53 protein-coding genes and 1 other RNA gene (1 of these 54 cut by a window edge) are annotated in these 57,671 nt (G+C 38.1%); 26 read left to right on the top strand and 28 right to left on the bottom strand.

The features are described 5' to 3' along the window. Positions 1–75 precede the first annotated feature (75 nt). Complete coding sequence (locus ACZ5L8_RS04660) at positions 76–1,875, top strand: DEAD/DEAH box helicase (protein WP_464440126.1); 1,800 nt, start codon at positions 76–78, stop codon at positions 1,873–1,875. 38 nt (positions 1,876–1,913) lie between these two features. Here ACZ5L8_RS04660 and ACZ5L8_RS04655 read toward each other — a convergent pair whose 3' ends face one another. From ACZ5L8_RS04655 to ACZ5L8_RS04630, 6 genes are all read right to left on the bottom strand, one after another. Further along, entirely contained in the window at positions 1,914–2,753 is an 840-nt protein-coding gene (locus ACZ5L8_RS04655) for a 1,4-dihydroxy-2-naphthoyl-CoA synthase (RefSeq protein ID WP_464440125.1), read from the bottom strand. Between the two features lie 25 nt (positions 2,754–2,778). Further along, entirely contained in the window at positions 2,779–3,615 is an 837-nt protein-coding gene (locus ACZ5L8_RS04650; protein ID WP_464440124.1) for a CvfB family protein, read from the bottom strand. 82 nt (positions 3,616–3,697) lie between these two features. Beyond that, entirely contained in the window at positions 3,698–4,039 is a 342-nt protein-coding gene (locus ACZ5L8_RS04645; protein ID WP_464440123.1) for a DUF2853 family protein, read from the bottom strand. A gap of 79 nt (positions 4,040–4,118) precedes the next feature. After that, positions 4,119–5,834, bottom strand: a complete 1,716-nt coding sequence (gene menD / locus ACZ5L8_RS04640; RefSeq protein ID WP_464440122.1) for a 2-succinyl-5-enolpyruvyl-6-hydroxy-3-cyclohexene-1-carboxylic-acid synthase — start codon at positions 5,832–5,834, stop codon at positions 4,119–4,121. Between the two features lie 36 nt (positions 5,835–5,870). After that, complete coding sequence (locus ACZ5L8_RS04635; protein ID WP_464440121.1) at positions 5,871–6,983, bottom strand: chorismate-binding protein; 1,113 nt, start codon at positions 6,981–6,983, stop codon at positions 5,871–5,873. Then, positions 6,983–7,405, bottom strand: a complete 423-nt coding sequence (locus ACZ5L8_RS04630; RefSeq protein ID WP_464440120.1) for a PaaI family thioesterase — start codon at positions 7,403–7,405, stop codon at positions 6,983–6,985. The genes ACZ5L8_RS04635 and ACZ5L8_RS04630 overlap by 1 nt, the downstream gene beginning before the upstream one ends. Before the next feature lie 40 nt (positions 7,406–7,445). Here ACZ5L8_RS04630 and ACZ5L8_RS04625 point away from each other — a divergent pair, with 40 nt between their 5' ends. Together ACZ5L8_RS04625 and ACZ5L8_RS04620 are read left to right on the top strand one after the other, a co-directional pair. Next, complete coding sequence (locus ACZ5L8_RS04625) at positions 7,446–8,093, top strand: alpha/beta hydrolase (protein WP_464440119.1); 648 nt, start codon at positions 7,446–7,448, stop codon at positions 8,091–8,093. Positions 8,094–8,219: 126 nt separating this feature from the next. Next, positions 8,220–8,957 carry a leucine-rich repeat domain-containing protein gene (locus tag ACZ5L8_RS04620; RefSeq protein WP_464440118.1) on the top strand — a complete coding sequence of 246 codons (738 nt, stop codon included), beginning with the start codon at positions 8,220–8,222 and terminating at the stop codon, positions 8,955–8,957. A 141-nt stretch (positions 8,958–9,098) separates the two neighbouring features. Here the strand turns inward: ACZ5L8_RS04620 and nudK are convergent, their stop codons facing one another. The 7 genes from nudK to dnaK form a co-directional block, all read right to left on the bottom strand. Further along, a complete protein-coding gene (nudK, locus tag ACZ5L8_RS04615) occupies positions 9,099–9,683 on the bottom strand; it encodes a GDP-mannose pyrophosphatase NudK (protein WP_464440117.1) in 585 nt (194 codons plus the stop codon). Between the two features lie 2 nt (positions 9,684–9,685). Continuing rightward, entirely contained in the window at positions 9,686–10,078 is a 393-nt protein-coding gene (locus ACZ5L8_RS04610; protein ID WP_464440116.1) for an RDD family protein, read from the bottom strand. Between the two features lie 126 nt (positions 10,079–10,204). Continuing rightward, positions 10,205–10,939 carry an LVIVD repeat-containing protein gene (locus ACZ5L8_RS04605; RefSeq protein ID WP_464440115.1) on the bottom strand — a complete coding sequence of 245 codons (735 nt, stop codon included), beginning with the start codon at positions 10,937–10,939 and terminating at the stop codon, positions 10,205–10,207. A gap of 1 nt (position 10,940) precedes the next feature. Further along, the gene (locus ACZ5L8_RS04600; RefSeq protein WP_464440114.1) at positions 10,941–11,447 is read right to left on the bottom strand and encodes a hypothetical protein; all 507 of its coding nucleotides are present in this window, start codon (positions 11,445–11,447) and stop codon (positions 10,941–10,943) included. Between the two features lie 124 nt (positions 11,448–11,571). Continuing rightward, positions 11,572–12,150, bottom strand: coding sequence for a DUF3859 domain-containing protein (locus ACZ5L8_RS04595; RefSeq protein ID WP_464440113.1), 579 nt, complete (start codon positions 12,148–12,150; stop codon positions 11,572–11,574). A gap of 133 nt (positions 12,151–12,283) precedes the next feature. After that, positions 12,284–12,928, bottom strand: coding sequence for a transporter (locus tag ACZ5L8_RS04590; protein WP_464440112.1), 645 nt, complete (start codon positions 12,926–12,928; stop codon positions 12,284–12,286). A 151-nt stretch (positions 12,929–13,079) separates the two neighbouring features. Further along, entirely contained in the window at positions 13,080–14,996 is a 1,917-nt protein-coding gene (gene dnaK / locus ACZ5L8_RS04585) for a molecular chaperone DnaK (protein ID WP_462598605.1), read from the bottom strand. Between the two features lie 841 nt (positions 14,997–15,837). On the opposite strand from dnaK, the gene ACZ5L8_RS04580 reads away from it, so the two are divergent. From ACZ5L8_RS04580 to ACZ5L8_RS04545, 8 genes are all read left to right on the top strand, one after another. Next, positions 15,838–17,661 (top strand): OstA-like protein, encoded by a 1,824-nt coding sequence (locus tag ACZ5L8_RS04580; RefSeq protein ID WP_464440111.1) that lies wholly within the window; start codon positions 15,838–15,840, stop codon positions 17,659–17,661. Next, positions 17,651–18,841: an aspartate aminotransferase family protein gene (locus ACZ5L8_RS04575; RefSeq protein WP_464440110.1), complete on the top strand. Its 1,191-nt coding sequence runs from the start codon at positions 17,651–17,653 to the stop codon at positions 18,839–18,841. Before ACZ5L8_RS04580 ends, ACZ5L8_RS04575 begins: the two co-directional genes overlap by 11 nt. A gap of 113 nt (positions 18,842–18,954) precedes the next feature. Then, positions 18,955–20,346, top strand: a complete 1,392-nt coding sequence (locus tag ACZ5L8_RS04570; RefSeq protein WP_464440109.1) for a tetratricopeptide repeat protein — start codon at positions 18,955–18,957, stop codon at positions 20,344–20,346. A 42-nt stretch (positions 20,347–20,388) separates the two neighbouring features. After that, a complete protein-coding gene (locus ACZ5L8_RS04565; protein WP_464440108.1) occupies positions 20,389–21,369 on the top strand; it encodes a DUF368 domain-containing protein in 981 nt (326 codons plus the stop codon). After that, on the top strand, positions 21,359–22,384 hold the full coding sequence (locus ACZ5L8_RS04560) for a DUF368 domain-containing protein (protein WP_464440107.1): 1,026 nt from the start codon (positions 21,359–21,361) through the stop codon (positions 22,382–22,384). Before ACZ5L8_RS04565 ends, ACZ5L8_RS04560 begins: the two co-directional genes overlap by 11 nt. Further along, positions 22,377–23,102 carry a shikimate dehydrogenase family protein gene (locus ACZ5L8_RS04555; RefSeq protein ID WP_464440106.1) on the top strand — a complete coding sequence of 242 codons (726 nt, stop codon included), beginning with the start codon at positions 22,377–22,379 and terminating at the stop codon, positions 23,100–23,102. Before ACZ5L8_RS04560 ends, ACZ5L8_RS04555 begins: the two co-directional genes overlap by 8 nt. 73 nt (positions 23,103–23,175) lie before the next feature. Then, positions 23,176–25,302, top strand: coding sequence for a DUF349 domain-containing protein (locus tag ACZ5L8_RS04550; RefSeq protein ID WP_464440105.1), 2,127 nt, complete (start codon positions 23,176–23,178; stop codon positions 25,300–25,302). Positions 25,303–25,516: 214 nt separating this feature from the next. Then, complete coding sequence (locus ACZ5L8_RS04545) at positions 25,517–26,008, top strand: DUF4168 domain-containing protein (protein ID WP_464440104.1); 492 nt, start codon at positions 25,517–25,519, stop codon at positions 26,006–26,008. Positions 26,009–26,103: 95 nt separating this feature from the next. Here ACZ5L8_RS04545 and ACZ5L8_RS04540 read toward each other — a convergent pair whose 3' ends face one another. From ACZ5L8_RS04540 to ACZ5L8_RS04530, 3 genes are all read right to left on the bottom strand, one after another. Then, the gene (locus tag ACZ5L8_RS04540; protein WP_464440103.1) at positions 26,104–27,144 is read right to left on the bottom strand and encodes a hypothetical protein; all 1,041 of its coding nucleotides are present in this window, start codon (positions 27,142–27,144) and stop codon (positions 26,104–26,106) included. Between the two features lie 137 nt (positions 27,145–27,281). Further along, positions 27,282–28,028 carry a 3-deoxy-manno-octulosonate cytidylyltransferase gene (gene kdsB / locus ACZ5L8_RS04535; RefSeq protein ID WP_464440102.1) on the bottom strand — a complete coding sequence of 249 codons (747 nt, stop codon included), beginning with the start codon at positions 28,026–28,028 and terminating at the stop codon, positions 27,282–27,284. 56 nt (positions 28,029–28,084) lie between these two features. Then, complete coding sequence (locus ACZ5L8_RS04530; protein WP_464440101.1) at positions 28,085–29,518, bottom strand: ATP-dependent DNA helicase; 1,434 nt, start codon at positions 29,516–29,518, stop codon at positions 28,085–28,087. A gap of 117 nt (positions 29,519–29,635) precedes the next feature. Between ACZ5L8_RS04530 and ACZ5L8_RS04525 the strand changes: the two genes are divergently transcribed. From ACZ5L8_RS04525 to ACZ5L8_RS04515, 3 genes are read left to right on the top strand one after another with little or no spacing between them, the layout of a single operon-like run. Then, entirely contained in the window at positions 29,636–30,286 is a 651-nt protein-coding gene (locus ACZ5L8_RS04525; protein ID WP_464440100.1) for a hypothetical protein, read from the top strand. Further along, positions 30,279–31,058, top strand: a complete 780-nt coding sequence (locus tag ACZ5L8_RS04520) for a DUF3822 family protein (protein WP_464440099.1) — start codon at positions 30,279–30,281, stop codon at positions 31,056–31,058. Before ACZ5L8_RS04525 ends, ACZ5L8_RS04520 begins: the two co-directional genes overlap by 8 nt. Positions 31,059–31,061: 3 nt before the next feature. Beyond that, on the top strand, positions 31,062–31,622 hold the full coding sequence (locus ACZ5L8_RS04515; protein WP_464440098.1) for an RsmD family RNA methyltransferase: 561 nt from the start codon (positions 31,062–31,064) through the stop codon (positions 31,620–31,622). Here ACZ5L8_RS04515 and rnpB read toward each other — a convergent pair. Continuing rightward, positions 31,620–31,934, bottom strand: an RNA gene (rnpB, locus tag ACZ5L8_RS04510) — RNase P RNA component class A. The two genes, ACZ5L8_RS04515 and rnpB, sit on opposite strands and share 3 nt — an antisense overlap. 143 nt (positions 31,935–32,077) lie before the next feature. Between rnpB and ACZ5L8_RS04505 the strand changes: the two genes are divergently transcribed. Both ACZ5L8_RS04505 and ACZ5L8_RS04500 read left to right on the top strand, forming a co-directional pair. Then, a complete protein-coding gene (locus ACZ5L8_RS04505) occupies positions 32,078–33,850 on the top strand; it encodes a DNA polymerase III subunit gamma/tau (RefSeq protein ID WP_464440097.1) in 1,773 nt (590 codons plus the stop codon). A gap of 3 nt (positions 33,851–33,853) precedes the next feature. Further along, the gene (locus ACZ5L8_RS04500; RefSeq protein ID WP_462598621.1) at positions 33,854–34,438 is read left to right on the top strand and encodes a MiaE family protein; all 585 of its coding nucleotides are present in this window, start codon (positions 33,854–33,856) and stop codon (positions 34,436–34,438) included. Positions 34,439–34,492: 54 nt separating this feature from the next. On the opposite strand, the gene ACZ5L8_RS04495 is transcribed toward ACZ5L8_RS04500, so the two are convergent. The 6 genes from ACZ5L8_RS04495 to ACZ5L8_RS04470 all read right to left on the bottom strand — a co-directional run bounded on the left by ACZ5L8_RS04495 (position 34,493) and on the right by ACZ5L8_RS04470 (position 40,217). Then, entirely contained in the window at positions 34,493–35,053 is a 561-nt protein-coding gene (locus tag ACZ5L8_RS04495; RefSeq protein WP_464440096.1) for a porin family protein, read from the bottom strand. A 58-nt stretch (positions 35,054–35,111) separates the two neighbouring features. Then, positions 35,112–36,020, bottom strand: coding sequence for a Ppx/GppA phosphatase family protein (locus ACZ5L8_RS04490; RefSeq protein ID WP_464440095.1), 909 nt, complete (start codon positions 36,018–36,020; stop codon positions 35,112–35,114). Further along, a complete protein-coding gene (gene ppk1 / locus ACZ5L8_RS04485; RefSeq protein ID WP_464440094.1) occupies positions 36,020–38,095 on the bottom strand; it encodes a polyphosphate kinase 1 in 2,076 nt (691 codons plus the stop codon). The genes ACZ5L8_RS04490 and ppk1 overlap by 1 nt, the downstream gene beginning before the upstream one ends. After that, positions 38,095–38,580, bottom strand: a complete 486-nt coding sequence (locus tag ACZ5L8_RS04480) for a SixA phosphatase family protein (RefSeq protein WP_464440093.1) — start codon at positions 38,578–38,580, stop codon at positions 38,095–38,097. The genes ppk1 and ACZ5L8_RS04480 overlap by 1 nt, the downstream gene beginning before the upstream one ends. A gap of 3 nt (positions 38,581–38,583) precedes the next feature. Further along, positions 38,584–39,228: a pyridoxamine 5'-phosphate oxidase gene (gene pdxH / locus ACZ5L8_RS04475; RefSeq protein WP_462598626.1), complete on the bottom strand. Its 645-nt coding sequence runs from the start codon at positions 39,226–39,228 to the stop codon at positions 38,584–38,586. 83 nt (positions 39,229–39,311) lie between these two features. Further along, positions 39,312–40,217, bottom strand: a complete 906-nt coding sequence (locus ACZ5L8_RS04470; RefSeq protein WP_464440092.1) for a ribonuclease Z — start codon at positions 40,215–40,217, stop codon at positions 39,312–39,314. A 213-nt stretch (positions 40,218–40,430) separates the two neighbouring features. On the opposite strand from ACZ5L8_RS04470, the gene ACZ5L8_RS04465 reads away from it, so the two are divergent. The 10 genes from ACZ5L8_RS04465 (at position 40,431) to ACZ5L8_RS04420 (ending at position 52,384) form a co-directional block, all read left to right on the top strand. After that, entirely contained in the window at positions 40,431–41,195 is a 765-nt protein-coding gene (locus tag ACZ5L8_RS04465; RefSeq protein ID WP_462598628.1) for a ParA family protein, read from the top strand. A gap of 1 nt (position 41,196) precedes the next feature. Then, the gene (locus ACZ5L8_RS04460; RefSeq protein WP_462598629.1) at positions 41,197–42,108 is read left to right on the top strand and encodes a ParB/RepB/Spo0J family partition protein; all 912 of its coding nucleotides are present in this window, start codon (positions 41,197–41,199) and stop codon (positions 42,106–42,108) included. After that, positions 42,098–42,685: a DUF5683 domain-containing protein gene (locus tag ACZ5L8_RS04455; RefSeq protein WP_464440091.1), complete on the top strand. Its 588-nt coding sequence runs from the start codon at positions 42,098–42,100 to the stop codon at positions 42,683–42,685. The genes ACZ5L8_RS04460 and ACZ5L8_RS04455 overlap by 11 nt, the downstream gene beginning before the upstream one ends. A gap of 3 nt (positions 42,686–42,688) precedes the next feature. Further along, positions 42,689–43,387 carry a 4-hydroxy-tetrahydrodipicolinate reductase gene (dapB, locus tag ACZ5L8_RS04450; protein WP_464440090.1) on the top strand — a complete coding sequence of 233 codons (699 nt, stop codon included), beginning with the start codon at positions 42,689–42,691 and terminating at the stop codon, positions 43,385–43,387. 47 nt (positions 43,388–43,434) lie between these two features. Then, positions 43,435–45,000, top strand: a complete 1,566-nt coding sequence (gene lepB / locus ACZ5L8_RS04445; RefSeq protein WP_464440089.1) for a signal peptidase I — start codon at positions 43,435–43,437, stop codon at positions 44,998–45,000. 195 nt (positions 45,001–45,195) lie between these two features. Beyond that, positions 45,196–46,032, top strand: coding sequence for an OmpA/MotB family protein (locus ACZ5L8_RS04440; RefSeq protein ID WP_464440914.1), 837 nt, complete (start codon positions 45,196–45,198; stop codon positions 46,030–46,032). A gap of 108 nt (positions 46,033–46,140) precedes the next feature. Beyond that, a complete protein-coding gene (locus ACZ5L8_RS04435) occupies positions 46,141–46,548 on the top strand; it encodes a hypothetical protein (protein WP_462598633.1) in 408 nt (135 codons plus the stop codon). Positions 46,549–46,656: 108 nt separating this feature from the next. Beyond that, positions 46,657–48,480, top strand: coding sequence for an SLC13 family permease (locus ACZ5L8_RS04430; protein WP_464440088.1), 1,824 nt, complete (start codon positions 46,657–46,659; stop codon positions 48,478–48,480). A 350-nt stretch (positions 48,481–48,830) separates the two neighbouring features. Then, positions 48,831–51,371, top strand: coding sequence for a transglycosylase domain-containing protein (locus ACZ5L8_RS04425; RefSeq protein WP_464440087.1), 2,541 nt, complete (start codon positions 48,831–48,833; stop codon positions 51,369–51,371). Between the two features lie 146 nt (positions 51,372–51,517). After that, positions 51,518–52,384: a sigma-70 family RNA polymerase sigma factor gene (locus tag ACZ5L8_RS04420; RefSeq protein WP_462598644.1), complete on the top strand. Its 867-nt coding sequence runs from the start codon at positions 51,518–51,520 to the stop codon at positions 52,382–52,384. A 93-nt stretch (positions 52,385–52,477) separates the two neighbouring features. On the opposite strand, the gene ACZ5L8_RS04415 is transcribed toward ACZ5L8_RS04420, so the two are convergent. From ACZ5L8_RS04415 to ACZ5L8_RS04395, 5 genes are all read right to left on the bottom strand, one after another. After that, positions 52,478–53,068, bottom strand: a complete 591-nt coding sequence (locus tag ACZ5L8_RS04415) for a type 1 periplasmic binding fold superfamily protein (RefSeq protein WP_464440086.1) — start codon at positions 53,066–53,068, stop codon at positions 52,478–52,480. A gap of 19 nt (positions 53,069–53,087) precedes the next feature. Further along, entirely contained in the window at positions 53,088–55,502 is a 2,415-nt protein-coding gene (locus tag ACZ5L8_RS04410; protein ID WP_464440085.1) for a TonB-dependent receptor, read from the bottom strand. A gap of 134 nt (positions 55,503–55,636) precedes the next feature. Then, positions 55,637–55,945 (bottom strand): hypothetical protein, encoded by a 309-nt coding sequence (locus ACZ5L8_RS04405; RefSeq protein WP_464440084.1) that lies wholly within the window; start codon positions 55,943–55,945, stop codon positions 55,637–55,639. Positions 55,946–55,951: 6 nt separating this feature from the next. Then, entirely contained in the window at positions 55,952–56,650 is a 699-nt protein-coding gene (locus tag ACZ5L8_RS04400) for a DUF2490 domain-containing protein (protein ID WP_464440083.1), read from the bottom strand. A gap of 10 nt (positions 56,651–56,660) precedes the next feature. Beyond that, a protein-coding gene (locus tag ACZ5L8_RS04395) for a DEAD/DEAH box helicase (RefSeq protein WP_462598649.1) crosses the window boundary here: on the bottom strand, positions 56,661–57,671 show its 3' portion. The gene runs 516 nt beyond the window's last position; 1,011 of the gene's 1,527 nt are visible here — the last part of the coding sequence; its start codon lies beyond the right edge, outside the window — the gene reads right to left on this strand; the stop codon is at positions 56,661–56,663.

Below are 57,671 nucleotides of genomic sequence, written 5' to 3'. Positions count from 1 at the left end.
TACGGTAAACCGTTTTTTAAACATATCTTTGCGCCCGCTTTTGCCAATACTGGCAAGACGTAATTCTTTTACATAATGAACAATTTTAAAGCGCTAGGACTTAATGATGAAATTCTTCAGGCTGTAGCAGACATGGGTTTTGAAAACCCGTCAGCAGTACAGGAGAAGGCCATCCCGGTCCTACTTAACGAGGATGCCGATGTCGTGGCACTCGCACAAACAGGAACCGGGAAGACCGCAGCATTTGGTTTTCCGCTTATCCAGAAACTGGATGAAAGTTCAAAACACACGCAAGGACTTATTCTCTCTCCTACAAGAGAGCTTTGTCTTCAAATCACAAACGAGCTAAAACAGTACTCTAAGTACGTTAAAGGCCTTAATGTTGTTGCCGTTTATGGCGGTGCAAACATTACTGAGCAAGCAAGATCTATCAAAAAAGGAGCACAAATCATTGTGGCAACTCCTGGACGTATGATGGATATGATGCGTCGTAATCTTGTAGATATTTCTAGAATAGATTATTGCGTTCTTGATGAAGCTGATGAGATGCTTAACATGGGCTTCTACGAGGATATCAATACTATTCTTGCTGATACGCCAAAGGGTAAACTTACCTGGTTATTCTCTGCAACTATGCCTAAGGAAGTTGCGGCAATTGCCAAAAAATTCATGAAATCTCCTGTAGAGATCACTGTAGGAACTAAGAACATGGGAGCTACAAATGTATCTCATGAGTATTTTGTAGTGAACTCTAGAGATCGTTATCAAGCATTAAAGCGTCTAGCTGATGCTAATCCTGATATTTTCTCAGTTGTATTCTGTCGTACAAAACGCGATACACAAAAGGTTGCAGAACTTCTCATCGAAGATGGTTATAACGCTGCTGCATTGCATGGTGACCTAAGCCAGAATCAGCGTGATCTTGTGATGAAGAGCTTCCGTACACGTCAAATACAAATGCTTGTGGCTACAGATGTGGCTGCTCGTGGTATTGACGTAGACGATGTAACTCACGTTATTAATTATCAATTACCTGATGAAATAGAAACCTATACTCACCGTAGTGGTCGTACTGGCCGCGCTGGTAAAACTGGTGTTTCTATGGTGATCATCGTTAAGAGCGAGATGCGTAAGATCAAGCAAATTGAGAAGATCATCAATAAGAGCTTTACGCAAAAAGAGATCCCAACAGGTATCGAGATCTGCGAAGTGCAACTTATGCACCTTGCAAATCAAATTCACGATACTAAGATCAACCATGAGATCGATCCTTATCTATTTAGCATTAATGAAGTGCTTGAAGGTCTAAGTCGTGAAGAATTGATCAAGAAAGTATTCTCTGTAGAATTTACCAGATTCTTTAACTATTACAAAAAGGCAAAAGACCTTAATGTAAGCGTTAAAGCAGAAGCTATGGAAGCTTCTGGAGATAGCACACGCTATTTTATCAACGTGGGTAGACGTGACGGTTTTGACTGGATGTCTCTTAAAGACTTCCTTAAAGAAGTTACTGGTCTTGGAGAAAATGTATATCACGTAGACTGTAAAGACAACTTCTCATTCTTTAATACAGATAGCGATAAGACTGACATGATCCTTGCTCTTTTTCAAGACTTTGATCTTAATGGAAGACAAGTACATGTTGAGATCACTAAAGATCGTGGCCGTAAAGGCGGCGGCGGTGGCGGTGGTCGCAAAAGAAAAAGTGGCGGCGGTGGCCGTGGTGGCGATGGCTTTAAAGGTAAAGGCGGTCGCGGTAATTCTTCAGGAGGTGGTAACAGAGGCAGATCTGATTCTGGATCTGGAAACTTCAAGAAGAAGAAAAAATCTAACGACAATGTTCCCTTTAAAGGGAAAAAGCGTCGCAGACGATAAAAGAAAAAGCCTTCCTGATCAGGAAGGCTTTTTTATTTTTAAGGAAGGTACTTCTTCTCAAAATTGGGTTTTCGTTTTTCTAAGAAAGCGTTTCTACCTTCTTTAGCTTCTTCTGTCATGTAAGCTAATCGCGTTGCTTCACCTGCAAAAACTTGTTGACCTACCATGCCGTCATCAGTTAAGTTCATGGCAAACTTCAACATTTTTATAGACGTTGGCGATTTTGCTAAGATCTCATGCGCCCACTCATAGGCTGTATCTTCTAATTCTTCATGTGGTATAACGGCATTCACCATTCCCATCTCAAACGCTTCTTGCGCTGAGTAATTTCTTCCTAAAAAGAAAATCTCACGAGCTTTCTTCTGCCCTACCATTTTTGCAAGATATGCTGATCCATAACCTCCATCAAAACTGGTTACATCTGCATCTGTTTGTTTAAAAATAGCGTGTTCTTTACTCGCTAAAGTCATGTCACAAACCACGTGCAAACTATGACCGCCACCTACAGCCCATCCTGGAACAACAGCGATCACAACCTTTGGCATAAAACGTATCAATCGTTGAACATCAAGAATATTCAATCTGTGATAACCATCTTGCCCCACATATCCTTGATCGCCTCTTGCCTTCTGGTCACCACCACTACAAAAGCTGTAAACACCATCTTTTGGCGAAGGCCCTTCCGCGCTAAGCAAAACAACACCTATGCTAAGATCTTCTTGCGCATCATGAAATGCGTCTAGCAATTCTGAAGTGGTATGCGGTCTAAAAGCATTGCGCACTTCTGGTCTGTTAAACGCGATACGAGCAACGCCGTCACATTTTTTGTAGGTTATATCTGTATATTCTTTAGCGGTTTTCCACTCAATATTTTTCATCAAATCTATTTTTATAAAATTGCGATCAATCCTTAAGTTTTATTCCTTGTGGTGTAAACTCGATCTTCCTGTCTTTGTACAGCGCACCCACGGCCTTTTTAAAACTCTTCTTGCTCAAACCAAGAAGCTCTTGAATTTTTTCTGGATCACTCTTATCATGCACAGGTAAGAAACCGTCATTTTCTTGCAGTTCCTCATAAAGATATTGCGCATTAGGCTCTATACTTTTGTAGCCTTCCGGCGAAAGCAAAACATCTATCTTCCCGTCTTCTCTTACACGTTTGATATATCCCGGAAGCTTGTCTCCTTCTCTTAGATCTTCAAAGATCTGATCTTTAAAAACAAGACCTGTATGTGCTTTATTAATGATGACGTTAGCACCTAACTCTGTAAAATGTGAAACGATAAGGTCTACCTTTTCGCCTCGAGCTAATTGAACATCTTTATTGCTTAGAATGCCATTAAATCTTGTAGTTCCTACGAGACGGTTTGTTTTTTCATCAAGATACATGTAAGTCACAGCCCAATCACCTTCTTCAATAGTGCGCGCTTGATTAGAAAACGGAACTAACAATTCTTTGTCAATACCTATATCCATAAACGCACCTATTTTTGTGATCTCGCTGCAATATAAATAGGCAAAATCATCACGTTCTAAAAATGGTTCTTGTGTGGTGGCAATGGGCCTGCCTTCATTATCTAGATAGATAAAAACAGTAAGAACTTGACCTATTTCAAATTCTTTTGGCATGAATTTACCTGGCAACAGTACTTCATCAGTTTCTTCTGCGCCTCTTAAAAATAGACCAGAACCTGTTTCTCGATCTATTGTTAATTCTTGAAATTTTCCTATTTGTAGCATCGTGCAAAGGTCGATAATTCTTGAGTTAAAAAACAAAGGCCATCAAAAAATGATGGCCTTTGTAGTAAAATTTATTTTTAGCTTATGCGTAAACACTCTCTTTACCAAAGTGTACAGTAAGTAAATAATATACTACCGCACGATACTTGTTACGGTTAGATTTACCATACTTTTCCATAACGCTGTCTATTGCTGTATCTAGTTCTGGACCATCAGCAAGACCTAATTTCTTAATTAAGAAGTTTTGCTTAACAGTCGCTAGTTCGCTCTCGCTGCTAGAAGATACAGTTGCAGAGTCTGCATTGTAAATTGAAGGTCCTAAACCTACAGTTACTTTAGTAAGTAGATCCATATCTGGAGTTACACCTACTTTATCTTTAAGATCTGCAGCAAACTTCTCTATTAATTCATCTCTTTTACTCATAAGGTCGAAAATTTAATTATTGTTTTGTTTAATTCAGGAACTAAATATAAAAAATCAAAAGTTTAGCTGCCAAGAACTTCTACCTAATAAATTTAAAATACGACAAAAGGATCTCGTCATTTGTCTTGCGAGGTGTAAAAATCTCTAAGATCGCAGGCTTAGAATTATCATTATAGAATGTTGCTAAACCATCACTAAGCTCATCAATGCTTTCTGCCTTATGATAATTAAAACCGTACGTTTTACTTAAATGCGCTGCATTGAGATCATGCGTGGTTTCAAAAAACTCATCAAATTCTGGCGTGTTTTTATTTCCTGGCAGAATTCTAAAAATACCACCACCACTATTGTTAATGACGATAATCTTAAAGTCATTCGGGATGTGTTTATTCCAGAGACCGTTGCTGTCGTAAAAAAAACTTAGATCACCGGTGATCAAAGTCGTGGGTGATTTACTTCCTAGCGCCGCACCTACCGCAGTTGATGTACAACCGTCAATACCGCTAGTTCCTCTATTGCAGAATACTTTCAAGGTTCTATTTACATCAAAAAGCTGCACGTAGCGTACCGTAGAGCTATTACTAAGCTGCAAAATAGAATGATCAGGAATTGCCTCAAGCACACTTTCAAAGGCTTTAAAATCGCACCATGGCATTTCTGCGAGATACTTTTTATGCAAGGTATCGCGATAATCTCTGGTTGTTAACCACTTGCTTTGATAGTCGCTGTCCACTTTTCGCGTAAGCGGTAAAAAATGCGCTAAAAAATAATTTGCGCTCACCTTAAAATGCCTGTTTAGACAAAAATAAGTGTCGTATGCTTTTTTAGAATCTATGTGCCAATGTTGCTGCGGCTGGTAATTTCTTAAGAACGCTTTGATCTTTTTTGAGATCACCATTCCGCCAAAAGTGATCAAAAGATCGGGCTGTAATTTTTTGAATCCGTTATCATCCAGAGAACCTATAAGATTGTCAATTCTCGTGAAAAAGTTAGGATTATCAACGTTAGAAGTCGTTTCAGTAAGCACAATTGTACTTGGGTCTTCGCCCAAAATATCTAAGAAACGTTGTTCTATAGCATTTGGCGCAAGTACACCCACAAGAACGATCTTTTGCTTCGCATTGTTGAAGAAATCAGCATACGGCTGAAGCTCCTCGTCGCTAAGCTCTTCTCTAGGAAATTGTGGCTTCACGCTAATGGGCGCAACTGAAGGCTCATCTACCGTATCATAAAGCGGCTCGTAAAAAGGAACATTGATATGCACCGGACCACAATCTATAAGTGCAAGATTTAATGCTTTGTTTATTTCTTGCTGATTATGCTTTTCGGCTTCGCGCTGTTTCTGTTTTAATTTAGGATCAAGCGCATCGCCTTCTAACACAAGTTCAGAATATAAATTAGCCGAATACAGCACATGATTTTCAAAAACATTGCGCTGTCTAATGGTTTGTCCATCGCCTATATCAATACGTTCAATAGGTCTATCTGCAGTGATCATCACCAGCGGAATATCGCTATAAAAAGCCTCTGCGACAGCAGGATAATAATTTAAAAGCGCACTACCAGAAGAACAAACAAGTGCTACCGGTTTTTTTAATTGCTGTGCTAAACCCAGTGCAAAAAAAGCTGCGCTGCGTTCATCTACAATGCTGTAGCAATTAAAACCAGTATGATGTGTAAAACCTATAGTAAGCGGTGCGTTGCGCGAGCCAGGAGAGATCACAACATGATCTATCCCTTTTTCTAAACACAATAGAATGATAGATTGCGCTACGGGAATTTTAGAATACTTCATTACTGTAAAAATACGAATGTTGTTTCTTAAAACCTGCTAAATAACGCTCGCCATTGTTTGCGCTTTATTCACCGTTTCTTCCCATTCTGCAGCTGGGTTTGAAGAAGCTGTGATTCCGCCGCCTACGTAGATAGTAAAAGCATTATCACTTTGCTCCATACAACGCAGATTAACATAAAGATCTGAGGTGCGCTTTACGCTGTAGTAAGCAGAATTCTCTACATTACGGCGATTGCGATTGCGTGTCGTGGTTTCTTCAAGATTCAATTCTCCTAGAAAACCGGTGTAAAAGTTACGCGCATAACCCTCATTCTCCAGTATAAAATCTCTCGCTTCTTCTCTAGGCAAACCACAAACAGCCGGCGTAGGATGCAAAGCGTTAATGATATTTTTAAGATCAAGGCCTTGATCTAATCTACCGTTGATCTTTGTACGCAAATGCAGCAAATTGCCCGCCTTATGCGTATGTCGTTCTCCTATACTTAAGGTTGTAAGATCTATTGCGCTGAGACGCGAAATGATCTCATCTGTAACAAATTGTTGTTCTTCCTTCTCTTTATCGCCCCAAGTCACATCTTCACTTTCGTGAAAAACCTGCGTACCGGCAAGCGCCATAGTTTCAAAAGTTGAACCTTTGATCTTTAGCAATCTTTCTGGTGTGGCGCCTAACCAAGAACCGATCGCCGGATGAAAGAAATAATAAACAAAGGCATTTGCATATTTAAGAAGCATTCGCTCAAAAACCTCGACCGCTGAAGTCGTAGCGTCAATTTTCAAACTTCTAGAAAGTACTACCTTTTTCAGTTCACTTTCTTTAATCCTTTCAATTGCTTTTTCTACAATATTTATATGATGTGCTCTTGCAAACGCATTCCCGAAGTCTTGCAGTGATGAAGTAATGGGGTTTGTGGTATCACTTTTGGCGAAAGCCAAAACCTCACGCTCTCCTTTAATTATATATGAATCACTCACCGAATTGAATGGCGCAAAAACAAAACCTTGCTCTTCATAATCGTTTACCGTATGCAATTGTTGATCTTGCTGCAAGATGGCATAAACCTCTTGCTCTTGAGGTTTGCGATACAATACAAATGGCAATTGCTGCTGGTGATGCGCAAGAATGTCTTTAAATGTCAATGGAGGTCGCATTATTTGCGTGGCAATGAGATGGTGGTTAATTTGACTAGCGAGATCAATTGATCTTCTGCGTTTGTAACCCGTATTTGCCACAATTGTGTGGTTTTACCAAGGTGTAATATTGTCGCTGTTGCGAAAACGTCTCCGCTAGCAATGCTCTTAACATGATTTGCAGAGATCTCAATACCACGAACAAAGACTTTTTCAACATCCAGAAATAAATAGCAGGCTGCGCTACCCACACTCTCAGCAAGCGCAACTGTTGCACCACCATGCAAAACACCATCTGGTTGATGCACCTTAGATGTAACAGGCATTTTTGCCGTGAGCGAATCGCTAGTGATATCTGTAAATTCAATATCTAGCGTTTGCATCAAGGTATTCTCACAGATCTTTGCACAGATTGAAAGTGCTTCTTCCTTGGAGTATTTCATATTCAATTGTTTTCTTTGTAAAGATACAAATACAGCTTCTATGGCCCATCAAAAAAGGATTCAGTATACCACCACAAATACATACCACACACTCAATACTATAAATAAGGACACAGAGAACATCTGGTTTGTAATGCACGGTTTAGGTTATCTCTCTAAATACTTTATAAAACATTTTGAAGCGCTAGATGCCACAAAGAATTTTATAGTCGCTCCACAAGCGCCTAGTAAGTACTATCAAGATAAAGCATATAAATATGTAGGTGCGTGCTGGCTCACTAGAGAAGATCGTGATCTAGAAATGGAAAATATCAATAATTACCTTAATATATTATATGATATGGAAATTGCTCCTCACCTATCTGCAAATAGAAATCTCTATCTGCTAGGTTTCTCACAAGGAGTTTCAATCATTACTCGATGGGTGGCACAAAAAAAGGTTGATTTTAAAACTTTGTTTCTTCATAGTGGGAAATTTCCTGACAATTTAAGTAAGGAGGATTTTGACTTTATGAATCCTGAATCTAGCGTAGAATTAATTTATGGTACCGAAGACAAATTAATCTCTGAAAAACTCATAAGTGTCGAGCAAAACCGATTAAGTGACATTTTTTTCGATAAAATACACACTTCTACGTTTAACGGAGGGCATGAGTTTAACAAATTAATTTTCAAGAACTTAAATTGATTTAGTTATAGTCTTATAACCGGTAAAAGTAATTTTAACACTTATTTAGTGTGCATTTCATCGATTCTATTTGCATTTAAAGGATAAAATGCACTACTTTAGCGATGTAAAACAACAATCCGACTTATGAAGACTTTTACACTTATCGCCGCTTTACTAATTAGCTTTATCTCTTTTGCAGAGGTTTCACAATCTCAAAAGGATGCTTTGATCGATCTTTATAACAACACAAACGGTCAAAATTGGAACCGTGGTTGGGATCTTAACGCTTCTGTAGACACTTGGCAAGGTGTTCGCGTGATCAACGATAATGTAGTAGGTCTTAACTTAAGTATGAACAACCTTCAAGGAACGCTTCCTGCTAGCCTAGGTAATCTTACTGAGCTAGTTTCTCTAGAGCTTTTCTTCAATCAAATAGAAGGTGAACTTCCTACTCAAATAGGAAACCTTAAAAACTTAAAAGTTCTTGTTCTTAACGGAAACAAAATCTCTGGTGAACTTCCAGAAAGTCTTTACACATTAAATCAACTTGAGCAATTAATGATCTCAAGTAATCAAATAGAAGGAGTTGTTAGCGAAAACATCGCAAAACTAGAAAACCTTAAAGTTTTCAACCTTTTTGACAACAAAGTATCAGGAGAACTTCCTGAAGCGATCTTAAAACTTCACAACCTTAGAGAACTTAACCTGAGCGGAAATGAAATGTATGGTCACATCCCATCAGAGATCGCACAAATGAAAAATTTAGAAATGATCGCTCTATCTGATAACAAGTTTGAAAACCAAGCTAAATTTAAAGATGGTAGATTAGATAGCGACGTTCAACCGAATAAAAATTCTGTTCTCGCTTTTCAGGGTGAATAAAATTTTGTAAGATTGTTTAAGTTGGTCGAAAGGTCCGTAGCGAAAGCACGGGCTTTTTTTTTTGCAAAGCATTTTTTGGCTTTAAGCCAAAACAAAAAAGAGAACCTCACGAGTTCTCTTTTAATATTCATAGATAATTGATTATCCTAGCAAATTATGAAGCTTCGCATACTGAAGCAACATAATTGTTTTGCCGTCTTTGATCTCACCTGTTGTGATCATTGCAAGAGCTTTATCAAAGTCAAGCTCTAGAACTTCTATATCTTCTTGCTCATCGTCAAGGCCACCGCCCTCACCTACTTTCATATCACTGTTATATTCTGCGACAAAAAAATGCACGATCTCTGTCACAGAACCTGGCGACATATAAGCTTCAAAGATCTTCTTAACTTCCTTAAGTTGATATCCGGTTTCTTCCTCAGCTTCTTTGCGGATGCATTCTTCAGCATTATGCTCGTCAAGCAGACCAGCGCATGCTTCTATCAATAAACCGCTGTCATTGCCGTTTACAAAGGTGGGTAATCTAAATTGCTTGATTAAAATTACAGTGCGCTTGCGTTTGTTATACAACAAAATAGTGGCGCCATTACCTCTATCATAAGCTTCGCGATGCTGAGTTTCCCATTCGCCATTTTTCTTCTGATAATCAAAAGTGACTTTGTTTAACGTGTACCAGTTATCTGAAAGTAATTTGGTCTTTAAATTCTTAACTCTGTCGCTTTTCATGTTTAATTGGTCTTGATCACTACGGTTTCTGCAATATAATCGTGAACAGCTTTTTTATTCTCTCCCATCGTGATGGTGAAGAAAGACAACCAACCTAGAGCGAACTTCACGCCATATCTAACTACAGCTATTAAGAAATGAATATTGCCTTTTCCATTTTCTTTTACCACTTTAATATCTGCATAACTATGACCTAGTGTGGCGCCCCACAAGCTTATACAAAGCGGATCATAGATCACAAATAAGAACACAAAAGTGATAATCTTCACATAAACCGGCACTTCTCCCACCGCTTCAAAAATCTCAGTAGCGGCATACATCGCGGTAATAATTATAATAGCGTCAATAAAGACAGCCTTTGCTCTATCTAGAAGGCTTGCGTAGTTTTGATTCATCGGTTATGTATATGCGTCTAAGATAAACGCTTTTGTATCAATAAGAAACTTTAAGTTCTATTTATTGATCGTGCATGTTTTCTTTTGGCTTTAAGCCAAAAGAATACAACCGAAAGAATATTAAAATCAAAATGTTACTGTGCTAAGTTCTTCTACTTGCGTAATATCATTTGCATTTAATGCGTATTGAGAAACGCCCGTCTCACAAATGGCGATAAGTACATCATCTCTAATGATAACATCAAAAGCAAAATTATCAATAGACTTGACTAGCACGGCAGACTCCGGGTCTGAAACGTCGAAAATCTTGATCTCATCATCACAAACAATGAGATAATCACCGTAAAGCCCAAGACCTTTTGGCTGGTTAAGCACACGTGTATTGATCAAAACTGGATCAGTGATTTCGGCAATATCATAAACCTCTAGTTGGTTTACAGCATTGCCACATCCTACTTGGGACCATAAAGTGACAAACGCATATTTATCATTGGCAACCACAGGATCACAAGCCGTAAAATGCTGTACCTCGGCAAGCTTTTTAGGAAATTCTGGATTATCAATTTCGTAAATAAACATGCCGTCACGCGAACCTATGTACAAGTAATCGCCATAACTAAAAAGCGTTTCTATATTAAAACCAATTGAAACACTATTAACCTGCACCGGATTTTCAATTTCGCTTACATTAAAGACATTTAAGTCAGTTTCATCCACGGTGTACAGATAATCACCAGCCAGTGCAAAAGTCGCAAGAGAACCGCCCTGACCGTCGTTTGGGCTACCATTTATGTTAGTTGAATCTTGGTCACAAGAGATCATGAAAGTAAAAAACGCTAATAATAGAATACATCTTTTCATCTTAATCGTTTTTAAGTTCATAATCTACTACGATCTCATCCTCATTTACATTAGGATAATAACCATCTGGCGCATACAAAATTGGGAAGGTATTAGGTATCCTCTTTGTTACCTCAACCCCTAGGGTTGCAAAATTAATTTTGAATGCAATGAGATCTCTGGCTTGATTGGCATAAAGAACTCCATCTCTAATTGAAAGATCTGTAGAACCTGGCAGGTTTATAAACGCCATCTTACGTGGCGCAGCTGGATCTGCATTATCAAAAACATGGTAACCTTTACGTTTTTCGTTTACGAACAAGTAATCATCAAAAACATAGATCTTACCCGCTTCAGCGATGGGTTGTGGTATGCGTATTTGCAAAGAAGCTTCAAGTTCTCCCCGAGTAAAAATCACAGGTTCATAACTAGAAATATACTTAGCATTAATGTCATCACTGCAATTATAACAGCAGGATTGTAATGTGAAGACGCTAAGAAAAAGTAATAACAGTAGCTTTGATCTCATGGTTTGGTTTATATGTAGATACGCTGACTGTAAAATGGTTGCGTCATATTTGGCTTAAAGCCAAAAGAAAAAAACCTCAACCCATTGCTGGATCGAGGTTTCTTTACTGTTTAAAAGCCGTTATTTATTTTAAATGAAATTTCTTCTCGTATAATTTATTTCCATTATGAAACATTTCATATTTCCAATCGCCTTTAACCTCAAGGTATTTTTTGCCCAGTGTATACGCAGCATGATGGTCCTCATTAGTACTAACATATGCTGTGTAGGCAACTTGAGAAAATCGCTGACCGTATTCGTTCTCTATTTCCTTAGGAAACGTCCATCGTATCTCAACAGGTACGTTAATATTTTCCCTTGCTTTGACCACATAATGCACTCCAAATTTTTGATTGGAATGACAAGGTATATCTGCTGTGTTTTCAACAATTTTAAAGTCGGTTGCTTCTTCATGAACGCCAGTAGGAGAATCAGCTAAAATCTTTGTTCCAGAAATCCTAGATTGGCAAATACCATAATTAAGTTCAACTATACCTATATCTGATAGATATTTTTTTGAAGAATCGTTATCTGATGGAGCATTGAGGCTTAGATCATTTATTTTTTGGGGCTCATTTTGTTCTTCAACCCGAAAATTTTCTTTAGGTGTAGAACAAGAGAAGAATAATATTCCTGCAACAAATAATATCGTGAGCTTTTTCATGATTTTTATTTTTTGATTGATGATTAATAAAAAGATTAACTAAATCTACAAAAATTAATTGATTATCAGATATTTAGTTTTTTTTGCTTTAAGCCAAAAGAAAACCTCAATTTGTTTATGTAGAGAGAATTACTTAGAAATAGTAACTGAGCCCTAACCTTATTTGAGAACTATTAAAATCTGCCACTATTTCCTGATGCTCTGAATAATAATCGTCTGTGTAATCATTTTCTTGTTCTTGAACCGTATACGAGTAGCCTATGAAACCAAGATTTGCTTCTAAGGCAAAATGAGGATTAAGAAAATAAGTAACTCCTGGTCTAATGCCCACGCTTAATACGCTTCCTTTATCATACTGACCATAGATGTTAGAGAAACCGTAACCCGCTCCTCCGCCAAGGTTTAAAAGCAATTTTTCGCCTACACTCCAGTACTTTTTAATTTCTAGAGAAATACCATAGAATCGCTTAATTTCACTAATTTCTTCCATATCGTTATTTCTTACCTCCATTATTTCTAGGTATTGATATTGAATAGCTGCTCCGATAGTCCAATTTTCTGCAAACGCATAGGCATATGAAGAATTTAAGCCAATTGATTTATTTTTCTCGCCAGAATTTATTTCATTGAAACCAGTTTCTTCATCTATAAAGGAGGTGTTGAATTTAAGGCTAATATTCTGAGTGCCTTTTGTAATTACGGCCTTTTGATCCTGATTATTTTGAGCTAAGGTTAATTGAATGATGAATAAGAATGCAATTGTAAATGGTAGTTTCATTTTTAATATATTATTGATTGAAACAACATTAAACTTTTCTATACAGTCTGAATTATTCTTAATGTTATCAAATTATCACTGATAAATTAAGAGCAATAAAAAAGCCCGATGCAATAGCATCGGGCTTTTTAGAAATATTCAATTATGAAGTTTACTTCACTTCTTCAAAGTCTACGTCTTCAACGTCACTGCTTCCTGAAGCGCCTGCATCTCCACCAGCCTGCTGGCCAGCATCTGGTCCTGGTTGTCCGCCTTGAGCAGCTTCGGCCTGTGCCTTGTACATTTCTTCACTTGCAGTTTTCCAAGCTTCATTGATCTTGTCAAGAGCTGGAGTGATCGTTTCAACATCCTTAGTTTCGTAAGCCTTTTTCAACTCTTCAAGAGCATCTTCAATAGGCTTCTTCTTATCATCAGAAAGCTTATCGCCAAATTCCTTCAACTGCTTTTCTGTTTGGAAGATCATTCCATCAGCTTCGTTGATCTTATCAGCAACTTCTTTTGCTTTCTTATCAGCTTCTGCGTTTGCTTCAGCCTCAGATTTCATCTTTTGGATCTCATCTTCTGTTAATCCAGAAGAAGCTTCAATACGAATATCCTGAGATTTTCCTGTTGCTTTGTCTGTTGCAGATACTTTGATAATACCGTTTGCATCAATATCAAACGTTACTTCAATTTGAGGAGTACCACGCTGAGCTGGTGGAATACCATCTAAGTGAAAACGACCAATGGTTTTGTTATCTGTCGCCATAGGACGCTCACCTTGAAGTACGTGGATCTCAACGCTAGGCTGATTATCAGCAGCTGTAGAGAATACTTGTGACTTCTTAGTAGGTATTGTAGTGTTTGCCTCAATAAGCTTTGTCATAACGCTTCCCATAGTTTCAATACCTAGAGAAAGTGGAGTTACGTCAAGAAGCAATACATCTTTTACATCACCCGTTAATACACCACCTTGTATCGCAGCACCTATCGCTACAACCTCATCTGGGTTTACACCTTTACTTGGCTTTTTGCCAAAGAAACTCTCAACAGCTTGTTGTACTGCTGGGATACGTGTAGAACCACCTACAAGGATGATCTCATCTATATCGCTTTTGCTCAATCCTGCATTCTTAAGTGCAGACTCGCAAGGCTTAATTGTTCTTTTTACTAGATCGTCAATCAATTGCTCAAACTTAGCGCGGCTCAATGAACGCACAAGGTGCTTAGGTCCACTAGCAGTTGCTGTGATATATGGCAAGTTGATCTCAGTTTGCGTTGAAGAAGAAAGCTCGATTTTAGCTTTTTCTGCAGCTTCTTTAAGACGTTGAAGCGCCATAGGATCTTTCTTAAGGTCCATGTCTTCTTCACTCTTAAACTCGTCTGCTAGCCAGTTGATAATTGCACTATCTACATCATCACCACCCAGGTGAGTATCACCATCAGTAGCAAGTACTTCAAAAACGCCATCTCCTAGTTCTAGGATAGAAACGTCATGTGTACCACCACCAAAGTCAAATACAACGATCTTTTGATCTGTATCTTTTTTATCAAGACCATAAGCAAGTGCAGCAGCAGTAGGCTCATTAATAATTCTCTCTACCTTAAGACCAGAGATCTCACCAGCTTCTTTTGTAGCCTGGCGCTGAGAGTCATTAAAGTAAGCAGGAACGGTGATCACCGCACGGCTTACATCCTGACCCAAATAATCTTCAGCGGTCTTCTTCATCTTTTGAAGAATCATCGCACTAAGCTCTTGAGGTGTATAAAGACGACCATCAATATCCACACGTGGAGTATCATTATCACCTTTCTTTACATCATAAGCAGCGCGTTCTGCTTCTTTGCTTGATTCGGAATATTTATTCCCCATAAAGCGCTTGATGGAAGATATGGTTTTAGTAGGGTTTGTAACAGCCTGACGTTTTGCAGGGTCACCCACCTTAATTTCACCACCTTCGACAAACGCGATAACAGAGGGAGTAGTTCTCTTTCCTTCGGCATTAGGTATAACTACAGGCTCATTACCTTCCATCACGGCAACGCAAGAGTTGGTTGTACCTAAGTCGATTCCTATTATCTTACTCATCGATTATATAATTTTAAGTGTTATACGATTTTTTATTACGACCTGTATAAGTCAAACGCTGTGCCACGAGGTTTTGTATGACAGGTTGGCAGAAACTAAAGTCACCCCACGTCAGTTATGATAAGAATAAACCTTAACCTCAACTCATAACCGCAAACTGACTACTGCAAACTGACGCCTGAGAACTGAACACTGAATACTGAACACTGAATACTGCCAACTGAATAATGGCGCTTCCCTCCTTCTCAATCGGGTCGGGCTTTCCGCTATATCTTTTTTTCGCCGAATGGCTTAAAAAAGGATGCCGCTGCAATCCCTAGCGCAGTTGTAGTAGAAATTATAGAGATCTGTTTAGCCAATTAGGTAGACATCTAACATATATAGTAATCAAAACCCATAAATTATTAATCCCGGCTATATTTCTATTTGTCCCCGTTATAAGGGCGGCTATTTTATGCGTACAAACACTGTTTTGATACTCCAGATGGGCTGTTTAGCCGTTTAATTCGTCATTTTAGGTACAAATACGCTTCCAAAACGTCATAATTATTTATCCCCGTTATAGAAATATTTGTCCCCGTTATAAGGGTGACTGTATTTTATTGTAGAGAACCCCTTGATCGGGTTTTGATTTCCATCTATTATGATAATTCATTTTCTGAATGCGTCAAGATATTCAGCTTTTATGATGGTTTTATTCCTAATGCGCTTTCTGTTATGATTTCTTTTCGCCGAAAGGCATAACAACAACCCTTAGCGCAGCTGCAATAATATGCATCACCAAAAACCGTTTATACACAGACTAACTTATATATCTTTGTACCGTTAAAAAACAATCGCATTGAATAAGCTTTTACTCCCTGTTTTATTATTGCTCTCCCTTGCCTCCCTGGCGCAAGAGAAAAAACAGATCGACATAGACTCAGACTTAGGAAGAAGAGATCCTAAATATCCCGGGGCATTTATTTTTCAAAAAACAGATAACCAAGTTCACATTACACACGAAGGTATTGAGATGTGGTGTGATCTTGCTTTTTCTTATGAGGAAGAGAATTTTGTAAAGGCATATGGTAATGTGCGTGTTAATCAGGGTGACACAATTACCATGAATTCTAAGTATGCAGAGTACAACGGTAATACGCAGTTTGCTTTTGCATCGGGCCAAGTAAAGTTGCACAGCCCTAAAGCTGATCTTACTACAGATACTTTATACTTTAATCGCATTAAACAAGAAGCTTTTTATAGAAGCGGCGGTACGTTGCGAGACACCGCGAGCACCATTACTAGTAAAACTGGCAGATACTTCATTGAGCAGGATAAATATTCTTTCATCAATAATGTCGTAGTTACTAATCCTGAATATGTGATCAATAGTGATCAATTGGATTTTTATTCAAAAAGTGGTCATGCTTATCTTTATGGCCCTTCTACCATTACCAGTGATGCCAGCAAAGTGTATTGCGAACGCGGCTTTTATGACACGCGTAATGACAATGGCTATTTTGTAAAGAATTCTCGTATAGATTATGATAATAGAACGGTGTATGGCGACAGCCTCTATTTTGACAGGCCCACGGCTTTTGCCTCTGCTACAAACAATATTAAGGTTGTAGACACGGCAAATAAAAGTGTTGTGCGCGGTCATTATGCAGAAGTTTTTAGAGAAAAAGATTCTGTTTACATCACAAAGCGTGCGGTAGCCATTACAGAACAGCAGCAAGATTCTATTTACATTCATGGTGATAGACTTGTTATTACCGGTAAACCAGATAAACGTATTCTTAGAGGATATTATAATGTACGCATGTTTAAAAGCGACATGAGCGGTAAGTGTGACAGTATACATGTAAATCAAGAAACTGGTCTTACACAAATGATAGGAGTGCCTATTATGTGGAGTGCCAATAGCCAGATGACAGGAGATAGCATTCATCTAATAAGTAATCCTAAAACTGAGCGATTGGATTCTCTACGCGTTTTTGAAAATGCATTTCTTGTAGAAAAAGACAGTTTGCCGCTACTAAAGGATGCTAAAGAAAAGGAATACGGCTATAATCAAGTAAAAGGAGAAAGATTGATAGGTCTTTTTAAAGACAATGCATTAAATCAAATTGACATCATTAAAAACGCCGAAAGTATCAATTATCGTCGTGGCGAAGATGGAAATATACAGGCGGTAGATAAAGGTAAGTCTGCATCCATAAGAGTGATCATTGAAGAAAATCAGATCACCGATGTTTATAAGTATCAGCAGATAGATGGCAATGTTTATCCTTTATCAAAATTCACAAAAGAAGAAAGACAATTTCCCGGTTTGAACTGGCGTGGCGATGAACGTTTAAAGACTAAAGAAGACATCTTTAAAGGAGAACCAGAATTCGAATTGGTGAAAATTCAAGGTATCCAGCTACCAGAGATCGAGGAAGATTTCTTTGAAACACCAGAAGGAGAAGCACCACCTACTGAGCGTTTCCCATCCCAATCAGAATTAGCGCCAGAGCATTTTAAGAACCGTAAGGAAGATGCTCCTACCATTGGCGTACCGATGAATGATAAAGCTACTATTAGAAAAAATCCATCAGACACGATACCAACGCCTAAAAAGCCAACCGCTCTTCAAAAGCCCACTTTAATTAAAAAAGACAGCACAGATAATGAAGAGTGATTTTTTAAAGTACCAGGCGCAAACCACTCCGCATCCACTTGCGATGGAAGTTTCGCATGCTAAAGGCTCTTACATTTATGACACAGACGGCAAATCGTATCTTGACTTTGTGGCAGGTGTTTCGGCATGTACGTTGGGACATTGTCACCCCAAGGTTGTAAATGCCATAAAAGATCAAGCAGAAAAATACCTGCATGTGATGGTTTATGGAGAATATGCGCAAGATCCAGCGGTGAAGGTCAGTAAACTTTTGGCGCAAAGCCAACCTCAGGAACTAGATATGACCTATCTGGTAAATAGCGGCACAGAAGCCATAGATGGTGCGCTTAAACTCGCACGTCGTGTTACCGGTCGTTCTCAGATCCTATCTGCAAAAAACGCATATCACGGCAACACTTATGGAGCGCTAAGCTTGATGAGTTTTAAAGAACGTCAAGAACCATTTGCTCCGCTTGTGGGGGATATTGATCATATCGCTTTTAATGATATTAACGACCTAGACAAGATCACCGAAGATACCGCTGCGGTAATTTTAGAGACCATACAAGGCGGCGCGGGATTCATTTTGCCGCAAGGCGATTATCTTAAAAAAGTACGCCAGCGTTGCGATGCCACCGGCACAATGCTCATTCTTGACGAGATACAGCCAGGATATGGTCGCACAGGTAAATTTTTCGGGTTTGAGCATTTTGATATTGTTCCAGACATTCTCGTAATGGGCAAAGGCATGGGCGGCGGTATGCCTATAGGCGCTTTTATGGCTTCCGCCAAAAGAATGACTATGTTATCACACGATCCCAAGTTAGGACATATAACGACCTTTGGCGGGCATCCGGTAATTGCAGCAGCCGCTTTAGCAACAACTGAAGAAGTCCTGAACACAGGCTTAATGGATGAGATCGCTGAAAAAGAAGCGCTTTTTAGAAAACTACTCGTTCATGACCTAATTACAGAAGTGAGAGGAAAAGGCTTAATGCTGGCAGCGATGACACCATCTGCAGACATCACGACAGAGGCCATTTTGAAATGTCAAGACAATGGCTTAATTTCATTCTGGCTTTTATTTGAACCCAGGGCAATACGTATCACTCCGCCCCTAACCATCAGCCTTACCGAGATTGAAGAAGGTTGTAAGGTTTTACTTCATGTTCTAGACCAAATAAAAGAAAGACTGTCATAGATTGATTTAGGCTCAATTGTTGATTAGTTTGTTAACAACAATATTGACTTTTAAGAATGTCACCTCATATCCTTATTAATTTTAGGTAGGCTGAAATTCTAAAACTACCGTGTATGCAATACAATCACGAAGAAGAAAATTTTCCGCTCACACGTTTTGAATCAATGTTAAAGACTAATGACGTCCTATTCTTTGATTCAGAAGAGTTTGAAAACATCATCAATCACTATCTTGAGAACGGCAAGATAGCTTTAGCGAAAAAGGCTGTGAAATTGGGTCTTGAACAGCACCCTACTTCTACAAACCTTAAATTGTATCGCATAGAGATCCTCATTTTTGAGAATAAGCTAGGTGATGCAGAAGAACTTCTTGATGAACTCTATCAACTAGAGCCGCACAATGAAGAAGTCTTTATCCAGAAGGCAAATATCTACAGCAAGCAGGACAATCATAAAATGGCCGTTTCATTACTTGAGTCTGCTTTAGAACTTACAGATGATGATGCTGATATCTATTCTCTCATTGGGATGGAATATCTGTTTATGGAAGATTTTCAAAATGCAAAATTCAACTTCATGAAATGCCTTGAGGTAGATGAAGATGATTACTCTGCATTGTACAATGTGGTTTATTGCTTTGACTTCTTAGGTCAGCAGGATGAAGCTATTGATTATCTCAATATGTTTCTTAATAAAAATCCATATTGCGAGGTTGCATGGCATCAGGTAGGCAAGCAGTATTTTGACCTTAAGGAGTATGAAAAAGCATTATCAGCTTTTGATTTTGCTATTATAAGTGATGACACTTTTCTAGGCGCTTATTTTGAAAAAGGTAAAGTTCTAGAAAAACTAGGTCGTTATAATGAAGCTATTGAGAATTACCAGATCACACTAGGTCTGGATGATCCTACTTCTTTTGCATACTTAAGAATTGGTAAATGTTATCAAAAACTAAGTTGTGACGAACTAGCTTTAAAATACTTCAACAAAACTGTACACGAAGATCCACTTCTAGATAAAGGTTGGCTTGCAATTACTAATTTCTACATAAAAAAATTAGACTATCAGAATGCGCTTTACTATGTTAACAAAGCGATAAACATTGATAGCGATAACGCGCTTTACTGGAAGCGCTACGCTAAGATCAACAATAAACTTAATTTCTATGAAGAGGCTGAACGTGGTTATCGCAAAACTCTAGAGTTAGGAAATTATGAGCTTGACACCTGGTTAACGCGCAGTGATATCTTAATGTATCTTGGTGAGATAGAAGCCGCTATTACTAATCTTGAACAAGCAGAAGAATTTTACAAAGACTCTGCACAGATAGAGTTTAGATTGTCTGGTTTATATTTTGAAAAAGGTGAAGAAACTAAAGCTTACTTCCATCTTGATAATGCCTTACGCATAGAACCGGCGTATGATATGATCCTTGAAGAATTATTTCCTGATGCATATTTGCAAAAAGGTGTAATTGAAAAGATAAAGCAGGCTAAAAAGTCCTAAGGGTTTTCTTAATTTTGAGGCAATACACTTAATTGCTTCTCAATGCAAAACAACAGATCGCTTCTACAATATGCCATGATCACCTTAAGAGGTATGGCAATGGGAGCAGCAGACGTAGTACCCGGAGTCTCTGGGGGAACAATAGCCTTTATCACCGGGATCTATGAAGAGCTTATAACCACGATAGACGGTCTCAAACTTTCATTCTTTAAAGTCTGGAAAAAAGACGGCTTTAAAACTGCTTTTAAAACTTTTAATCTTGGTTTTCTTTGCGCGCTGTTTCTAGGTATCATAATCAGCGTTCTCTCACTAGCTAAACTTATCACTTATTTACTAGAAGAATATCCACTGCTACTCTGGGCGTTTTTCTTCGGGCTTATTTTAGCAAGCATCTGGCTTATTGGTAAGCAAATAAGCAAATGGAATACTGGTGTTTTCCTTTTAGGAATAATTGGAATCGCCGTTAGTTATTATATCACAATAGCCGAACCTATCAAAGGTTCTTCAGGATATATATTTCTATTCTTTTCAGGGTTTTTAGCGATCATTGCTATGATCCTTCCAGGAATTTCTGGTGCTTTCATCTTATTGCTTCTTGGCTCATATACTTTGGTTCTGGGCACGGTTGAGCAATTAGTAGACGGTCTTGCGCAAGGCGATTACAATGCTGTTCTTTTGGCTGTAGCCAAATTAGCCACCTTTATGGTAGGCTGCGTGATCGGACTTAAAGCATTCTCAAAGGCACTTACCTATCTTTATGTAAACTATAAAGACCTCACGCTAGCTTTGCTCACAGGGTTTATGATAGGCGCTTTAAACAAAGTATGGCCATGGAAAGAAGTGTTAAGCTACAGAACAAACAGTGAAGGTCATGAAGTTCCATTGCTGGAGAAAAGTATTCTTCCACAAGCCTTTGAAGGTGACCCTAAGTTAATTGCTGTTATAATTCTTGCGATCACAGGATTTTTACTGATTTTTATAATTGAAAAACTAGCAACCAAGAAGCCAACTGATGTTCACTGAAACTCGTTCATTTTCTGATAAAGTTTGGTTAGTTCTCAAGGGACTTGCCATGGGCGCAGCAAATAAAGTTCCGGGAGTTTCTGGAGGTGTTGTGGCTTATGTGGCGGGATTCTATGAAGAATTTATCTACTCTTTACAGAAGATAAACGGCAAAGCGTTCTCGTTGCTTATCAATGGTAGGTTTAGAAGTTTTGGGCGATATATTAATGGCAAGTTTTTAGGCTTACTCACGCAAGGAATGGTCATTAGCTATTTTAGCATTTCTAAACTGCTAGACATCGCGATTAGTAATTTTCCACTTTTTGTGTGGAGTGCTTTTTTTGGGATGATCATAGGTAGCATCTATTACATTGCAAAAGACTTTGACGACTGGTCTAGAAAAAATATCATCATCCTCTCATTAGGTATTGTTGTGGGCGTTAGCATTAGTTTACTAGAGCCTGCGCATCAAAACGACTCTTTGTGGTTTGTATTTTTCTGTGGGATCATTGGCGTTTCTGGGATGACACTTCCTGGTTTGTCTGGCTCTTTTATCTTGATCCTTCTAGGAAATTATGTTCTTCTGCTTGTTGAGTCTGTAAACGCGTTGTACGACACACTTTCAGACATTGCTCAGTTAGATTTTAGTTTCACTCAAGATCCAGAACGTGTTTTGCTGCTTAAAGTGATAGGCATGTTCACTTTGGGATCAGTCTTTGGGCTTGTTACTTTATCTAACTTTTTAGGCTACTTGTTAAAGCATTATAAGTTTGAAACAAATGCTGGGATCATTGGGTTTATAGCGGGTTCGCTTGGTGTAGTTTGGCCTTGGAAGAGAGAGATCTTTGATACAGATACTTCTGGAGATGTTTTAATAGACAGAATGGGAAATCCTATTTTAAAGAATTATGACAGGTATTGGCCTGCAGAATTTTCTTCAGAGAATTTAATAGCACTTTTATTTATCATTCTGGGAGTAACACTAGTTGTTGCTTTAGGAAAGTACGGAGACAGAAACAGAGCGAAACATGCGTAAATTTGGCCTTATAGGCAAAAACATAGATTATAGCTTTTCTAAAACATACTTCAATGAAAAGTTTAAAAAGGAGGAAATTGATGCCGTTTATGACAATTACGACTGTCAAGATCCTAAAGAGTTAAAACAGCTTTTTGCCAATAATGATGTTACTGGCTTTAATGTAACCATCCCATACAAGCAAGATGTAATGCAGTATATGGCAGAGATGAACAAACATGCGCTTGCCATAGGAGCTGTAAATACTATCAAGAAAACTCCAGACGGTAAATACAAAGGCTACAATACAGATTTTATAGGTTTCAGCGAGAGCATAAAACCATACTTAAAAAGCAATCATAAATATGCTTTGATCCTAGGTACAGGTGGAGCGGCGAAAGCAATTATGTATTCTTTTGACTTGATGGATATCTCATATAAAGTGGTTTCGCGTAAGCCAAAAACAGGTCAATTATCCTACGAAGAGCTTAATGGTAAAATTCTAAGCAAGTATCATGTTATTGTAAACTGTACTCCGCTAGGTACTTTTCCTAATATAAAAAATGCGCCACAACTACCCTATCACCTATTAAGTAGTCAGCATTTATTGTTTGATCTTGTGTACAATCCTGAAGAAACACAATTCATGAAAAATGGTAAAGCAAATGGTGCTCAAGTGTGCAACGGCTACCAGATGCTAAAGTTGCAGGCAGAAGCCGCGTGGAATATCTGGAATTAATTCTATAGCATTGCAGAGTTTACTTACTTAATAGTATCTTTATCTCATAAACACATACTTTAATAGTTTAAGAATGTCTGGAGAAAACAAAGCAACCGAGGAAAAGAAATATGACAAGGCGGAAGAAAAAGCTTTGATAGAAGAATCTAAGCAAAAAGAACTTCCTTCTTCTGACGCTATTGATGCTGAGATCGAATCAGAAGATGCTAAAGCTGCAGATGAGCTTGAGGCAGAATCTGTAGCTGTCATAGAAAATAAAAGTGAAGACGAAGTAGATGTTAACGATGGTGAATCTAAGCTGCAAGAAGGCAGCCTAGAAGAAATGGAGCATCTTAATAAAGAAAAGTCTGGCGATGATGATGAAGATTTTGCTGATGATCATGATGAGCATCATGAAGAAGTAAATCATGATGATGTAGACGAAGCGCTTAACGAAGATAGCGAAGATGAAAGCGCAGCAGAACGCCACTCAATCCCTAAGAAGGATTATGAGGCAATGTCTAAGGAAGAGCTTATTAAAGAATTTAGACAACTGCTTAAGAACGAGAAAATACAGGCTATTAAAGAGCATGTAGATGAGATTAGAGCTTCTTTTATCTCAAAGTTTGAAGAAGAGCAAGATGAAGCTAAAGATAAGTTCTTAGAAGAAGGTGGTAATATCATTGACTTTAGATACTACAATCCGCTTAAGAAAGAGTTTAACACGCTATACTTTGAGTATCGCGATAAACGCAATAACTACTTCCAGAATTTAAAACGTGATCTTAATGCGAATCTAGATAATAGAAACGCATTAATTGAAGAGCTTAAAGAGCTTAAAGAAGAAGTAGGTGGTGAAGATAGCATTAACTCTATTCTAGATAAATTCAAGGATATTCAAGAACGCTGGAGAAGCGCTGGGAATATTCCACGAGATAGGTATAATCTTGTATGGAATAATTACCACCACCACGTTGAGAATTTTTATGATTTCTTGCATCTTAATAGAGAATTTAGAGACAAGGATTTTAAAGAAAACCTAGACAAAAAACTTAAACTTATTGAGCAGGCAGAAGAGCTTGCCAATGATAAAGATCCTATCAAAGGTTTCCGTGAGTTGCAAATGCTGCACAAGATCTGGAAGGAAGAAGTAGGTCCTGTTGCTAAAGAATATCGCGAAGAGATATGGGAGAAGTTTAGCAATGCTACAAAAAAGGTTCACGAAGGCAGACAAGAATATTATAAGAATATTGATGCCATCCATGAGAAAAACCTGGAGAAAAAACAGGAAGTGATCGCACGCATCGAAGCAATTGCTGAAGAAGGCGCTAAAAATCACAATGGCTGGCAAAGCAGAATAAAACAAGTTGAAGAGCTTAGAGATGATTTCTTCAAATTAGGTAAAGTTCCTCGTAAGGATAACGAACCTACATGGAAGGCTTTTAAAAACGCCACACGCGTTTTTAACCGCAAGAAGAACACCTTCTATAAAGATCAGAAGAAAGAGCAGTATGAGAATCTAAAAAAGAAAATGGAGCTTATACAGATCGCTGAAGATAACATGAACAACGAGAAGGACGAGACCACAACAAGTCTGATGAAGAAAATTCAGTCAGACTGGAAGAAGGTGGGCCACGTACCTCGCAAAGACAGCGATAAGATCTGGAAGCGATTTAAGAAAGCTTGTAATCATTATTTTGATAGGCTTCACGCCGAAAAGAAAGAAGTTCTTGAAGCAGAAAAAGACAATCTTGCTGAAAAGCAGGAACTGCTTGAAAAAGCTAAAGAACTTAAACTCTCTGGCAACCACGCTGATGATCTTAAAACAATTAAAAAGATCATCGCAGAATGGAAAGAAACTGGCCGTGTGCCACACAGCAAAAAGAAGATCGAGAAAGAATTCAATCAAATTCTGGATGGTCACTTCAAGCAACTGGATCTTAGCAAAAAAGATGCAGAACTTATAAAATACGAGAACAGAGTTGCAGCGATCGCTGATGAAGATGATGATCGCCAACTTAACAAAGAGCGCTTCTTTATTTCAAAGAAAATCGATGAGGTGCAAGCAGAGATCACTCAGCTTGAGAATAACTTAGGTTTCTTTCAGCATGTACCAGATGACAACCCAATGGTTGCAGAAGTTCACAAGAACATCGCTGATCAAAAGAAAAACCTTGAGATCTGGAAAGCAAAACTCAGCAAACTCAAGTCTATTTACTAAGACACAAAATAAAAGGGATCATCATAATGGTCCCTTTTTCTTTTTGGCTTAAAGCCAAAAAACAAATCAAAAAACTTCTTCTTTCTAAGAATTAACGTTCATGCGTTACAGACGTTACTTTCTCCTTAATTCTAGACATTAAAATCTTAAACCGTCAGCATTCTCTTTGTAGAGTCATAGCTTACGCTGGAATTAAATTTATATAAAATAGAACATGAAAAAAGTACAGATAATTTTTACGCTAGCATTTGTTGCATCCATTTTTAGCACAATTAACGTGAATGCGCAAACACCAGCAATGCCGCAAGCACAACAGCAAGTAGATGTGAGCGAACAAGACCTCACAAAATTTGCAAACGTGTATAAGGAAATTCAAAAAGTAGGCATGGAAGCCACTCAGAAAGTGACAACATTGATCACGAATGAAGGTATGGAAGTCGCTCGTTTTAACGAGATCCACAAAGCTACTTTAAACCCAAATACAGAGAACGACGCCAATGAAGCCGAAATGAAAAAGCACGATGCGATCGTAAAACAACTTGAAGGTATGCAAGGCGAATTTCAAAATAAAATGGAAGCTGTTGTAAAGGCAGAAGGTATGACTATGGCGAGGTATCAAGCTTTGGGACAAGCGATACAATCAGATAAAGACTTGATGGCAAAATTGCAGGCTAAAATGATGGCAGCCGCGCAAAACAACGGATAAACTTTTCTTTTTTTGGGTTAAACCCAAAAGGATAAAAACAAAAAAACACCACGGCAAAACCGTGGTGTTTTTCTTTTGGCGAAAGCCAGAATATCTTACTCTTCTTCGTAAAGATAAAGTGAAGAAGCTCCCGTTAAACTATTGTTGATCACCGGTGACATATTACCTCCAGAAGTTTGAATACGGCTAAAACCTAGCACTCTTCCTTCTCCGTTAGCCAACTCTGCAATAAGCACAAGACCAGCTTCGCTAAAAAGCTCTACGCTTACAGGATTACCTAAAAATGTAAGGCTACCCTCTACTCTAGTTTGGCTCGCTGAAGATAAAGCCTCACCATCTTGTACGCTGTGAAATTTTTGCTCAAAACCAGTAATGATCGTGAACGCTCCATCTGTGGCACTAGCTGCATCACCTATATCAGTAAGAACCATTACCCCATCATCAAAGGCAAGACCATGCGTTCTAACGATTCCTGCGATTGCGATAGTTTTGCTAGCTTCTACAGTTGCGTTTGTGGTATTTGTTCCTAGGAAGTTTGTGAACTTAGCTAGTTTATTAGTTTTATCTACAACTGCATAAAGATCGTCATCTACAAGCTCAATTCCCCAAACATTAAAATTCACAGTAACAATGTTTCTTAATGTCATGTTACCGCTTTCTCTAATGTAGATAAAGAATCTACCTTTTGTATTATCTCCGTCAACAGGTGAATTGTCTGACACGATATATAAATTACCGTCAACAGCGATATCACGCGGACTTGTAAGGCCATCTGTCAAACCAGAACCAAAACTGCTAGTAACAGATACAGTACCGTTTGTTGAATTCATCACGTCTGCGTTTACATCAAGAAATGCAGCAAGTCTTGCATTAGGTGAACGCTCTGCCTGCACAAAAGAATCATCGCTAGGGTCATAGTAAATCCCTTCTGCATCTGTAGATACGTTAGAATACGTGGTGATAGAGTTATTAACTAGATCATATTTTCTTACATCGCCATCATTATGGTTAGTTACGTATAGATCCACAGCTTTAGGATCTTCTACAGGCTCTGTGATCGCAACGTCATCTTCAAGACAAGAAGTCATCGCAAGGCCAGTGAACAAGGCCAAAGTAGTTGTTTTAATAAGTTTCATAAATTGTATTTAAAGATTGTCTATTAAAAAAAAACCATCTGCCGGTTTAGTAGCAGATGGTATATTAACGTAAAGGTTGCTTCTAAAGATTAGATTTTAACCAGATTTTATGCTTTTGCTAGCTATATCTGTTAAAATCAAGCTTGCTTAAACCGTATTCTCGCTCGTTCTAAGTCTTCTGGTGTATCAATACCTATTGCAGGATTTTTTGAGAAAACCATTTTGATTTTCTTACCATATTCTAGGTAGCGTATTGCTTCAATTTTCTCAGAAGCTTCAAGCATTCGCATAGGTAGATCTTTAAAATCTAAGATAGCTTGCTTTCTAAAAGCATAAATACCGATGTGCTTGTAGTAAGTTGTTTTTACCGTTTTATCCCTGTGATAAGGAATAGGCGACCTAGAAAAATACAAAGCAAAATCCTCTTGATCTGTAATGACTTTTACGTTGTTAAGATTTTCAACTTCATCTATTTCTTCAATAGGCGTCATGATAGATGCAAGATCGATCTGTTCTGCCCCTTCTTTTCTAAAAACATCAAGAACATTACCCAAATCTTCTTTATTAGTAAACGGTTCATCACCTTGAACATTCACCACAATATCTACATCAAGATCTGCTACAGCCTCTGCGATCCTGTCGCTACCACACTCATGTTCTGCAATGCTCATGATCGCTTTACCACCAGCTTCGATCACACGATCAAAGATCACTTTACTATCTGTCACCACATAAACTTCCATAAAAAGTCCTGTAGCAACAGCGGCATCATACGTGCGAATTATCACAGGTTTACCTTCTAGATCCTGCATCAACTTACCAGGAAATCTGCTTGCTTCATAGCGTGCTGGTATCATCGCAATGATCTTTAAATCTTCAGTCATGGGGTAAAAAAGTTTTATTTGGCTGCAGCCAAAATTAAACAAACATAAAACGATTGTTACTGCTCAAGGAACATTTCGTTTTTAAAACCTATAAGGTAAAGTTTTTGTTGCGCTCGAGTAACGGCAGTGTACAACCAGCGCAGATAATCTTTATCCATACCATTAGGCAACCACGGTTGTTCAACAAAGATCACAGGCCATTGTCCACCTTGTGATTTATGACATGTGATAGCATAGGAGAATTTTACTTGCAGTGCGTTGAAGAATTTATTCTCTTTTACTTTTAAGAATTTCTTGTACTTAGAGCGTTCCTCAGCATAATCCTTCATTACTTCTTGATACAATCTGTTTGAATCTTCATAAGGCAGTGAAGGCGTTTCTGAAGATAATGTATCTAGCATGAGAACGGTTTCAAAGGGTTTCATGTTAGGATAATCTGTCATTCTCACCATCACTTCTGCAAACCTGAAGCCATAAAGATCTTTAAAAGAAAATATTTCAAGAATCTCAATAATATCGCCATTTGCGATGAAACCTGCTTCACTTTTGGCGTCAAGCCAAAAATAATTATTCTTAACCACCATTAAATAATCCCCAGGACTCACCTCTTCTTCCTTAAACAAGATCCTTGATCTTATTTGCTGATTGTAAAGATTTGCGCGTTTGTTAGACCTTACAATAATTGCTGTGCCTTCATTACCATGTTCGCGATACGCGTCATCAAGAGCTTCTAGGATCTCGTGACCATCTTGCAAACGTGTAAGATCACCGGGCCCATTGAGATCAAATCTAAAGTCATCGTACATCTCGTCGTTCATAAACTCTCTAATGCGCGTGGCATTAAGCAAAATATTACTTGTTTCCGCCTGTCGCATCACTTCATCAAGCTCTATCGCATCAACCTCTTTATTATAGTCTATACGCAATCTATCTGCATCAAGCGCCGGACTGATATCCAATTTTACTGGTGGCAACTGCGCATTATCACCTATCATCAATAGTTTGCAATTGTGGCCGCTGTACACGTATTGCATGAGATCATCTAGCAACGAGCCGTTCTCAAACAGTTTTGATTCGGTTACATTATCAGATATCATTGAAGCCTCATCAACAATAAAAAGTGTATTTCTATGCTTATTCTTCTGTAATGTGAAAGAAACTTTACCGCCTCCTTCGCTTTTTGGGTAGTAAATTTTCCTGTGTATTGTGTGCGCTTCGCGCTGTGTATAACTGCTAATAACTTTTGCCGCACGCCCTGTAGGTGCTAATTGTACGGCTTTCATCTTCACATGCCAGAGGCTTTTTACCACACTTCGTATCACAGTTGTCTTACCTGTACCAGCATATCCTTTAAGGAGAAATATGCCATTATCATTCTCATTGATAACAAATTGGCTTAATTTTTGGAGTAAGATATCCTGTTTCTGTGTAGGAGTAAAAGGAAAATTAGTTTTTAATATTTTATAAAATCCTGATGGATTGATAGACATATAATTGTTTTTCTTGCGCCAAATATAGATACGAAATTTAGGCCTTATACTTTACTCATTGAAAAAAAATTGTAGATTTGCCTATAACCAATACTAACATTTAAAACCGGTTTTCTAATGAAATATGTCATTCAGATCGTTCTTTGGGTTGTAATTGCCATCTTAGGATATCTTCTTTTTAACTCTGTTTATGGAGAAGTTAAATTTAATGAGCTTAAAGAAGTTCGTTATCAAAAAGCTGTAAACAAACTTAAAGACATTCAATCTGCTCAACTTGCACACAAACAAGTTACAGGTAAGTTTGCTAAGACTTTTGACGATCTAGCTAAGTTTATCGATACTGCTGAATATACTTTGACTCAGCGTAGAGATACTACTGTTCTTGATGAAGAAATGACTCGTAGATATAGAGTAGATACTTATAAAGAAGTTGTACTTATAGATACATTAGGAACTAAACCAGTAAAAGATTCTCTTTTTGCAGGTTCTGACACTTACAAAAATTTAGGATCACTTACAATTAAAGAAAAGAACATACCTATCAAGATGGATGCTGGTACTGTACTTAAGAGTGATATGCCAATTCCTGTATTTGAAGCAAGTATAGCTAAATCAGATATCTTATATGATCAACCAAAGGATTATGTAAGCAAAGAAAAGCAAGTAATCTCTGTAGATGAGATCAACGGTGCATATATCGTTGTTGGATCTATGACAGATATTAAAACTGTGGGTAACTGGCCTACTAGTTACGGTAAAAATGACTAATCCTATAGAAGGAAACAACACAGATTACAATACTTTATCCATCCAGGTTAGCCTGGATGGATTTTCTTTTTTGGTTAAAAATGAACTTAGCCAAGAAGTAATTTATTCCCACCAGCTGCCACTGCCCTATCAAGCAACTCCACAACTAGCACTGGTGAAGATGGAGCAGATCTTTAGAGATAATGAAGAACTGCAGCAAAATTTTAAAAAGGTAACTGTTGTTTACAGTAACGAACTCTATACCGTTGTACCAGAAGCGCTTTTTGACAAAGAAAAACTCACAGATTACCTCAAGTACAACGCAAAGCTGCTAAAGAACGATTTTATAGTGTATGACGAGATCTCGCAATTTGATCTTGTGAACATATACGTGCCATACGCAAACATCAACAATTTCTTTTTTGAGCAATTTGGGTCATTTACTTTTTATCACGGTATAACTTTGCTTTTGCAAAAAGTTCTAAGCCAGAAGACAAGTACCACAACTTTATCTGCCCTAGTGCGCAGCAAAAGTTTTGACTTAGTGATTTCTCAAGGAAACAATTTGTTATTGGTAAATACCTTTGAGTATTCTAATGCTGAAGATTTTGCATATCATACACTGTTCTGCATAGAACAATTGAAGTTAGACACTGAAGAAGTTCTACTTCAATTGTATGGCGATCTTAAAAAAGAAGATAGCATCTTTAAAATGCTCTATAAATTCATCAGAAACGTAGAGATCGTCAATGAAGATGCAAGCAGTGAACTTTTACTATTACAAAACATTTAGACTTTGAGAATTATAAGCGGCACATATAAAGGCAGAAGAATTATCGCTCCTAAAAAACTTCCTGTACGTCCCACGACAGACATGGCAAAGGAGGCTCTATTTAATATTCTGCGTAATCGCTATATGCTAAGCTCGCTTAATGTTCTTGATCTTTTTGCCGGCACTGGTAACATTAGCTATGAATTCGCTTCACGCGGAAGCGATAATATCACAGCTGTTGATGCAGATTATGGCTGTATAAAATTCATAAATGCTACGGCAAAAGAATTTGAGATGGATATCAATGCGTTTAAAAGTGATGTGTTTAAATATCTTGAGCGCGCCAGCGGAATGCAATACGACATCATCTTTGCTGATCCACCATACAATATGGATCTAGCAGATTTTAAAAAGATCCCAAAACTTGTTTTTGCAAATAATATGGTTGCTGACGGCGGTTCTTTGATCATCGAGCATGGTAAAGAAACAGATCTTTCAAGTTGTGAGAATTTTGCCGAATTTAGAAGATATGGTGGCAGTGTGTTTAGCTTCTTTTCGCCGAAAGGCATAGACGAAGAAGAATAAAAAAGCAGGTCTATAAGCCGGATTCTGTATCCACCCAGAAGGTGAATCTCTATCATTTATCTAGACCAGTAATTACTCACTGGCTCAATCTGCCTACCCTGTAACATCGCGCGGGAACGCTCAAACGTTACTATACATGGCATTGCACCGCATAGAGTTTACCTGATTTCACTACGGCATTACCCGTACATTCTTTCTGCTGCACTTGTCCTGCTCGCTTGCAGCAAGCGACGGCCGTTAGCCGCTATGCATCCCTGTGGTGTCCGGACTTTCCTCCACAACCTGCGCTGTGGCGATAGAGAGACCTGCTGGCGCAAAAGTAGTTTATTTACTCGGCATGACATCTACTTGCGATCACTTCATTGTTGATAAATATGAATAAATATGATTTTTCTCAAAGGCTATTGCGGCTTGTATTTTTATCTTTGTGATCTAGTCATAATCTCACGATTTCAATGGAGCATTTTGTAGTATCAGCCCGTAAATATCGCCCAGACGCTTTTGAAAGTGTTGTGGGACAACAGGCTATTACAAACACGCTAGAAAATGCGATCGCAAATAATCATTTGGCGCAAGCCTTATTGTTCACAGGACCGCGTGGCGTGGGTAAAACCACTTGTGCGCGTATTCTTGCAAAAAGAATTAATGAGGAAGCTACAGGCAACGCAGATGAGGATTATGCTTTTAATATTTTTGAGCTGGATGCCGCTTCAAACAACTCGGTTGATGATATAAGAAATCTTATTGACCAAGTGCGCATCCCGCCGCAAATAGGCAAGTATAAAGTGTATATTATTGATGAGGTGCACATGCTCTCACAATCTGCCTTTAATGCGTTTCTTAAAACGCTAGAAGAGCCGCCAAAACACGCTATTTTTATACTTGCAACGACTGAGAAACACAAGATCTTACCTACCATTTTATCGCGTTGTCAGATCTTTGATTTTAAGCGCATCACTGTAAAAGACATTAGAGATCACCTTATGGTAATCGCTAATCGCGAAGGTATTGATGCAGAAGAAGAAGCATTGCAGATCATCGCTCAAAAGGCAGATGGTGCTTTGCGTGACGCACTTTCTACCTTTGACAGAGTGGTAAGTTTTGCTGGTAATACGCTTTCGCGAAAAGCAGTCACAGAAAATCTCAATGTACTAGACTATGACACCTACTTTGAGGTGACAGATCGTATCTTAAAAAATGATATTCCCGGGCTTCTAATACAATTTAATGAATTGCTTTCTAGAGGTTTTGATGGGCATCATTTTATCGCTGGTCTTGCTTCACACTTTAGAGATCTTATGGTTTGCAAAAATCCTGCGACCATCAATCTGCTAGAAGTGGGAGATCAAACTAAAGAAAAATACAAAACTCAGGCGCAGCAAACGCAGTTTGACTTTTTATTAAAGTCTATAGACATGGCAAATGATTGTGACCTGAAGTACAAAACTAGCAGAAACCCCAGATTGCTCGTTGAGCTTTGCCTCATGCAGATTGCCTCTATCACCTTTGATGGAGAAAAAAAAAATGATGGTCACTTCATAATTCCGGCGTCTTACTTTAAAGTAGATCCCGAGAAACGCAAAGAACTTCTTGCTCGACAGCCAGAGCAAAAACAAGAAAAACCGGTTCCAAACCCTGCGAGTGTTACAGATCCTATTTTGGCTACAACCAAAAAAGAACAAACCGAAACGCCTGCAGCACCTGCGTCAGTTCCATTAGATCGAGTAAAGCAGGAGGACAAAAAGCCTTCAATAAAAATTGACGGTCCACACATCAGCGGATTATCACTTAAAGGCTTAAAGCGCAAACGCGAGATCCTGCAAAAGAAAAGCGAAAAAGAAGAAGCTGCCTTTGCTAATCTTCCTTCAGAGCCGTTTACAGAAATAGACATGCAAGCCGCATGGAAAGAGTACGTTTTAAAAATGGAAAAAAAGGGAGAAAAAATCCTCGCTTCTAATATGGAAGCAGACACTCCTACTCTTGAAGGAACGTCTATTTGTATTGAATTCCCTAATGAAACCATGAAGGTAGAATTAGAGCGTGCACAACACGGAATTCTTGAGTTTTTAAAACGAAAACTTAGAAACCACACCGTGACACTTAAAATCACGGTTAACGAAACTGCAGAGAAAAAATACGCGTACACCACACGCGAGAAATTTGAAAAACTCAAGGAATTAAATCCTGAACTTGAATTATTAAGAAAAACCTTTGATCTAGATCTTTAAATTATGTTAGGACTCAAACTTCCCACAGATCCACGATGGGTTAACATCGTAGAAAAAAATATAGACGAGATACTTACAGACCACGCGTTTTGTGAGCAAAAGGCAGCATCTACCGCAATATCATTGATCGTTACTTTCCCAGAATATTCTGAGCTTGTACAAGAGATGGTAAAACTGGTAAAAGAAGAAATAAGCCATTTTAAAATGGTGCATGACCGTATTTTAGCTCGTGGACAAGAGTTAGGACGCGAGAGAAAAGATGAATATGTGGTTAAGCTTAGAAAGTTTTTTCAAAAAGGTGGTAACCGCAACACACAGCTTGTTCATAGATTATTATATGCTGCACTTATCGAGGCACGCAGCTGTGAGCGATTTAGATTGCTATCACAAGAACTAGAAGATGATGATCTTAAAAAATTCTATCATGATCTTATGGTGAGCGAAGCAAATCACTACACTATGTTTTTACGCTTTGCGCGAAAATACGGCGACAGCGTTGACGAGGTAAATCAAAAATGGGAAGAACTCCTAGAATTTGAAGCCGAGATCATGAAAGATCTAGGAACAAAAGAAACCATACATGGTTAAAACAAAAAAATCCGGCGCTTGCCGGATTTTTTGTTTTATAAAGTTTGAGACAGATTATAATCTGTAACCTATCATTATCTGGAAGTAGCTATTCTTTGCATCTATCTGGCTACCTTCATATCTAAAGCTTTCTTCAAAGATGTTTCTAAAACCCATTGAATATCTCGCTTCCGCGAAAACTGCATCTGTAAAATGAACTCCTATACCAGCAAGAGCCGTATAATCAAAGTTCTTATAAGCATCTGTATTAAATGAATTCCAAACGCCTATTCCTACTTGAGGACCAAGGTTTAAATAAAACTTATTAAAGTCTGCTCTTAATAAAAGAGGCAACTGTAAATAATCTAATTCTTCTCTTTGATTTACAGGATTATCACCAGAATCTGGCTTCACTCCTTGTCCTGAATAAATGAATTCAGGCTGAAAGCTCAACTTTCCTGCTAAAGGAATGGTTGCAAAAAAACCACCTGCAAATCCTAACCTATTAGTCGCATCATCAAAAGTTTCGCCGCTAAGGCTAGCTAAATTAACACCAGCTTTAACACCGTATCTTGTTTTTTGAGCAGATATGCTAAGGGCTGAAAACAGAAAAGCAATGAGTAAAAATTTCTTCATTTCATTAAAAGTTAGGTAAGTATACTGGTTTAGTTTACAGAACAATATTACTACAATTTTAGGTTTCGGCAGAATTATATCGCATTTTATCGTTGTAAAGTGACTTTATGATGCCATCTGCGAGACCTATTTTAGGAACGTAGATATTTTTTGCTCTACTCCACTTCATCGCAGAGAGATAGATGCGTGTGGCAGGAATGATCACATCTGCACGGTCGTCATTTAGCTCAAGCTCTACAACACGCTCTTCATAATTATAGGCCTGTATGTATTCATAAAACGAAACCAAGAAGAAATAGGATAAAGGTTTACCCGGCTTTTTACCGCTAAGCTTGAAAATCTTATTGATGTTTCCACCAGAACCTATTAAGTCAATTCTAGAATATCCTTTGCTATTAGCTCTTACCCATTCTTCCGCCTCATTCCATTCGGCATGGCCCACAAGACCTTCTAACAAGCGTACAGTCCCAAGTTTAAATGATCTTGAAGCGACCACTTTACCATCGCTGTACAATGTAAATTCTGTGCTACCACCGCCCACATCTACATACAAATAGGTTTTCTCGTTTTGAATTAAAGACTCAAGATCTGTATTTGCTATGATCGCAGCTTCATCGTCGCCGCCAATGATATCGATCCTTACATTAGTTTTCTTTTTGATCAAAGCAACAACTTCTGCACCATTTTCGGCTTCTCGCATTGCTGAAGTAGCACAAGCTCTGTATCCTTCTACTTTGTGAGAATTCATTAATAAATGAAACGCTCGCATGGTATCTACCATACGTTCAATATTAGCTTCAGATATTTTTTTCTTGCTAAAAACATCTGCGCCTAATCGTATAGGAACACGCACAAGGGCATTTTTTCTAAAAAGAGTTTCCTTGCCCTCACGCTCTATGACATTCGCTACCAGAAGCCTGATAGCATTAGAACCAATATCGATCGCGGCTAGTTTTTTGATTCTCATTACCAGCCTAATTTCTCAATGTAATAATCATATGTTGCAAATTGAGAGCGCACCGGCGGACATTCGGTTTTACGGTAAGCATTATCTTGAGCTTCTGTGATCGCTCTGGCCTTCACATTGTCTGCCCAGCAAATGTCAAAAGTGTCTATGATCTCTTGTTTCACATCTGCGTCATAAATAGGGCAAGTAACTTCTACCCTATTATCAAGGTTTCTTGTCATCCAGTCTGACGACGAAATAAAAACTTTTTCTTCACCTCTTGACCCGAACATCATTACACGTGGATGCTCAAGGTATTTATCAATCACACTGATGCAAGTAATATTTTCACTGAGCCCTTTCACACCAGGAATTAAACAACATATACCACGAACGATCATATCGATCTTTACACCAGCTTGACTCGCTTCATACAACTTATCAATGATGGCATAGTTACTCATGCTATTTAGCTTTAAGCGAATATATCCTTCTCCGCCTCCACGCACTTTTGCCATCTCATCTTCTATCATTTTATAGAACTTATTTCGCGCGTAATGCGGCGAAACAATAAGATGCTTATATTTATTGACTACATAATTTGTATCAAAGAAATTAAACAACTTTGACAAGTCTTTTAATATCTGTTTGTCTGCAGTAAATAGCGTGTAATCTGTATAAATTCTTGCAGTAACACCGTTAAAATTACCTGTACTTATAAAACCGTAACGTACTAACTTACCTTCTTCTTCACGTTCAATAACGCAAACCTTGCTATGCACTTTTAAACCAGGAACACCGAAGATCAACTTCACACCTTCATCCTGCATCTTGTTTGCATACATCATGTTACTTTCTTCATCAAATCGTGCTCTAAGCTCAATTTGCACGGTAACTTCCTTACCGTTTTTTGCTGCATTAATAAGCGCACTCGCTATATGGCTTAGCTTAGCCAGACGATATATTGTGATCTTAATGGTCTTAACCGTAGGATCTAGTGCTGCTTCACGCAATAGTTTTATGATATAACCAAAGGTGTGATAAGGCGTATATTGTAAGAAATCTTTTTCTGCGATCTTCTTAAACATGCTATCATTAAGATCGATACCCTTAATAGGAAGTGCCTTTATTTTATCATACAGAAGATCTGTTCTTCCCAAACTTGGGAAATCCATATAATCCTTACGGTTATGATATCTACCGCCGGGAATAATACTATCTGTATTTTCTATACCTAATTTTGTAAGCAAGAAATCTAATGTATCTTGATCTATAGATTGATCATGAACAAAACGCACAGGCTCTGCATCTTCACGACCTTTTACACTCTTAGAAAGCTTCTCAATAAAACTTTTACCAAGATCAGACTCAATATCAAGTTCTGCATCACGTGTGATCTTGATCATGTGCGCAGAGATCTCCTCGTATTCAAAAATGCTAAAAAGCACATCAAGATTATAACGAATCAAATCGTCTAAGATCATGATGTAATCTTTGTCTCCTACTTTTGGCAGCACAACAAAACGGTCAATTGTACTTGGTATTTCAACTAAGGCATAAAGTGCTTTCTCATCACCTTGCTTAGTCATTTTTATGGTAAGATATGCTTCAAGGTCTTGTATTCTTGGCAACTCTAGCTCTTCATGAAACATGATCGTCACCAGCGCCGGACTCACCTTTTCTAAGAAAAAAGATTTTATGAATTCTACGTGCTCAAGATGAGTAACTTGATTTTCTTTGATCACGTAAATATTCTCAGATTCAAGTTTTTCATGAATATTATCTAGAATGTTCAAACTCTCTGCCTGCTGCTCAATAACGATCTTTGTGATCTTATCTAGCAACTCATCAGCTGCGTAAACTCCTAAGGCTTTTCTACCTTTTTTACCAGCTTCTACAATGCGTTTTACAGTTGCATATCGCACTTTGAAAAACTCATCCAGATTATTTGAAAAAATACCTACAAACCGTAAACGCTCAATAAGCGGCACCGTCTCGTCTGCAGCTTCCTGGAGTACTCTTGCATTAAATTGTAACCAACTAATCTCGCGGTTAATATATCTATCTTCTGCTGTTTCAATGGTAATTTCATCCATTATTTAAGATCCTTTGGTTTTATAAAATGTGTGGTTGTTCCTTTTTTAATTGCTGCCCAGTTTTCAGTTTCAAACTCGATCGCAGTAAATGCCGCTGTTGACACATTATCAATCTTTCTATCGCCATAATAGTTCACAAGATTGGTGAGTGCATTATTATGACCAAAAATCATCAATACTTCTACCGAATCATCTACATTCTTGATGACATCATCTAACGATTTCCCGCTAAAATCATAAACCTTTGGCTCTAGCTGTAAAGCATATTCTGAAATGCCTAATTCTTTAAGATATAGCAACGCCGTGGTTTTTGCTCTTAAAGCATCGCTACTTATAATTAAATCTGGCTTTTTTATTAAAGATTTTATGTGCTTTGCCACCAGTGGAGCATCGTTCAAACCGCGACTAGCAAGCGGTCGCATATGATCGTCCAGATTGAACTCCCACGAAGATTTTGCATGTCTTACAAGATAAAGTGTCTTCATAAATTATGGTGCAAGACGTTCGATCTTCCAATTTTTTTCTTGCTTTTTATAGCGAATCCTGTCATGCAAACGATTTGGTCTGCCTTGCCAAAACTCGATGCTTTCTGGCTTTACAAGATAACCGCCCCAATTTTCAGGTTTAGGCACTTCTTTGTTTTCATATTTCGCTTTAAGCGAAATCAACTCTTCCTCAATTTCTGATCTATCTTCTAGGATCTGGCTTTGCTGAGAAACCACTGCGCCTAGCTGACTGCCATGTGGCCTTGAATGAAAATACTCAGTTGATATCTCTTGCGAGGTTTTTTCTGCATATCCTTTTATGATCACCTGTCGCTCAAGACTAGGCCAAAAAAATGAAATACAAACCCCAGGATTTTTCTCTATCGCCTGCCCTTTTTGACTGCCATAATTCGTGAAGAAAACAAATCCGTTATCATCAAATTTCTTAAGTAAAACCACTCGGCTTAACGGGAATCCATCTTCGCCCAAAGTAGAGATCGTCATGGCATTTACTTCATGGCTTCCGCCTACTTCTTCTACTTCTTTAAACCATTTTTCAAATTGATCCATAGGCTTTGCAGCAACGTCCTTTTTGCGCAAGCTGTCTTTTTCATAAGACTTTCTATAATTACTTAGATCTGTAGACATAGATTTGTTTTGTACTGCAATTTACAAGAATCGCCTAGAAGTAAAAAGGTGAGAATTGCAGGTTTTACAATTATTTTAATCGGCTAAAATTCAAACGACACACCATCATCTGCCAGTAGAACATTGTCAAATTCTTCTTTTGCTTCTTTTGCAAAAAGCGTGAGATCTGGATAGCGCGTAGAATAATGCCCTAAAATTAAATTTGAAACTTCTGAGATACGTGCCATTTTACCCGCTTCGCGCGCCGTGCTGTGACCTGTGGGCTTCGTTAAATGTTCTTGCGCATCTAGAAATGTAGATTCGTGATAAAGCACCGTAGACCTTTTAATTTGCTCAGCATTTTCTGGCTTAAAAATGGTGTCGCTACAATATGCGTAACTCTTAGGTGGTGGCGGGTCAAAGCTTAATTTGGCATTAGGAACTAAAGTACCATCATCTAATGTTATATCGCCTCCGCTTTTAATTTTTTGATAATACGCCACATCCACCTGATATTTTTGTGCTGCAGCGATATTTAATTTTCGGTCACCTTTTTTTTCTTTAAAGAGAAAACCATTAGCATAAATTCTATGCTTAAGCGGTATAGTTTCTACACTTACCTTTTTATCTTCAAATAAGATCTTAGGCTCTTTATTATCTAATTCATGAAAAAGTAACGGATATCCTGTCCAGGAATTAGAGATTTTCAATTGAAAAACGATGGCTTGCTTGATGCCTTTAGGACCATAAACGTGTAATTCCTTTTCGCGGTTAAGCAAATTAAAAGTAGAGATCAACCCGATGAGCCCATAAAAATGGTCGCCATGCAAATGCGATATGAATATGTGACTGATCTTTGAGAACTTCACTTTATTGCGGCGCAATTCTACCTGAGTTCCTTCTCCACAATCAATTAAAAAAACGTGATTTTTTATTTCGAGTACCTGAGATGTAGGATTTGTAAGCGATCGCGGCGTAGCGGCGTAGCATCCCAGTATGGTTAACTTCATTATAAAACTGATATTAAAAATGGTATGAAAGTTAGCCTTAAAGTGATTAAATCACAAGAAACACGGTAGATTTTGACAGATGCTTTTTAAAATGAGTGAGTTATTAACAAATGCTGAGAATTGTTAGTATTTAAGCGATAGAAGTGTTAACAAATAGGGTTTTGAAAGCACTGATTAAATCGTATTTTTACAGCGATAACCGACAATTTCTATATGGGCAAAATCATCGCGGTAGCAAATCAAAAGGGAGGTGTAGGTAAGACTACAACCTCTGTAAACCTAGCCGCTTCCCTGGGTGTTCTTGAGAAAAAAGTTTTGCTTATTGATGCAGATCCTCAAGCAAATGCAACTTCTGGATTGGGTATTGATGTAGAAAGTATTGAAGTAGGAACCTACCAGTTGTTTGATAACAGTATATCAACTAAGGAAGCCATAATCAACACAGACTCTCCTAATCTTGATCTTATTCCTGCACACATTGATCTGGTTGCAATTGAGATTGAGCTTGTAGATATGGAAGATCGTGAATACATGTTGCGCAAAGCAATAAGCGATCTTAAAAATGATTATGACTATATCTTGATAGATTGCGCTCCATCTCTAGGATTGCTTACACTTAATGCGCTAACAGCGGCAGATAGTGTGATCATACCTATACAATGTGAGTATTTTGCGCTAGAAGGTCTTGGTAAATTGCTTAATACTATTAAAAGCGTTCAGCGAGTTCATAATACTAATCTAGATATAGAAGGGTTATTACTTACTATGTACGACAGCAGATTGAGACTGTCTAATCAGGTTGTTGAAGAAGTGCAAAAACACTTTGATGAGATGGTTTTTAAAACCATTATACAACGTAATGTAAGACTGAGTGAAGCGCCTAGTTATGGTGAAAGCATCATAAACTATGACGCAGGAAGTAAAGGAGCTGCAAATTATATAAGCTTAGCTCAAGAGATAATAAATAAAAACGAGTAGGATGGCGAAGGCTACAAGAAAACAAGCTTTGGGACGTGGATTATCTGCGCTGCTCAAAGATCCAGAAAACGATATAAAATCTGCAGATGATAAAGGCGCAGACAAAGTTGTAGGCAATATCGTAGAACTAGAGCTTGAAGCCATTGAGGTTAACCCATTTCAGCCGCGTACGAGTTTTAATGAAGAAGCCTTAAAAGAGCTTTCTACTTCTATTAAAGAGCTTGGGGTTATTCAACCTATCACCGTAAGAAAACTAAGCTTTGACAAATATCAGTTAGTTTCTGGTGAGCGCCGTTTTAGAGCGTCAAAAATGGCTGGGCTTGAAACGATCCCGGCTTATATAAGAATCGCTAACGATCAAGAGTCGTTAGAGATGGCTCTTGTTGAAAATATTCAAAGAGAAGATCTTGACCCCATTGAGATCGCACTTTCTTATCAGCGCCTTATTGACGAAATTAACCTTACGCAAGAACAACTTAGTGATCGCGTAGGTAAAAATCGTAGCACGGTAGCAAACTACCTTCGTCTTTTAAAACTTGATCCTATTATTCAAACCGGGATGCGCGATGGTTTTTTAAGCATGGGCCATGGTAGAACGCTTATAAACATTGATGATACTTCAGATCAACTGGAGATCTACGAGAAGATCATTTCAGAGTCGCTTTCTGTGCGTGCTACAGAAGCTCTCGTAAAAAATTATAAAGACAACAATAATAAAACTGTTCCTACGAGTAAGCAGGCTTCCGCCAAAGTTCCTCAGAACTTTCAAAAAGGGCGCGACGAGATCGCTGATTACTTTGGAGCAAAGGTTGACATAAAAGTTGCCAAAAAAGGCAATGGCCGCCTGATTATTCCGTTTTCTTCAGAAGAAGATTTTAAACGTATTCAAAAACTTATAGCAGGTGCGAAATAAGCTATTGCTCCTTTCTCTGATTTGTGGTTGCTGTCTTTTTTCCGCGAAAGCGCAAGAAAAACCCGATGCAGAGATCGAAGCCGAAGAAATATTTGAACCCACAGATTACGATCCGCTTAAACCATCTAAAGCAGCATTTTACTCGGCTGTTTTTCCTGGCTTAGGGCAAGCCTACAACAAAGATTACTGGAAACTTCCACTGGTTTATGGCGCGCTAGGAACCGGTGTGGGCGTTGTGGTTTTTAATGATGATCTGTATCAAAAATACCGCACAGCATACAAAGAGCGTATTGCTGGGCGTATTGACGAGTTTACCGTTGTGGATGAAGACGGAAATCGCACCGAGATCTTCACTGAAAATAACCTTCTAGATGCCCAGAATTTTTACCGTAGACGTAAAGAATTATGGATACTAGTAACGGCAGGAATGTATATTTTACAAATTGTTGAGGCTAACGTAGATGCGCATCTTTCGCAATATGATATAGACGATCAGATAAGCCTTAACCCTTATTATGAGCCCTTTGGTTTTGACTCAAATAACCATGCCGGCCTCACGCTAACCTATAGATTTTAAAACATGAGAATTGCACTTTTAGGATACGGCCGTATGGGTCAAACTATAGAAAAGATAGCTAAAGAACGCGGCAACACCATTGCTCGCATTATTGACAAAGACGACGATTTTAATCCTGAAGGTATTGACGTGGCGATCGATTTTAGCATTCCAGAAGCAGCCGCAAAGAATATTGAGAATTGTTTGAACAACAACATCCCAGTTGTAAGTGGAACTACAGGATGGCTTCAAGATTATGATAAGATGGTTGCGCTTTGCAGCGAAAAGAAAAGCGCTTTCTTATATGCTTCTAATTTTAGTGTAGGCGTTAATATTTTCTTTGAGCTTAACAAAGTGCTCGCTAAAATGATGAAAAATATCCCAGGCTATACAGCCTCTATGGAAGAAACGCATCATATTCATAAAGTAGATGCGCCCAGCGGTACAGCAATTACTCTTGCAGAAGGCGTGATAGAAAATAGTGATCTTGACGGATGGGTTCTTGATAATCAAGAAGAAAATAAATTACCCATACATTCTATTAGAGAAGGAGAAGTTCCTGGAACACACAGCATAAAATACAGTAGCGAAGTAGATGATATTTTCATCGAGCATAAAGCGCATAGTCGTCAAGGATTTGCCTTAGGCGCCGTGATCGCAGCAGAGTGGCTTGCTGATAAACAAGGTGTTTTCTCTATGAAAGATGTTCTAAATCTAAATTAGATTGTAACATCTAAGCAATAACAAAGACTTACGATAAAACTTAAGTTATGACACTAACACAGTGGTTTCTATTTTTCCTTGCCGTTCAGGTTATACATTTTCTGGGCACATGGAAGTTATATAAAAAAGCAGGTTTTCAAGCTTGGCAAGCGGCAGTACCGGTTTACAACGCCGTGATCTTGATGAAGATAATAAGAAGACCATGGTGGTGGACGATCCTTTTATTCGTTCCTATCGTGAATCTTATTATGTTTCCTGTGGTATGGGTTGAAACTTTGAGAAGTTTTGGTAAAACTTCAACGACAGATACTCTTTTAGGTATTGTAACCTTAGGATTTTACATCTACTACATAAACTACACACAAGACGTACAGCATAGGCCTGAGCGCGATCTAATTCCTAAAAGCACTTCGGGAGAATGGGCTAGCTCTATTCTTTTTGCCGTTGTGGCAGCAACCATAGTTCATACGTATGTGATGCAACCGTTCACGATTCCTACAGGATCTTTAGAGCGTACGTTGTTAATTGGTGATTTCTTGTTCGTGAGTAAGTTTCATTATGGAGCGCGCACGCCAATGACAACAGTGAGTTTCCCTATGGTTCATGATACTATTCCTGTAATTAAGAAGAAGTCATACACAAACAAACCACAACTCCCCTATTTTAGATTACCTGGTTTTCAAGATGTAGAACTTAATGATATTGTGGTTTTCAACTGGCCCGTTGATACCGTGAGTAAATTTTTTACTCTGAACGGCGAACATTATTACAAACCCGTTGACAAGCGTTCTAATTATGTAAAACGTTGTGTGGGTCTTCCTGGCGATAGCCTTAAAATCGTAGATGGTAAAGTTTATGTAAACAACAAGCCTCTAGAATTGCCAGATCGCGCAAAAGTGCAACACAGTTATAAAGGAGAAGCTAGTGGAGCATTTAATCCTGCACAGATCAAAAAGGATTATGAGATCACTAGATTTGGTTTCACGCAGGGCAATACATTCTTTTCACCGGCGATTCCAGATAAGTTTGTAGAACGTTTTAAAAATCACCCAAGTGTTGTCTCTGTTGAAGAAATACTTGATAATCCTAACCGTATTGACCCAACGGTATTTCCTGGCGGCAAATCTAGTTTAGGTAACAGAGACCAGATGAAATCTTTCTGGATCCCTAAAGAAGGTGAAACTGTAGACATCACTGTTGAAAATCTACCGATGTATAAACGTATCATCGAGGTTTATGAAGGTCTTGATTATAGTATTGACAATACTTTATCTACTAATGGCAATCAAGTTTTACTTAATGGTGAGCCGCTTCAACAATACACCTTCAAACAGAATTATTACTGGATGATGGGAGATAACCGTCACAATAGTGAAGATAGTCGCTATTGGGGTTTTGTTCCAGAAACGCATATTGTGGGTAAACCAGTGTTCGTTTGGTTAAGTCTTGATCAAGATGAAAAAGGTCTCAAAAAGATACGTTGGGACAGAATGTTCACTACAGTGGGTGGCGATGGTCAACCGGTAAGCTACCTACTTTATGCAATTGTTGGTGCTTTCATCGTTGTTATCGCTGTTAAAGTGATCAAGAAGAAAAAACAACAAAAGAAATAAATATAACACACAGTTTTTCAGTTATTAAAAAAGCGCTAGAGAGATCTGGCGCTTTTTTATTTTGGGGTACTTTTTTAACTTTTGGCTGCAGCCAAAAGGAGATTTTAACGAAACTATAAGGTTTTACTTACAATAATTACCAGACTCAACCGGTTATTTTGGGTATTGAATTTAAACCAAAAATGAATTAAAATGATTAAAAAGATAATTCCACTATCAGTAATAGGACTTGCACTTTTGACGAGTTCGTGTGTATCAAAAAAGAAATACGTCGCTCTAGAAGGTCAATATAATGATACGCGTTCTACCTTGATGAAAACTCAAGTTGAAAAAGAAGAAATAGAAGCAAAATATGCTGCTATCGAACAACGCGTGGCAAACTACAATGCAAAGATCAACTCGCTAGTTGATGAAAACAATGCCAAGTATGATCTTGTAGAAAACATCGCCGTAGTGTCTAAAAATGACCGCGAGAAGATGAAAAAAGTTCTTAAGAACGTTGATCAATCTGAATTAGCTCAGGCAAAAACGCTAGAAGATTCTATGAATCTTGCGATAAGTTATAATCTTAAGAAAAATCTAGATGCTAACGTTGAGTCTAATGAAGATATCGAGGTTGACATTGACGAGTCTGTTGTTATGATCAATATTTCTGATAAATTATTATTTAACAGCGGTAGTTACCGAGTAAGCAACAAAGCAAACGGAATTTTACAACGTCTTGCAGATGTGATCAACAGTGAACCAGCTATTGAAGTAATGGTAGAAGGTCACACAGATGACAGAACTGTGAAAGAAGGTGCTTACATTAAAGATAACTGGGAGCTTAGTGTAGAGCGTTCTACAGCAATTGTACGAGAGCTACAGGATAAATATAACGTCGCTCCAGAAAAAATGATCGCTGCCGGTAGAAGTAGCTATGCGCCACTTGTAGAAAATGATTCTAAAGATCATATGGCTCAAAACAGAAGAACAAGAATTATTATTCTTCCTAATCTAGATAAATTTTTATCTATGGTAACTTCTAACTAAGAAGATACACATATAAGTTTTTTCTGAAAAGCCGCTATTCTTAGCGGCTTTTTACTTGTGAAAATTTAAGATTGAAAAACTTCTTGAAAAATGGTATTTTCGAAATGCATGAAAATAGAAGAATCAATATTTGCTAAAGAAATTCTGCAAAAGCATGTTTTTACTTTTGGAGAATTTTACTTTTTTGAGAACATCATAGTCTCAGAAATTAAAGAAGATACCTTGTTTAATTGGTCTAAAGCTAAGTTGGTTTTAAACAAAGCCGCAGAATTCTACCCATCGCTAGAGAACAAACATTATATCTCAAATAGACTGTATGATTATAGCGTAGACCCGCAAGGCTGGATCAAGTTTACACGAAATAAATACAAACTTGAGAGCTTATCTGTTATAACCTATAACGACTCTGGGCTGGCAAATATGCTTTTTGAACGTCTCTTCTACCCTTCTTCAATTCATAGATTTGATTCTCTTGTTGAAGCTTTTACCACAATTAGAAAAAAGGTTCAAGTTTAATTATAGATCTTTAATTGAAGCTAAACTGTTCAACTTCTAGTTTATGCTTTCTTTAATAGTGAGGTGATTAATTAGAATATATCTTTAATTCTATTCTAATAGAAATTCATGTCAACAGAGATCATTCTCATATTTAGCATTTTACTAGTTACCATAGTATTTTTTATCACAGAGTTATTTCCTGTAGATAAGATCGCATTTTTTATCATCGCATCTATAACCTTACTTGGGCTGGTAACTCCAGAAGAAGCCATCAGCGGATTCTCTAATTCTGCAACCATCACAGTGCTTTGCTTAATGATCATCGCCGTGGGATTAGAAGAAAACGGAGTGATCGCTATGCTTACAGAAGGTCTCAAAAAAATAAGCGTTTTGCATCTCACGCTGCTCATTCCGCTATTTATGGTAATCACCGCTGGTATTTCTGCATTTATTAGCACCACGGCTGTTGTAATCATTTTTATCAAGATCGTATTGCAATTAGCAGATCGCTTTGACATCCCATCATCACGCATATTAATGCCGGTTTCTTTTGCAGGAATTTTAGGGGGAAGTTGTACGCTTATGGGTACTTCAACAAACCTTATCGTAAACAGCGTTGCTCAAGATCTGGGAATGGAAAAATTAGGCTTTTTTGAATTTGCACCTTTCGGTTTAGCCTTTTTGGCAATAGGTATTGTGGTTGTCACGATCGCTTCTAGATGGCTTCCGCGAAAAAATCCCACAGACGCCGCAGAAGGTTATGGTTTAGATGAGTTGATCACTACCGTTGAAATAACCGAAGATTCAGCTTTAATTGACAAGCGATTGGATGAGACGTTTTTTGGCGAAAGCCAAGAAGTTACCGTCCTAAAAATGATGCGTAATTACAGAGTGACTAACGCGCCCGGAAAGTACATAAGGTTGCAAAAAGGTGATCGTCTTGTTGTGATGAGCGACTTTGAGTTTATGGTAAAACTCGCAAAAACTGAAGGTTTTATCATTAATGAAAAGCGCCGTAAAACAGAAGAAGAACAGACTGAACAGGAAGAAAAAAATCTTAAACCTAGCGAACTTAACTCTTTAGTTTACATCGAACTTCTGATCTTGCCAGGTTCTATTTTACTTGGAAAAACGCTACGCGATCTACGTTATTTTGCCTTTAGAGGTGGGGTTCCTATTGCGATCAAAAAACGTAAAAACATAAGAAATACAAAGGAGCGTCTTATTCGCAAAGACATTAAAGATATTCGTTTAAAACCAGGTGATCGCGTGCTCGTAGAGATCGAAGAACGTGATATTGCCACGCTAGAAACTATGGAAAATGTTGCGATCATTCAGCAATATGAGAATACGTCGACTTTCTCTAAAAGTAAAAAATTTACTGCGCTGGCGATTTTCCTAGCAGTTATAGGTTTGGCAGCATCTGGCGTGCTGAGTATTCTTGCAAGTGCGCTTACTGGCGTCGCTTTAATGCTTGTGACTAATTGTCTTGTGCTTAACAAAGTGTATCAAAAGGTCGACTGGCAAATAGTTTTCTTGCTCGCTGGGATGATTCCGTTTGGGCTGGCTCTAAGCAATACTGGCGCTGATCTCTGGATCTCTGATCATTTGCTGGCTATGATGGAAGGCAAATCTGATATTTGGGTTCTGGGGCTAATTTTCTTTTTTACTATGCTATTAAGCGGTACGATCTCAAATAACGCCACAGCGATCATTATGGCGCCCATTGCCATTGCCGTTTCAACCGGTTTACAATTAGACCCTAAACCTTTTATTCTTGCGGTGATGTTTGGAGCGAATTTTAGTTTCTTTACTCCGGTGGGCTATCAGACCAATACATTGATCTATGGTCTTGGAATGTATTCTTTCAAGCATTTTGCGATCATTGGCGGGATCTTGTCGCTTATACTTCTGGTGGCAGGAACATTTTTACTCTCGATGTTGTTTTAGGTTTTGGCTTAAAGCCAAAAAAAAAAAGCACTCTTCCCTAACGAGAGAGAAGAGAGCCCTTTAAAATACTTCCTAACCGATTTTAAATTCTTAACCTTTTACTTCTTTGATACTGCATAACTTCGTAAGAAACAAAGCATAGCCGCTATCTTATTTTGTGGGCACTCATCCAGCATAACCAGAATCAAGCCTGCACTAAGTTCAAGATCAAGATTTATAAGACCTTTATCTAGTAGACGCTGAGGGTTAAGATTTGTTACAGAGAAGTTTAATTTTTTCTGATTCTAAGTTAAAGTAATGTAAAGTGTAAGGTTCAACTGATTGGTGATGCGTTATTTTGTATACCAAGTATGAAAAAAAGACTACCTCAAAGCACTAGGAATTTCTTTAAAAGCTCCTCAGATAAATTCAAGGAGCGATTTCCTAAAACGCATAGTTTCTTAAGAAGCTCGGCAGTAAAAACCGAGAAGACCTTAAGATATCTCGTTTCAAAGCGCTGGTTTAGAATAACAGCAATTACCCTCGGAACTTTATTTATCGCATTCTCACTTTTCTTTATGAGCATCTATGTAGGTCTCTGGGGAAAACTTCCTACTAAATATGAACTTGCAAATCTAAAACAGTCTTTAGCCAGCAGATTACTAGATAAAAATGGCGAGGAAATAGGTAAATATTTTGTGTATGATAGACGGCCTATTGACTTTGAAGAACTTCCTCCACATCTCGTGGAAGCACTTGTAGCTACTGAAGATTTTAGATTCTATAGACATGATGGAGTAGACAAAATAAGCTTGATGCGTGTATTTTTCAAAACGCTACTTATGCAAGATGAATCTGCCGGTGGTGGTAGTACGATCACGCAGCAGCTTGCAAAAAACATGTTTGGTCGACCAGAGAGTGGCAAACTTGGGCTAGTCGTTTCAAAGATGAAAGAGTTTATCATCGCCCAGCGTATTGAGAACATATACACTAAAAACGAGATCATTAATCTCTACTTTAATACAGTTCCTTTTCCTGATAACACGTATGGTATTGAGAGCGCTTCACAGAAGTTTTTTGATAAACCTACTAAGGAACTCAACCTTAACGAATCTGCAATTCTTGTTGGTACTTTAAAAGCAAACCATTGGTACAATCCACGGTTGTATCCAGATCGTGCAAAAACAAGACGTGATGTGGTTTTGGGCCAGATGATACGCTATAATTATCTGCAGCCTAAGGATACCATTGGCATGGAAAAAGATAGCATTATCCTGCATTACAATGATCAAAGTAAGAACGTACTTGCCGGGTATTTTAAAGAATCTATGCGCAAACAGCTTGAAGACATTCTTGCTGAAAAATATAAGAAAAACGGTCAACCTTACGACCTTTATCTTGACGGACTTACCGTTTACACAACGCTAGATCTCAAAATGCAAAGAATGGCCGAAAGCTCTATGCAAGAACATATGGCTTCTCTTCAAAAGGCATATAGCAGAGCTTATGGCAACTACGCGCCATGGAACAAAAAAGATATTCTTCTGCCTAATCTCAAAAAACTTTCAATCTATAAAAAGCTTGAGGAAGAAGGCCTTGAAGCCGAAAAGATCTGGGATTCTCTAGATTTTAAGGATGAACGACATGTTTTTGCATGGGATAGCACAAAAACAGAACAAAACATTTCGGTTAAAGATAGCCTTGCGCATTATCTATCTCTTCTTAGCTGCGGATTTTTGGCCTTAGAGCCAAAAACAGGAAAAATTCTTTCATATATAGGAGGCATTGATTTCAATAATTTTAAGTACGATCATGTCTCGCAAAGTCAGCGAATGGTGGGAAGTACATTTAAACCTTTTGTTTATACCACTGCCGTGGAAAGAGGAATCGAACCTTGTGAATATTACAACTCGGCCGATGATACGTACATCATTAAAGGTAAAGAATGGACACCCGGAAACAGCGGTGGCTCAACAGATCCGGACGTTGAATATTCTCTGAAAGGAGCATTAAGCAACTCGATAAATACCGTTGCTGTAAAAGTAATCTTGGATGCCGGTATCAAGAATGTTGTTGCAAAAGCACATGAGATGGGAATTGATGCAGATCTTCCGCCAGTACCTTCATTAGCGTTAGGAACAGCGCAAATAAAGCTTATTGATCTTGCTGGAGCTTACACAACATTTGTAAACAATGGTACGCCCGCCACACCATTTGCCATCGAGAAAATAGTGGATCGTGAAGGAACTGTGATCTATGAACATGCGTCGAATAAGGATGAATCCAAAAAAGTAATTAGCGATTTTACCAGACAATCATTAATAGAAATGATGAAAGAAACGGTAAATAGCGGTACGGCTGCAAGGTTGCGCTATAAATACCGACTAAAGAACGACATCGCCGGAAAGACAGGAACCACGCAGGATAACAAAGATGGTTGGTTTGTAAGTATCATGCCCGAAATGATCACCGTTAGCTGGGTAGGTAACGATGATTATCGCATAGGCTTTAATAGTACGAGTATGGGTGCCGGTGCTAACAGTGCTTTGCCTATATTTGCAGGCCTTTTGCAAAAAATGAATAAGGATACTATTTATGATGGTATCACGAAAGCAAAATTTGAAAAGCCCTCTTCAAGAGTGCGAGAAGCAACAGAATGCTCTAGCACGAGAAGAGATAGTTCAGCGATACGCAATGTCTTTGACAATATTTTTGGCGGAAGCCGAACAAAAACAAAGAATATTGTTTATCTAGATGATGAAGGTAATAAGATAAAAACCGTCACTGAAGAGATAGAATTTGAAGATGATGATGAAAATAGTGATGGCGAAGAGCAGAACGGTAATGACAATGAGAGCGATGGAGGTTTCTTTTCTTTCTTGAAGAAAAAGAAAAATGACGATGGGAACTGACAGACAAATCTTAAATATTTGTTAACAAAAACTTAAAAACAGCTCCAAATGCTAAAAAATACATAAAAAAGCATTGAAGAATTTGTTTTTAAACAATATCGTGTTATAATATACATTATTTACATTCACAAATTTAATACTCCTATATGAGACAACTCAAAATCACGAAGCAGGTAACCAATCGAGAGTCAAAATCTTTAAATACCTATTTACAAGATGTTAGTAAGCTCGATATGATTACAGCTGAGGAAGAGGTCGAGTTGGCACAGCGCATTAGAGAAGGTGATCAAGTTGCTTTAGAACGTTTAACTAAAGCTAACTTGCGCTTCGTAGTTTCTGTGGCCAAGCAGTACCAAAATCAAGGTCTTAAATTACCTGATCTTATTAACGAAGGGAATGTTGGTCTTGTTAAAGCTGCAAAGCGTTTTGATGAAACTCGTGGATTTAAGTTTATTTCGTATGCTGTATGGTGGATTCGTCAATCTATCCTTCAAGCAATTTCTGAGCATTCAAGAACCGTAAGACTACCGCTTAACAAAATTGGTACAATAAGCAAGATCAACAAAGCTTATTCTTACCTAGAGCAAAGTCTTGAGCGTCCACCAAGTGCTGAAGAAATCGCTAAGGAACTTGACATGACTGTACAGAAGGTTAAACTTGCCATGAAAAACAGTGGTCGTAACCTATCTATGGATGCTCCTTTTAAAGAAGGTGAAAATGAATCAAACCTTTATGACGTATTAAAGAGTGGTGAATCTCCTAACCCAGATATGCAGTTAATGCAAGAAAGTCTAGGTACAGAGATTGAGCGTGCTCTTGAAACACTTTCTCCTAGAGAATCTGACGTTATTAAGCTTAACTATGGCTTGGGTGGTGAGCAACCGCACACTCTTCAAGAAATAGGTGAAATGTTTGATCTAAGCCGTGAGCGTGTAAGACAGATCCGTGAAAAAGGAATCCGTAGACTACGTCACACTTCAAGAAGTAAAGTGCTTAAGACCTATTTGGGATAAAATATATGTAGTCCCCTTAATGAATGAAAAAAGAAAAGCCCGATGCAAACGCATCGGGCTTTCTTTTTGCAGTACTCTTTTATGGATTATAATTTATTGGATAGTAACATTAAATGTCTGAACAAAATCTGTTTCTCCAGCTGCGTTAGTAATATCACCATCGCTTACATTAGCCGCATCTTTGTTAGGCTCATGTCTTAAAGTAACTGTATAACTTCCGCTAGAAGCATTACCAGTTAGCACAGTAAAGTTAATCCCCACAGGGTTAGTTCCTCCTTCTGTAGTATAATCAGACTCCATATCAGCATATGTTGTAGTTAAATTTAAACTACCACTATTTTGAAAAAAGAACTGGTGGTCTGCAGCTTCTTCCTCGATCTCTTCGTTAATAGATTCTGCTGGGCTCTCAGTTTCATTTAATAATTCTACTGTTCCTGCATATGATGTATTAGCAAGAAGATTGCCAGATACTGTTACAACAGGAGCATCAGGACCATCACCATCTAGATCTTGAGATTGTAATGTCACAACTGGCAAACCTCCAGAAGGTGTAAGTGTAACTGTCATTGTGGTGATCACTTCCTCCTCGTTAATAGGCGCAGGAACGCTATCATCATCACTACTACAAGAGATAGACACAAGTGCAAGTAATTGCACGGCAAAAATATATTTAAGGGTTTTCATTTTATAAATTGTTATATTATTAATATGTAAGTTTTAATTGTAATCTAAAGTTTTGGCCCAGGTCGTCCACAAAGTATCGCTGTCTATTCAGGTAATCCCTGTAATTAGTATCTAATACATTGTCTACAAAAAGACCTACCGTAAGTTTTGATTGCTTGAGTACTGCAAAATCCATAAATGCATTCAAATACCATAAATTGTAACCGGCTGGCGATTCACTAATTTTTACGGTTTCGGTAACCTCAGAACCATTGGCATCTATATAGGTTACCTCAAAGTCATTGTTAGGAAATCTATTTTGCTTAAAAGCAGCTTGATTTCTCAATGAGATTCTAAAATTATTCCACTCCTCTTTTGAAAAAGTAAGTGTATTCATCCAATTAGGAGCAGGCATCGCAATAAGCGGCTTATCATTTTCTAAGTCCTGCCCATTTACATAAGCAAAAGAACTTTTGAGATCAAAACGCTTATTAAATCTGTATCCCGCATTTACATCAATACCAAAAAGCCTAGAATCTGCCTGCTGATATTCATAAACCGGAAAACTTCCTCCCCTATTGGTAAACTCAACTCCCACAGGAACAAGCTGTATAAAATTATATACTTGGTTATAATATGGGTCAAGCCCAAAAGTTAACTTAGAGAACGTAGCTTCTAATGAAGCTGAAGCCTTAAGCGACTGTTCTTGCTTATTTCTTAAATCACCTAATTCTATTATCGCAGCACTATGGTGTAAACCATCTGCAAAAAGCTCAGCAGGATTAGGCGCACGAGAGGCAGAACTTAAATTAGCTCTTGCGACTAGATTATCATTGATCTGATAACGCGTTCCTAATGTTGCTGAAATATTATGATATTCAAAAACAGGATTTGTAAGTAATTGCGTGTCTAATTCCTGTACTACAATATCATTGTAATCTTCATCATAGCCACGCTCTTCCCATCTTGATGTGCGATAGTATTTGGTCGCATCCATTAAGCGATAATCATAACGCACGCCACCATCTAATGTCATTCTATCATTTAAGTAATATTCTAGCGTTGCATATCCCGCCACTGTAGTCATCTCATAATCTGGAATCAAACGACGAACGCCTGTATCAGGATCTGGAGTATTTTTCTGGTAAGAAAACTCTGCTCCAACATTCGCTTCCATATTATCAAGAGCATCCCACTGCAAGTTTGTATTCAGCGTATGCGTAACAAGATCAAGATCTAATGAAGGTTTATCTCTATCATCACCACGTCTTATATCAAATTCCTTCCTGTTATTGAATTGAAAAGAATAATCCATTGACAGTTTCCCGAAGTTCTCAAAACGTGTAAAAGCACTCAGCTTTGCAAGATGATGTCTTACATTTTGCTTTGGCGCATTGATATCATAAGTAAACGGCGCTTCATAAAGCGGTTGATCACTGTTAATCGCTCTAATGAGATCAGGATTACTACCTATGTGCGAAGCTCTTAAAATACCTGTTTCTGCATCATAATAGCTATAAAATGCATCAAAACCATATTTAAATTTATTGAGGCCAAAACCAAATGAGAAATCCTTTTCTCTATTACCTGTATTAGACAAAACATAATCTGGCGCTTCTCGATCCCCTGAATACTTGTAAGTCCCTTGAACGCGGACATACCAGCCATTTGCATAAGACTTAATTACATTAGAAGTCACACTGGCTCCTCGACCGTTTGTAAATCCATCAATTACGGTACTACCATAAAGAGAATCCTTTACATAAGGTTTTTGGGGATCTGCAATGATCACTCCGCCCACAGCATCACCACCATATCGCAATGCTCCTGCTCCTTTTACAACCGTAAGATTCGCAGTGTTATTCACATCAAGATTAGGCGCATGTTCAATACCCCATTCTTGATCAGCAAGACGCGTACCATTTGATATTACTAAAACTCTACTGCTGTGCAATCCTTGAATAACAGGTTTTACAACTGTACTTCCGGTATTAAGTGAAGAAACGCCACTTATTTCGCGTAAAGCGTCACCTAAGCTACCGCTGCTATATTTTAAAATATCTTCTTGATGCAATGAAGCTTCTGTGCCAGATGTAGTTTCCTGATGGTAGGTATGACCAGTTACAGTAACTCTGTTGAGTTCCTCAATATGATGTTCTAACTTAAAATTTCTAGTAAGATCTTTATTAATGGTGATCTTAAAATCTTCAGTATCACATTCTGGATGCGTTATGTGTACCACATAATTGCCAGGACAAAGACCAGAAATCTCGTACTTCCCATCAAAATCTGTCAGAGCATATTTCTCTTCACCTTCAATGCTCAGCGTAGCTTGAAACAATGATTTACCATCATGAAAGTCTACTACTTCACCACTTAAAGTTAGATTACAATCTTGTGCCGTAGCGTTGCTAATGCTTATTAGGGATACTAATAGCAACAATACTTTTTTCATAAATAAATAGAATTGTGATTCTTTCCCCGTAAGGGAGAAAAAAATAATTACCCGTTACCGGGAAAAGGTTTAAGCAGGTATATCATCGTCTTAAAATAAGACGCTTAAGATCAACCCCGCTACTCGAGGAATTATTAAATCACAGGTGGGGGCTTGTTAAAATACTGCCCTTGTGGAAGTTTTGTATATTCTTGCTCTACAATAGTTGATTGAAAAACATCTGCAGAAACAAGAACTTCTTGAGGTTCAAACTCCTGAATTGTGGGAACAAGAAACTCATGATTTTGATGCTGTTTTTGAGAGATCACACACAACTCACAATGTTGTGCTTTACCAGCATCTTTAATATGAAACAAAGAATGAAGGTCTGCCAGCTTTGAAGCAAGCATAACGGTGAGCAAAATTGCCCCCAGAACCGTTCTATTTCTTTGTAAAAAATTCATTTAGATTTATAAGGTATGATTTACATGAACAATTATCTGACCTTTTGTGTAAGCATCAGTAATCTCTCTCATGTAATTCAATTCTAATTTCAATTTATTTGTGAAACTGTATCCCAAGCCTATTGCAGACCAGTTTCGGTCAAAAAGTGATACGCGGCGCCCATCACCTATATCTTGCTGTCCATTTACAAAAACCTCTGACCAGCCCATAGCATACAGAGCATTTTGTCCTAGACCTTTTCCATTTAATGGCACTCGCACTGCAAGCATATATCGATATCTAGTTCTAAAGTCCTGATTGTCGATAAATCGCTCTTCAATTCTAATTCTATGGCCCAGGTAAAGATGTTCACTTACTTTTTGCGGAAGCAAAATATCTTGATGCAACCTATGCTCAGCAACTGTATTTTGGCTTTCGCCAAAAGTTCCCGTGCTGAAATAAGCATAACCACTGGTCACGGTAAGCGGAGTATCTTTAAAATTATATGTTGCCGCCGCTCTAGCAATAAACTGCTGAAAATCTCCCAAACCTTCAAAATCTCTATATTGAAAGTCACCGTTTACACCCCAGCCTTTATCACCTATTTTCTTACTCCAGATATATTGATACCATGCACCGGTCTCGCTTATACCTTCTTGAGCACGCACATTTGCTGCGCCAAAGGCAACAACGATAAAAAATAGAAGAACTTTATATAGCTTCAAATTAGTGATTTTACTGTGCAGCGACATTAGCGTACATCTGGCTCAATTTTAATCGCAATTTACGCATATAATCTTCTTCTAGCCAATCCTTGTAATTCTTAGTGTTTTTCATGATGCAATACGAGTACAAACGTATGCGGTAACTAATCTCATCCTTAAGTTGGCTAGCCAAAATACGTGCGTCAAAAACATCTTCAGTATTTTCAAAAACGATCTTCGCATGCTGCTCTATAGAACGTTCTAAAGCTATTTTAGATTTTAATCCTTGAGCAAAAACTTTTTCGTATTCCTTCTTAATATCAAACTCGATACTTTCAGACTTACTGAATTCTGCTCTAAGATCAGGCGGCATTTTGTACTCAAAATTACGCTCGATCTCTTCATCACTCACTAAGTTCTCCAGATAAAAATCTGGATAATGGAAAATGTCATTCCAATCAATTGGTGCGTCCCATCTCCCAAAACGGGCCATATTATTACCCAGATCGATCACTTGAAATTTATCTTTATCTGGCAAAATCCTAGAACCTCTACCTATCATCTGAAAATACAGCGTAAGCGATCTAGTAGCGCGATTCAAAATTATGGTTTCTACAGTAGGTTCATCAAAACCTGTTGTTAAAATACTTACGGAAGTAAGGATCGCTTCTGGCGTATGCTTAAACCATTTTAAAATCTCTTTACGCTCTTTATTACTATGTGTATTATCAAGGTGCCTTACCTCGTAGCCCGCTTCTTTAAAGGTTTCATAAACGTATCGTGACGTATTGATACCATTATTAAAGATCAGGGTTTTAGTCCCTTTAGCGCGTTCTTCATAAGCACCCAGCAACTTCTCTTGCATGATATGCCCAGTGTAAAGAATCTCACTAGACTTTACTGTATAATCACCGTTTATACCTATTTGCAGGGTTCCTAATCCTACGTCGTAAGAATGTATTCCGGCTTTCGCCAAAAACCCTTTATCAATAAGCGATGAGATACTTTCTCCCACAATAAGCTTGCGGTAATTATCCTTCAT

It is taken from the genome of Leeuwenhoekiella obamensis (genome assembly GCF_055391795.1).
This window is presented reverse-complemented; position numbering and strand designations above follow the sequence as displayed.

Bases quoted from the DNA above. Each gene is read 5' to 3' on its own strand.
- ACZ5L8_RS04610 (WP_464440116.1), bottom strand. From the start codon at position 10,078: ATGAATCAAAACTACGCAAGCCTTCTAGATAGAGCAAAGGCTGTCTTT.
- ACZ5L8_RS04595 (WP_464440113.1), bottom strand. From the start codon at position 12,150: ATGAAAAAGCTCACGATATTATTTGTTGCAGGAATATTATTCTTCTCT.
- ACZ5L8_RS04655 (WP_464440125.1), bottom strand. From the start codon at position 2,753: ATGAAAAATATTGAGTGGAAAACCGCTAAAGAATATACAGATATAACC.
- ACZ5L8_RS04405 (WP_464440084.1), bottom strand. From the start codon at position 55,945: ATGAATTTTTTACAAAGAAATAGAACGGTTCTGGGGGCAATTTTGCTC.
- ACZ5L8_RS04465 (WP_462598628.1), top strand. From the start codon at position 40,431: ATGGGCAAAATCATCGCGGTAGCAAATCAAAAGGGAGGTGTAGGTAAG.
- ACZ5L8_RS04500 (WP_462598621.1), top strand. From the start codon at position 33,854: ATGTTAGGACTCAAACTTCCCACAGATCCACGATGGGTTAACATCGTA.
- ACZ5L8_RS04460 (WP_462598629.1), top strand. From the start codon at position 41,197: ATGGCGAAGGCTACAAGAAAACAAGCTTTGGGACGTGGATTATCTGCG.
- ACZ5L8_RS04570 (WP_464440109.1), top strand. From the start codon at position 18,955: ATGCAATACAATCACGAAGAAGAAAATTTTCCGCTCACACGTTTTGAA.
- ACZ5L8_RS04620 (WP_464440118.1), top strand. From the start codon at position 8,220: ATGAAGACTTTTACACTTATCGCCGCTTTACTAATTAGCTTTATCTCT.
- ACZ5L8_RS04540 (WP_464440103.1), bottom strand. From the start codon at position 27,144: ATGAAACTTATTAAAACAACTACTTTGGCCTTGTTCACTGGCCTTGCG.
- ACZ5L8_RS04490 (WP_464440095.1), bottom strand. From the start codon at position 36,020: ATGAGAATCAAAAAACTAGCCGCGATCGATATTGGTTCTAATGCTATC.
- ACZ5L8_RS04555 (WP_464440106.1), top strand. From the start codon at position 22,377: ATGCGTAAATTTGGCCTTATAGGCAAAAACATAGATTATAGCTTTTCT.
- menD (WP_464440122.1), bottom strand. From the start codon at position 5,834: ATGAAGTATTCTAAAATTCCCGTAGCGCAATCTATCATTCTATTGTGT.
- ACZ5L8_RS04545 (WP_464440104.1), top strand. From the start codon at position 25,517: ATGAAAAAAGTACAGATAATTTTTACGCTAGCATTTGTTGCATCCATT.
- ACZ5L8_RS04650 (WP_464440124.1), bottom strand. From the start codon at position 3,615: ATGCTACAAATAGGAAAATTTCAAGAATTAACAATAGATCGAGAAACA.
- lepB (WP_464440089.1), top strand. From the start codon at position 43,435: ATGACACTAACACAGTGGTTTCTATTTTTCCTTGCCGTTCAGGTTATA.
- ACZ5L8_RS04530 (WP_464440101.1), bottom strand. From the start codon at position 29,518: ATGTCTATCAATCCATCAGGATTTTATAAAATATTAAAAACTAATTTT.
- ACZ5L8_RS04560 (WP_464440107.1), top strand. From the start codon at position 21,359: ATGTTCACTGAAACTCGTTCATTTTCTGATAAAGTTTGGTTAGTTCTC.
- ACZ5L8_RS04630 (WP_464440120.1), bottom strand. From the start codon at position 7,405: ATGAAATACTCCAAGGAAGAAGCACTTTCAATCTGTGCAAAGATCTGT.
- pdxH (WP_462598626.1), bottom strand. From the start codon at position 39,228: ATGTCTACAGATCTAAGTAATTATAGAAAGTCTTATGAAAAAGACAGC.
- kdsB (WP_464440102.1), bottom strand. From the start codon at position 28,028: ATGACTGAAGATTTAAAGATCATTGCGATGATACCAGCACGCTATGAA.
- ACZ5L8_RS04565 (WP_464440108.1), top strand. From the start codon at position 20,389: ATGCAAAACAACAGATCGCTTCTACAATATGCCATGATCACCTTAAGA.
- ACZ5L8_RS04550 (WP_464440105.1), top strand. From the start codon at position 23,176: ATGTCTGGAGAAAACAAAGCAACCGAGGAAAAGAAATATGACAAGGCG.
- ACZ5L8_RS04600 (WP_464440114.1), bottom strand. From the start codon at position 11,447: ATGAGATCAAAGCTACTGTTATTACTTTTTCTTAGCGTCTTCACATTA.
- ACZ5L8_RS04525 (WP_464440100.1), top strand. From the start codon at position 29,636: ATGAAATATGTCATTCAGATCGTTCTTTGGGTTGTAATTGCCATCTTA.
- ACZ5L8_RS04635 (WP_464440121.1), bottom strand. From the start codon at position 6,983: ATGCGACCTCCATTGACATTTAAAGACATTCTTGCGCATCACCAGCAG.
- ACZ5L8_RS04480 (WP_464440093.1), bottom strand. From the start codon at position 38,580: ATGAAGACACTTTATCTTGTAAGACATGCAAAATCTTCGTGGGAGTTC.
- ACZ5L8_RS04425 (WP_464440087.1), top strand. From the start codon at position 48,831: ATGAAAAAAAGACTACCTCAAAGCACTAGGAATTTCTTTAAAAGCTCC.
- dapB (WP_464440090.1), top strand. From the start codon at position 42,689: ATGAGAATTGCACTTTTAGGATACGGCCGTATGGGTCAAACTATAGAA.
- ACZ5L8_RS04645 (WP_464440123.1), bottom strand. From the start codon at position 4,039: ATGAGTAAAAGAGATGAATTAATAGAGAAGTTTGCTGCAGATCTTAAA.
- ACZ5L8_RS04625 (WP_464440119.1), top strand. From the start codon at position 7,446: ATGGCCCATCAAAAAAGGATTCAGTATACCACCACAAATACATACCAC.
- ACZ5L8_RS04415 (WP_464440086.1), bottom strand. From the start codon at position 53,068: ATGAAAACCCTTAAATATATTTTTGCCGTGCAATTACTTGCACTTGTG.
- ACZ5L8_RS04505 (WP_464440097.1), top strand. From the start codon at position 32,078: ATGGAGCATTTTGTAGTATCAGCCCGTAAATATCGCCCAGACGCTTTT.
- ACZ5L8_RS04435 (WP_462598633.1), top strand. From the start codon at position 46,141: ATGAAAATAGAAGAATCAATATTTGCTAAAGAAATTCTGCAAAAGCAT.
- ACZ5L8_RS04605 (WP_464440115.1), bottom strand. From the start codon at position 10,939: ATGAAAAGATGTATTCTATTATTAGCGTTTTTTACTTTCATGATCTCT.
- ppk1 (WP_464440094.1), bottom strand. From the start codon at position 38,095: ATGGATGAAATTACCATTGAAACAGCAGAAGATAGATATATTAACCGC.
- ACZ5L8_RS04495 (WP_464440096.1), bottom strand. From the start codon at position 35,053: ATGAAGAAATTTTTACTCATTGCTTTTCTGTTTTCAGCCCTTAGCATA.
- nudK (WP_464440117.1), bottom strand. From the start codon at position 9,683: ATGAAAAGCGACAGAGTTAAGAATTTAAAGACCAAATTACTTTCAGAT.
- ACZ5L8_RS04575 (WP_464440110.1), top strand. From the start codon at position 17,651: ATGAAGAGTGATTTTTTAAAGTACCAGGCGCAAACCACTCCGCATCCA.
- ACZ5L8_RS04660 (WP_464440126.1), top strand. From the start codon at position 76: ATGAACAATTTTAAAGCGCTAGGACTTAATGATGAAATTCTTCAGGCT.
- ACZ5L8_RS04430 (WP_464440088.1), top strand. From the start codon at position 46,657: ATGTCAACAGAGATCATTCTCATATTTAGCATTTTACTAGTTACCATA.
- ACZ5L8_RS04520 (WP_464440099.1), top strand. From the start codon at position 30,279: ATGACTAATCCTATAGAAGGAAACAACACAGATTACAATACTTTATCC.
- dnaK (WP_462598605.1), bottom strand. From the start codon at position 14,996: ATGAGTAAGATAATAGGAATCGACTTAGGTACAACCAACTCTTGCGTT.
- ACZ5L8_RS04420 (WP_462598644.1), top strand. From the start codon at position 51,518: ATGAGACAACTCAAAATCACGAAGCAGGTAACCAATCGAGAGTCAAAA.
- ACZ5L8_RS04410 (WP_464440085.1), bottom strand. From the start codon at position 55,502: ATGAAAAAAGTATTGTTGCTATTAGTATCCCTAATAAGCATTAGCAAC.
- ACZ5L8_RS04590 (WP_464440112.1), bottom strand. From the start codon at position 12,928: ATGAAACTACCATTTACAATTGCATTCTTATTCATCATTCAATTAACC.
- ACZ5L8_RS04470 (WP_464440092.1), bottom strand. From the start codon at position 40,217: ATGAAGTTAACCATACTGGGATGCTACGCCGCTACGCCGCGATCGCTT.